Origin of the sequence: Alloacidobacterium sp. (assembly GCF_035631355.1) — a bacterium.
Taxonomy (GTDB): Bacteria; Acidobacteriota; Terriglobia; order Terriglobales; family Acidobacteriaceae; genus Alloacidobacterium.
In genome coordinates, this window is record NZ_DASQIX010000077.1 from 1 (window position 1) to 40,653 (window position 40,653).

General features: G+C 57.8%; 32 protein-coding genes. 15 read left to right on the forward strand and 17 right to left on the reverse strand.

Features of this window, described 5'->3' with window-relative positions; translation table 11 throughout:
• From VEV40_RS14670 to VEV40_RS14685, 4 genes are all read left to right on the forward strand, one after another.
• Positions 1-440 (forward strand): hypothetical protein (locus VEV40_RS14670; protein WP_324833367.1); only part of this gene is annotated, 440 nt, incomplete at its 5' end.
• Positions 437-1,036: a GerMN domain-containing protein gene (locus tag VEV40_RS14675; protein ID WP_324833369.1), complete on the forward strand. Its 600-nt coding sequence runs from the start codon at positions 437-439 to the stop codon at positions 1,034-1,036. The genes VEV40_RS14670 and VEV40_RS14675, both read left to right, overlap by 4 nt.
• A complete protein-coding gene (murI, locus tag VEV40_RS14680; RefSeq protein WP_324833370.1) occupies positions 1,033-1,827 on the forward strand; it encodes a glutamate racemase in 795 nt (264 codons plus the stop codon). Before VEV40_RS14675 ends, murI begins: the two co-directional genes overlap by 4 nt.
• Before the next feature lie 30 nt (positions 1,828-1,857).
• Positions 1,858-2,625, forward strand: coding sequence for an enoyl-ACP reductase (locus VEV40_RS14685; protein ID WP_324833372.1), 768 nt, complete (start codon positions 1,858-1,860; stop codon positions 2,623-2,625).
• Positions 2,626-2,739: 114 nt separating this feature from the next.
• Here the strand turns inward: VEV40_RS14685 and eutC are convergent, their stop codons facing one another.
• From eutC to VEV40_RS14730, 9 genes are all read right to left on the reverse strand, one after another.
• Complete coding sequence (gene eutC / locus VEV40_RS14690) at positions 2,740-3,558, reverse strand: ethanolamine ammonia-lyase subunit EutC (RefSeq protein ID WP_324833373.1); 819 nt, start codon at positions 3,556-3,558, stop codon at positions 2,740-2,742.
• Positions 3,555-4,934 (reverse strand): ethanolamine ammonia-lyase subunit EutB, encoded by a 1,380-nt coding sequence (locus tag VEV40_RS14695; protein WP_324833375.1) that lies wholly within the window; start codon positions 4,932-4,934, stop codon positions 3,555-3,557. The genes eutC and VEV40_RS14695 overlap by 4 nt, the downstream gene beginning before the upstream one ends.
• Before the next feature lie 2 nt (positions 4,935-4,936).
• On the reverse strand, positions 4,937-6,289 hold the full coding sequence (eat, locus tag VEV40_RS14700) for an ethanolamine permease (RefSeq protein WP_349255862.1): 1,353 nt from the start codon (positions 6,287-6,289) through the stop codon (positions 4,937-4,939).
• A gap of 148 nt (positions 6,290-6,437) precedes the next feature.
• Positions 6,438-6,914, reverse strand: a complete 477-nt coding sequence (tsaE, locus tag VEV40_RS14705; RefSeq protein WP_324833378.1) for a tRNA (adenosine(37)-N6)-threonylcarbamoyltransferase complex ATPase subunit type 1 TsaE — start codon at positions 6,912-6,914, stop codon at positions 6,438-6,440.
• A complete protein-coding gene (locus VEV40_RS14710) occupies positions 6,911-8,500 on the reverse strand; it encodes an NAD(P)H-hydrate dehydratase (RefSeq protein WP_324833379.1) in 1,590 nt (529 codons plus the stop codon). The genes tsaE and VEV40_RS14710 overlap by 4 nt, the downstream gene beginning before the upstream one ends.
• A gap of 73 nt (positions 8,501-8,573) precedes the next feature.
• Positions 8,574-9,818: a penicillin-binding transpeptidase domain-containing protein gene (locus tag VEV40_RS14715; RefSeq protein WP_324833380.1), complete on the reverse strand. Its 1,245-nt coding sequence runs from the start codon at positions 9,816-9,818 to the stop codon at positions 8,574-8,576.
• Between the two features lie 306 nt (positions 9,819-10,124).
• Positions 10,125-11,453 (reverse strand): cell division protein FtsZ, encoded by a 1,329-nt coding sequence (gene ftsZ / locus VEV40_RS14720; protein ID WP_324833382.1) that lies wholly within the window; start codon positions 11,451-11,453, stop codon positions 10,125-10,127.
• Positions 11,454-11,464: 11 nt separating this feature from the next.
• Positions 11,465-12,679, reverse strand: coding sequence for a cell division protein FtsA (gene ftsA / locus VEV40_RS14725; RefSeq protein ID WP_324833384.1), 1,215 nt, complete (start codon positions 12,677-12,679; stop codon positions 11,465-11,467).
• Complete coding sequence (locus tag VEV40_RS14730; RefSeq protein WP_324833385.1) at positions 12,676-13,755, reverse strand: cell division protein FtsQ/DivIB; 1,080 nt, start codon at positions 13,753-13,755, stop codon at positions 12,676-12,678. The genes ftsA and VEV40_RS14730 overlap by 4 nt, the downstream gene beginning before the upstream one ends.
• A gap of 232 nt (positions 13,756-13,987) precedes the next feature.
• Here VEV40_RS14730 and VEV40_RS14735 point away from each other — a divergent pair, with 232 nt between their 5' ends.
• The 3 genes from VEV40_RS14735 to VEV40_RS14745 all read left to right on the forward strand — a co-directional run bounded on the left by VEV40_RS14735 (position 13,988) and on the right by VEV40_RS14745 (position 17,574).
• On the forward strand, positions 13,988-14,971 hold the full coding sequence (locus VEV40_RS14735) for an ROK family protein (RefSeq protein ID WP_324833386.1): 984 nt from the start codon (positions 13,988-13,990) through the stop codon (positions 14,969-14,971).
• A 63-nt stretch (positions 14,972-15,034) separates the two neighbouring features.
• A complete protein-coding gene (locus VEV40_RS14740) occupies positions 15,035-16,051 on the forward strand; it encodes a LacI family DNA-binding transcriptional regulator (protein ID WP_324833387.1) in 1,017 nt (338 codons plus the stop codon).
• Positions 16,051-17,574 carry a DUF1593 domain-containing protein gene (locus VEV40_RS14745; RefSeq protein ID WP_324833388.1) on the forward strand — a complete coding sequence of 508 codons (1,524 nt, stop codon included), beginning with the start codon at positions 16,051-16,053 and terminating at the stop codon, positions 17,572-17,574. The genes VEV40_RS14740 and VEV40_RS14745 overlap by 1 nt, the downstream gene beginning before the upstream one ends.
• 16 nt (positions 17,575-17,590) lie before the next feature.
• On the opposite strand, the gene VEV40_RS14750 is transcribed toward VEV40_RS14745, so the two are convergent.
• The gene (locus tag VEV40_RS14750) at positions 17,591-18,490 is read right to left on the reverse strand and encodes a hypothetical protein (protein WP_324833390.1); all 900 of its coding nucleotides are present in this window, start codon (positions 18,488-18,490) and stop codon (positions 17,591-17,593) included.
• A 312-nt stretch (positions 18,491-18,802) separates the two neighbouring features.
• On the opposite strand from VEV40_RS14750, the gene VEV40_RS14755 reads away from it, so the two are divergent.
• Entirely contained in the window at positions 18,803-18,988 is a 186-nt protein-coding gene (locus VEV40_RS14755) for a hypothetical protein (RefSeq protein WP_324833391.1), read from the forward strand.
• A 432-nt stretch (positions 18,989-19,420) separates the two neighbouring features.
• Positions 19,421-20,254, forward strand: coding sequence for a hypothetical protein (locus VEV40_RS14760; protein WP_324833392.1), 834 nt, complete (start codon positions 19,421-19,423; stop codon positions 20,252-20,254).
• 62 nt (positions 20,255-20,316) lie between these two features.
• On the opposite strand, the gene VEV40_RS14765 is transcribed toward VEV40_RS14760, so the two are convergent.
• The 3 genes from VEV40_RS14765 to VEV40_RS14775 all read right to left on the reverse strand — a co-directional run bounded on the left by VEV40_RS14765 (position 20,317) and on the right by VEV40_RS14775 (position 24,294).
• A complete protein-coding gene (locus VEV40_RS14765) occupies positions 20,317-21,075 on the reverse strand; it encodes a TIGR00266 family protein (RefSeq protein WP_324833393.1) in 759 nt (252 codons plus the stop codon).
• A gap of 99 nt (positions 21,076-21,174) precedes the next feature.
• Complete coding sequence (locus VEV40_RS14770) at positions 21,175-22,623, reverse strand: sensor histidine kinase (protein WP_324833394.1); 1,449 nt, start codon at positions 22,621-22,623, stop codon at positions 21,175-21,177.
• A gap of 21 nt (positions 22,624-22,644) precedes the next feature.
• Positions 22,645-24,294 carry an FAD-dependent oxidoreductase gene (locus tag VEV40_RS14775; protein ID WP_324833396.1) on the reverse strand — a complete coding sequence of 550 codons (1,650 nt, stop codon included), beginning with the start codon at positions 24,292-24,294 and terminating at the stop codon, positions 22,645-22,647.
• Positions 24,295-24,773: 479 nt separating this feature from the next.
• Between VEV40_RS14775 and VEV40_RS14780 the strand changes: the two genes are divergently transcribed.
• On the forward strand, positions 24,774-25,427 hold the full coding sequence (locus VEV40_RS14780) for a response regulator transcription factor (RefSeq protein ID WP_324833397.1): 654 nt from the start codon (positions 24,774-24,776) through the stop codon (positions 25,425-25,427).
• A gap of 253 nt (positions 25,428-25,680) precedes the next feature.
• Here the strand turns inward: VEV40_RS14780 and VEV40_RS14785 are convergent, their stop codons facing one another.
• Positions 25,681-28,152 carry an ABC transporter permease gene (locus VEV40_RS14785; RefSeq protein ID WP_324833398.1) on the reverse strand — a complete coding sequence of 824 codons (2,472 nt, stop codon included), beginning with the start codon at positions 28,150-28,152 and terminating at the stop codon, positions 25,681-25,683.
• Between the two features lie 271 nt (positions 28,153-28,423).
• Here VEV40_RS14785 and VEV40_RS14790 point away from each other — a divergent pair, with 271 nt between their 5' ends.
• The 3 genes from VEV40_RS14790 to VEV40_RS14800 all read left to right on the forward strand — a co-directional run bounded on the left by VEV40_RS14790 (position 28,424) and on the right by VEV40_RS14800 (position 32,955).
• Positions 28,424-30,973, forward strand: coding sequence for an ABC transporter permease (locus tag VEV40_RS14790; RefSeq protein ID WP_324833399.1), 2,550 nt, complete (start codon positions 28,424-28,426; stop codon positions 30,971-30,973).
• Positions 30,974-31,401: 428 nt separating this feature from the next.
• Positions 31,402-31,911, forward strand: a complete 510-nt coding sequence (locus VEV40_RS14795; protein WP_324833400.1) for a hypothetical protein — start codon at positions 31,402-31,404, stop codon at positions 31,909-31,911.
• Positions 31,912-31,962: 51 nt separating this feature from the next.
• On the forward strand, positions 31,963-32,955 hold the full coding sequence (locus VEV40_RS14800; RefSeq protein ID WP_324833401.1) for an SPFH domain-containing protein: 993 nt from the start codon (positions 31,963-31,965) through the stop codon (positions 32,953-32,955).
• Here VEV40_RS14800 and VEV40_RS14805 read toward each other — a convergent pair whose 3' ends face one another.
• Positions 32,956-34,059: an AIM24 family protein gene (locus VEV40_RS14805; RefSeq protein WP_324833402.1), complete on the reverse strand. Its 1,104-nt coding sequence runs from the start codon at positions 34,057-34,059 to the stop codon at positions 32,956-32,958.
• Between the two features lie 8 nt (positions 34,060-34,067).
• Positions 34,068-34,907: an AIM24 family protein gene (locus VEV40_RS14810; protein ID WP_324833403.1), complete on the reverse strand. Its 840-nt coding sequence runs from the start codon at positions 34,905-34,907 to the stop codon at positions 34,068-34,070.
• A 176-nt stretch (positions 34,908-35,083) separates the two neighbouring features.
• On the opposite strand from VEV40_RS14810, the gene VEV40_RS14815 reads away from it, so the two are divergent.
• Entirely contained in the window at positions 35,084-38,284 is a 3,201-nt protein-coding gene (locus tag VEV40_RS14815; RefSeq protein ID WP_324833404.1) for a WD40/YVTN/BNR-like repeat-containing protein, read from the forward strand.
• Between the two features lie 97 nt (positions 38,285-38,381).
• Positions 38,382-39,155 (forward strand): class I SAM-dependent methyltransferase, encoded by a 774-nt coding sequence (locus VEV40_RS14820; protein WP_324833405.1) that lies wholly within the window; start codon positions 38,382-38,384, stop codon positions 39,153-39,155.
• 9 nt (positions 39,156-39,164) lie between these two features.
• Here VEV40_RS14820 and VEV40_RS14825 read toward each other — a convergent pair.
• Positions 39,165-40,653: CocE/NonD family hydrolase (locus tag VEV40_RS14825; protein WP_324833407.1), on the reverse strand; the 1,489-nt coding region annotated here is incomplete at its 5' end.

Sequence of the window (40,653 nt, forward strand, 5' to 3'; positions counted from 1 at the left end):
ATTCTGACGCAGCTGTTCCGATGGTCGCGCGCGCGGAAACCGCCAATCACGCTCTGGCCGCAGCCTGTATCACTCTGCATGCCACAGCAACAGGAAGCGGCGTACATCTGTTTACGTCATCGCTTGCTCCGATAGCTTATACAAAGTTTTTGCCATGGCAAACGGCGCAAGCAGCTTATGTATCGCAAAGCCTGCGGTTGTCTTCTGAAATCAATGCCGCGCTGGCGCATGCGGCGGTCCCGGTCACTCTGGGGCGCACATCCTTGCAACCCATGGACAGCTTTGCCTCTCCCGCAGTTGCAGTGGAAATGGCCCCGATCGAGGGCGGCAATACTACGAAGACCACACCTCTGACCGATGTTGGCTATCAGAACAAAATCATCGATGCGCTCACGGCGGCACTCCTGCAGTGGAAGAACGACTGGAGGCAACAGCCATGATTTCCCGCATCCAGCGCTTTCTTTTCGGAATTATGCTGCTTGCCGCTGTCGTCATGGCCGTCGTGTTGATCCGTATGCGTGAGCGCGCGCATGATCGCCTGATCGCCGCGGCTGACATCCAGCCCATCAGTGCTCCATCAACCAATCCGGTGGAGAAAATCACACTACTGGTCGCAAACGATCTCGATGGATCGCTCATTCCGGTCGAGCGCAGCTTTCCCATGCCGAAAGATCCGAATGCGCGCGCGCGGGTGTTGATGCAAAAACTGGTTGAAGAATACGCCGCGCCGAAATCGACGCATCCCATTGCGAACGCTTCCGGAGTGGACGAAGTCTTTCTGATGCCAGCCCCGCAGCAAAAAGGCATGCTGGCGGTGGTGAATCTGAATGCAGCTTTCGTACAGGCGCAACCCTCAGGAATTGAACCGGAGACTCTGACGCTGCTGTCGATGATCGCGACCCTGCACGCAAACCTGCCGCAAATTACCGAGGTTCGCTTTTTGGTGGATGGGCAGCAGAAAGACACTCTGGCCGGGCATGCCGACCTGACGCGCGTTTATCTCGCGTCGGATACGGAGACGGCGGTGCGCCAGTGAAGATTGGCGTCTTTGATTCCGGCGTTGGCGGGCTGACAGTACTCGGCGCGCTGGTGAAGCAACTGCCCTCAGCCGACTACATTTACCTCGGCGACACGGCGCGACTTCCCTATGGATCGAAGTCGCAGGCGACGATCGCTCGGTATGCCGTTTTCAGCGCGCGCTTTCTGGTTGAAGAAGGCGCGGAGTTTCTGGTTATCGCCTGCAACACAGCGAGCGCGCTAGCCCTCGATTCCATCAAAAATGCGGTCCGCGTTCCTGTGCTCGGCGTAATCGAGACCGGCGCAAACGCAGCGCAGGCTTCTTCAAAAACAGGCGATGTGCTGGTGATTGCAACCGACGCTACAGTCACAAGCCATGCCTACAAAGCTGCCTGTACCGAGCGCAATTTACGCGCGTTTGAGATGGCCTGTCCCCTGCTGGTGCCGCTGGTGGAAGAAGGCTGGATCGAGCACCCGGTGACGCTCGAAGTGCTGAGGGTTTATTTGTTGGACTTGTTGACACAGTCACGCGCGGCAGAGTTGACGCCGGATACTCTGGTGCTGGGATGCACGCATTATCCTCTGCTGCGGCCTCAGATTGAGCGCACGGTCCCGGCGATGCGCGTAATCGATTCCGCCGAAGCGACTGCGGGGCAAGTCGCCGAAGCACTGAACGATCGCGTGCCCGTGGACAGCGTAGGCGCGAGAGAATTTTATGCGACAGATTCAGTTGAGAAGTTCAAGCGCCTGGGTACGCGCTTTCTGGGAAGCGCAATCGAGTCAGTTGGACTGGTAGACCTCGGTGGCTGATATGCTTACGTTTTCGGAGGAAAGAGTTGCATGTTGAACCTTGAAGGGAAGACTGCCGTTGTTTTCGGAGTAGCGAACAAGCGCAGCATAGCCTGGGCCATTGTGCAGAAACTGCACGAGGCCGGGGCAAAGCTGGCTATCGGCTACCAGAACGAGCGGCTGAAGGCCGAAGCTGACGGATTGATTGCCGAGTTACCCGGCGCAGAAGCATTCCAGTGCGACGTGTCAAATGATGCGGAGATTGCTCAGGTCTTCGAGCAACTGAAAGCGCGTTACGACAAGCTACATGTGCTGGTGCACAGTGTTGCTTTCGCTCCCGCTGAAGAATTGAAGAATGATTTTCTACAGACTTCACGCGAGGGATTCCGAGTAGCCCATGACGTCAGCGTGTATTCGCTGATTGCATTGAGCCGCGCCGCAGCGCCACTCATGACTGATGGCGGCAGCATCATGACGCTCACCTACTACGGCGCGGAAAAAGTCGTTCCCCACTATAACGTGATGGGGGTGGCCAAGGCAGCGCTCGAAGCAACCGTTCGATATCTCGCGTCAGATCTTGGCAAGCAGAACATCCGCGTCAATGCGATTTCTGCAGGCCCAATCAAGACGCTTGCTGCACGGGGCATTGGAGGATTGGGTGACATGCTTAAATCCCACGCAGAGCGCGCACCACTGCATCGTAACGTAGAGCAGTCCGAAGTGGGCGGCACCGCGCTTTTCCTTGCATCCGATCTGGCAAGCGGCGTGACCGGTGAAACAGTGTACGTCGATTGTGGCTACAACATCATGGGCTTTTAGCAGCTACCCGGTCTGTAGCAACTCCTGACTTAACTACAAGTTGTCATTCCGACCGGAGCGAAGCGTAGTGGAAAGCCTGCCCTGAGCAAAGTCGAAGAGGGCCTGCGGTTTTCTTTAACTGGACGAACTTTCGTCAAGCCTCTGCAAATAACTCTCATCTTTAAGTGCAACTCCCGACCGGCCTAATCCCCGTGCAGCAATCATCAGATAATGCAGCTTGTGCGCGGCGCCTTCGTAACCAAGACCTTCGGGTCGAACATTCGAGATACAGTTCCTGTCTGCGTCAGTGCTGCCGATATGCGGTTTATATGTCAGATAGATTCCGAGGCTGTGAGGCGAGCTTAGACCAGGACGCTCGCCGATCAACATCACTGTCACTTCCGCTTTGAGAAGCTCGCCAATTTCATCGCCAAGCGCTACACGCGTCTGCGTTGCGACAATGATAGGCGCGATGTTCCAGTCGCCGAGCCTAGGAATAATTGCGTTGAGCACAGGAATTGCATGTCTAGCCGGAGCAATCGCAGAGAGGCCATCGGCAATGATGAACAATACGGATGACGCTTCGCGCCAGCTTTGATTTGTTGATAAAGCAGGTCCTTCCCCTTCACGCCGGTCAGGGTCAGGATGACAACTCTGTAGTAAGGAACGGCTTTCATCACTCAACTCGCGTCCCAGATCAGGGCGTTTGAGATATTCAGCGCGGTCGCGCGCTGCGCTTTGCACTGCGATGGATTGGAAACCGGATGCAGCGAGATCACGCGCAACGCTGTCAACATCAAGCGCATCATGAACAGCATCGCGTGCCTGCGCATGGGCTAGCGCGAATTCCAGGACTTCATGCGTCGGCAGGCTGTCCCCGGCGCGGCCGAGCGCAAGGCGCGCGTTTGTGAAGCTGCGCAGCCGCGTCCACGGATTCTGGATAATCTCACTCATGCGCTCTCAAGCAATCGTGCGGCGCTGGGCGGCAGACGGTCGGCGAGCCTGCCTTCGCGGCTGGTAATTCCAATTTTTTCGAGCCATGCTTCGAATTCTGGTGCACGCTTTAGGCCAAGTACACGCCGCACATAGAGCGCGTCGTGGAACGAAGTGCTCTGATAATTGAGCATGATATCGTCTGCTCCGGGCACGCCCATGATAAAGTTCACGCCGGAGACGGCGAGCAGCGTAAGCAGCGTGTCCATATCGTCCTGATCGGCCTCGGCGTGGTTGGTATAGCAGATGTCGCAGCCCATAGGCAGTCCAAGTAGCTTGCCGCAAAAGTGGTCTTCCAGTCCCGCGCGCGTGATCTGCTTGCCGTTATATAGATATTCAGGACCGATGAAACCAACAACCGTATTCACCAGCAGCGGCTTGAACGCCCGGGCCATGGCATATGCGCGGGCTTCACATGTCTGCTGGTCCACCCCGTGATGCGCACCGGCTGAGAGCGCGCTCCCCTGCCCGGTTTCGAAATACATCACATTGTCGCCCACAGTTCCACGATGCAGCGCTAGCGCGGCCTCGTGCGCTTCTCTCAACAATGCAAGACTCACGCCGAAGCTGGCATTTGCTTTTTCTGTTCCCGCAATGGACTGAAAAACAAGGTCGACAGGCGCGGCCTGTTCGATCGCCTGCATTGTCGTCGTAACATGCGTCAGAACGCAGGACTGCGTCGGCACTTCATATCGCTCGCGAAACTTGTCGAGCATATCGAGCAGCGCAGTGATTGCGGTGAGGCTATCGCTGGCAGGATTGATGCCGATCACTGCATCGCCACAACCATAGAGTAGGCCATCCAGCATTGATGCTGCTATCCCCTTTGCATCATCCGTCGGATGATTTGGCTGAAGGCGAACAGACATGCGCCCCCGAAGGCCAATCGTGTTACGAAAGCGCGTCACGACGTGGCATTTCTGTGCTGTAAGAATCAAATCCTGATTACGCATCAGCTTTGAGACGGCCGCAGCCATCTCCGGTGTGACAGCCAGTGCGATGCGGGTGAGCGTCTCCGTGTCCGTGCTTGTGCTCAACAGCCAATTGCGAAAATCGCCCACGGTGAGGTGGCTGATTTCCGAAAATGCACCCACGTCATGGGTGTCGAAGATGAGCCGCGTGACTTCGTCAGACTCATAAGAGATAACTGCTTCTTCAAGGAAGTATTTCAGTGGTACTTCTGCCAGCGCCATGCGCGCGGCTACGCGCTCTTCTTCGCTTTCCGCAGCGATGCCTGCCAACGCATCGCCGGAGCGCGCGGGGCCCGCCTTCGCCAGCAGCGTCTTCAAGCCGTCGAATCTCCAGGTGCGGCTGCCGATAGTATGGGCAAAGGGCATGGCTAGTCTGCGGCCTGCTCGCGTTGGTGCCGCGTCAGCAGGAAGTAGATAAATCCTGAGCCAAGCAGCCCCAGAAACACAAGCGCAACCAGGCGATTGTAGTAAAGCATCGTCACCATACACAGCGCGGAGCAGACCAGCGCGAAAGCCGGAGAAAATGGATACAGGGGCGCTTTGTAGCTGCGGTGCAGTTCCGGCTGCGTACTGCGCAGACGGAAAAGCGCCAACATGCTGATGATGTACATGAGAATCGCGCCGAAGACGGACATGGTGACAATGTTGGCAGTGAGCGTCTGCCCGCCAAAGGTGATCCACTGGTCGCTGTAGATGGCCGCGATGCCAACCACGCCTCCGGCAAGAATCGCGAGCCATGGCGTTTTGAATCGTGGATGCACTCCGGCAAGGAAACGCGGCAGGTACCCCGCGCGAGCGAGCGCGAAAATCTGCCGTGAGTAGCCAAGTATGATTCCGTGGAACGAAGCAACCAGGCCGAAAAGTCCCAGCCACACAAGCATGTGCAGCCAACCGCTCCGTCCTCCTACGACAATCTTCATCGCCTGCGGCAGCGGATCATTGATGTTGGCGAGCTTCGTCCAGTCGCCTGCCGCCCCGGCAAAGAGCATGACGCCTAACGCGAGAGCTACAAGCGTCAGGATGCCCGCGATGTATGCAATCGGTATCGACCGCTTCGGGTCTTTGGCTTCTTCAGCGGCCATGGCTACGCCTTCAATCGCCAGGAAGAACCATATTGCAAATGGAATGGCCGCGAAGATTCCGGGAATAGTGTGCAGGCTGAAGTGGTTCTGGCCTGCCCATCCACCCTGCAGAAAATTTGCAAAGTGGAAGCCGGGCGCAACCACGGCCATGAAAACCAGCAGTTCAAAAATAGCCAGCAATGTTACAAAAAGCTCGAACGCCGCGGCAATCTGTACGCCGATAATGTTCAGCGTCATGAACACGAGATATGCGCAGAGCGCCGCGTTCTTTGGAGCCAGTGACGGGAATTGCACGTTGAGATATGCGCCAATCGCCAGCGCGATAGCGGGTGGCGCGAAAACAAATTCAACCAGTGTGGCGGCACCGGCCAAGTATCCGCCAACAGGCCCAAAGGCGATGCGGGCGTAGGCGAATGGTCCCCCGGCGTGCGGGATGGAAGTGGTCAGTTCGGTAAAGCTGAAGATGAATGTCGTGTACATCGCGGCGATGAGCAGCGATGTGATAAGAAAACCGAGCGTACCTGCATTTGCCCAGCCGTAGCTCCACCCAAAATATTCCCCTGAGATAACCAGCCCGACAGCGATCCCCCACAGTTGCCATGTACCGAGGGTCTGCTTAAGATCGTGGTGTTCTGTGATGACGCGCGTCTGTTCCGTGGTTGGCGACACCCGCTGTTCCACCTCAATACGGTTCTGAGAGACACATTAGCCAACTCGAACCGTAAGAATTGAGCCGATTCTACGATTCTCACTATGCCGCCTGCGACAAATCTTTTGTGGGAAGAAGCTAATCTTTGAGGGTAAGCGTGATTTTGCGCGAATCGCCGCCTGTGGTCTTCATCGCAATTTCTCCGTTGCTGCGTTTGGCCACGCTGGGAAACTTATCGCCCCATTCAACCAGAACAATGCTATCCGGAGTCGCAATTTCATCCAGTCCCAGCGAATCGAGCTGCCGTTCCTGCTCAATGCGGTAGAGGTCGAGATGGTAGAGCATGACCTGCTCGTCTTTTCCGTTCTCGTGGCGGGTGCCTTCATATTCGTGGATGAGAGTAAAGGTGGGGCTGGTCACCTCGTCCGGCTCAGCGGCGTCGAGCGCTTCAGCAATACCTTTGACCAGCGTGGTTTTGCCCGCGCCGAGGTCGCCTTTCAGGATGAGAAATTTCGGAGGCGTGAGGAGTTTCGCGATTGCATGGCCAGCGCGAATCGTATCAGCGGCGCTCGTCGTCTCGAACTCGTGCACCTTCGTGCCTGTCGCCTGCGTCATCGCGGCATCCCCTGTATCCAAACATACCCGCCTTTGTCCTCGGAGCGAAAGCGAAAAGCAGATGAAAGATGCGCAACTGTGTCGGTAGCCAGCAATGTGTGCTCATCCTCTTCGCGGACGGCAAAATCGGCGGCCAGACCGTGGAGGTAGACAGCCGCATTGATCGCCTCTCCGGCAAGATGTGGATATTGCGCCAGCATGGCAGCTATGATGCCGGTCAGGATGTCGCCGCTGCCTCCTTTAGCCATCCCGGGATTTCCGGTTGTGTTAATGGCGATGGAGCCGTCAGGATGAGCAATAAGCGTGCGCCAGCCTTTGAGCACGAGCGTGACATGGTGCTCTGAGGCAAAATGGCGCGCAAGGTTTTCACGGCCTGCCTGCACTTCGCTGATCTTCATGCCGCCAAGCCGCGCCATTTCTCCCGGATGAGGCGTCAACACCAGCAAACGGTCGCGGCCATTGATCGTCCCCGGGTGTCTCGCAAGGATGTTCAGCGCGTCTGCGTCGAGGACGACTGGCAACTTTGTTTTTTCGAGCAGGCCAAGAAGAAAGGCTTCGGCTTCGGGTGATTGCCCGAGACCCGGTCCAATGGCGAGCACGGTTTTCTTTTCCAGTAGTTCGTCGAGCGTATCGGCATCGACGTTACTGCTGCTGATCTCACTCTGATTACCCGCGCGCAGTGGGATTGTCATCAACTCAGGCGTAACTCTGGCGACTGTACTCAGAATCGGCTGCGGCACGGCCGCCGTCACCAGGCCGGCCCCGGTTCGCAGGGCTGCCAGCGCCGCCATCGATGGCGCGCCCGCTTTCCCATACGAGCCGCCAATTACCAGCACATGGCCATTCTTCCCCTTGTTGCTGTCTGCTGGCCGCGGCGTCTCTGTAATTCTCTTCGAGGCTCCTGCCCACGCGAGGTTCAGGCTGGATACGGCAGCTTCATCCGGCGAGCCGATAGGCGCAACTACAATTGGCTTATAAGCGCTATCCGTCAAATTGCCGAAAACATGAGCCCGCTTGGGCGCGGTAAAGGTGACAACAGCGTCTGTTCGATAAGCTCCAGCCACAAGATATTCGCGGGAATCAGCGTCCCACCCCGATGGGATGTCCACGGCAACGATAGGTATGGTGAGGCTGTTGACCCGATCCCGCAGCGCAAGGGCAACGCCCTTCAATGGAGGCTTGAATCCCGTTCCGACAACAGCATCGACCAGAAGCTGCGATTCATCTAACAGTTCCGTCACGCGGGCCGTGCCGAGCACTGCCTCATCGGCGGCAATAATCGGGGCCAAGTCCAGCCGCTCGAACATCGCCTTTGCGTCTCCCTTGAGATCATCTGGATAACCCAGCAGCAGCAGTTGAACTTTGCGTCCGGCCTCTTGGAGCATCCGCGCCGCTACAAAGCCGTCGCCGCCATTGTTCCCTTTGCCGCAGAGCACCACCACTTTGAGCGCTTCAGGAAACTCGCGCAGCACAAAGCATGCAACAGCGCGTCCCGCATGTTCCATCAGATCAAGCGACGGCACGCCATAACGTTCGGTGGTCAAGCGGTCCGTCGACCGCATCTCGTCCGCAGAAAGGATTTTCATAGCACAGGAAATCGTACCTGAACGGAAACGGCCTCCGGTATGGAGGCCGTGGCTTTCAGAGAAAAGGGATGCGCTATTCGTTGACACCGATGGCTGTTTTAGTAGCTGTTTCCATGGGCTGCTTCGCGGTGAAGTAACTCTTGTCCCACAAGTCTTTATAGAAAACCCCGGTGAGTTCGGCTGCCTTGGGACCGAAAGTCGGGCGTCCACCTTCGAGGAAGAAGACGGTCACGATGCGGCCGTATTGCGTGTCAGCGTAGGAGGCGAACCAGCCGTAGCGGGTGCCGTTGTTCGAGCAGGTACCGGTCTTGCCCATCACCGGGAACTGCTTGAAGTTGACGCGCAGGGAGCGGGCGGTGCCGTAATCGACTGCGGCCTCCATGCCGTCCTGAATTTCGGGGATAAGCTTGCCGATGTCGAGCGTACGCTTGATGCGCGGCTGAAAGTTTACGACTTCTTCAGGCGAGGTGGGGTGCTGGATGTAGTAGAGCGTTCCGCCGTTGGCGATGGCGGAAACCAGCGCGCCAAGCTGTAGAGGCGTCATGGAGACGCCCTCGCCGAAGGAGCACATGCGGCCAACGCCGCCCTCGCTCTCGGGCAGTTCCTGGTCGGGATAAATGCCGAGCTGCTCGTTGGGGATGTTGTAGCCGGCCAGCTCGCCCAGGCCAAACTGGTTAGCGTAGTGGCGGACGCGCTCAAAGCCGAGGCGGCGGCCCAGCGTTTCAAAGTAAAGATTGTTGGAGTGGGCAAGGGCCTCGGTCAGGTTCATGTGGTAGGAGCCGCCGAGGTTGACGGGCGTGTCCTTGGTGACGATTCCCTCGTCGAGCGCAGCCAGCGCGACGGAAAGCTTAATGGTGGAGCAAGGCTCGGCGCCGCTGGAAAGAGCGAGCTTCTGGTTGACCATGGCCAGGATGCGTCCGTTGCTCGGATCGATGGCTACGACAGTGCCGTTCATGTTGCCGAGCGCGTCGATGGCCGCCTGACGCACGACCTGGTCTTCTCCGCCGATAACGTCGCCTGTGGTGAGGCTGCCGTCAGCGAAGGAGTTGCCAGTGAAACGCTCATAGTAACGGTGATGCACCAGGCTGGCGCGCCGGACGCGTGCATGCCTGGTTGTGGTGGTGAGAGAAGCGTTGGCGACATGGGCGGTGCGGCGGCTGTGCTGCAAATGCGAAATATGCTGTTGCGCGCTGGCAGATTCCTGCACATGGGCGCGAGTGTGCCGCGAATGGTGCGTTGTAGTTGTGTCGCCAGCGAAGAGCGAGGCGGGAAGCGCCACTAATCCAACCAGCAAAACGAGGTGTGCTATGCGTTTCATCAGATTCATCCCAGGGTCAGCTACTTGCGAAAGCCGTACTGTTTTTTATCGGCCTTCCTGCATCTTGCGCATAGAAACAGCCTGATTCTCGTACAAATATTTTGTTGCCCAATCAAATAGTTCCAGCGTGGTCAACTTCGTTTCCGTTTTCGGGAAGTCAAAAAACGACGACCTTGCCTGCCATTATGAACCCGAATGAAAACAGAATTACGCCAGACTGTCTTTTGACTACTGTACTTGAGGATGGGCTTTTGTCGAGCGATTATATCCGCCCATCCATCATTATTACATTACCAACGTCCGCGTTTAGAGCCCTCCACGGCGCATGAACGCCGGGATGTCCAGATTTTCGCCCGGCTCGTCATCATGCGTCTGGCCGAAAATGGCGGCTTGAGGAGCAGGCTCGGCGACCGCAACGGCGACCGATTCCAGCTCAGGCTCAGGGGCCATTTCCGGCTCGGCGACATAGACTGGTTCGGGAATCGGCCTTGAAGCTGCGGGCTGCACGGGAATCGCGACCTTTGGCCTGCGCGGCGGTTCTTCATCTTCGCTCATGAACCGCGGCGTTTCGATGGCCTCGACGCTGGTCTGCACCTGTACACGGGGCAGCGCCTGCTCGCGCAGCGCGGCATTCAACATGCGCTCGCGGCGTTCCGGCATTTCCTGACGGAAACCGGTGGCGATGACCGTGATCTTGACCTCGTCGCCCATCGTTTCATCGAGCACTGCGCCGAAGATGATGTTCGCGTCCTCGTGCGCTGCGTTTTGAATGAGCGTGGATGCGGCGTTCACTTCACTGAGCTTCAGTGAGCTTGATCCGCTGATGTTAATGAGGATGCCTTTGGCTCCGTCAATCGCGCCGTCTTCGAGCAGCGGCGAAGCCATTGCGGCCTGCGCGGCTTCGATGGCGCGGTCCGCGCCTCCGCGCATCGCCGTGCCCATTACGGCATAGCCCATGCCGGCCATAGTGGTTTTCACGTCGGCAAAGTCGCGGTTGATGATGCCAGGAATGGTGATGATGTCCGAAATACCCTGCACGCCCTGGCGCAGCACGTCGTCGGCAATGCGGAAGGACTCGAAGAAGCCCGCATCTTTCGCCACAGCAAGCAGTTTTTCGTTGGGGATCACGATCATCGTGTCCACCGAATCGAGCAACTCCTGCATGCCGCGATCAGCCTGCATCATGCGGCGCTTGCCTTCGAACCCGAATGGCCGGGTCACAACGGCGACTGTTAGCGCACCCATTTCGCTGGCGAGCGATGCGATCACTGGAGCAGCGCCTGTTCCGGTGCCGCCGCCCATGCCGGCGGTAACGAAGACCATGTCCGCGCCTTCCAGCGCTTCAATGATCTTTTCCGAATCTTCCAGAGCGGCGCGACGACCCACGTCCGGGTTCGCGCCTGCGCCTAAGCCGCTCGTGAGCTTCATGCCGAGTTGAAGCTTGACCGGGGCCTGAGATAACTGCAGCGCCTGTGCATCGGTGTTGGCGACGATAAACTCTACGCCTTCCATGCGGGCCGCGATCATGCGGTTTACGGCGTTGCCGCCGCCGCCACCTACGCCGATGACCTTGATCTTCGCCCCGCGAGGGAGCTGTTCGTGATACTGAATGCGGATTTCTTCTGACGGGTTCATGGCTATGGCTCCTACAGGCTTCCTGCGAAGATGGCGCGCAGTTTGGCGCGCAGTCCCTGGTCTTCCGCCGCACGCGTCACGCTGGTGCGGTGGGCATATAAAAGCATTCCTACTAACGCGGCGTTCTCGGGGGAAATCAACTCTTCCGGCATGCGCGAAAGCGGTACCGGCGTTCCGATGCGCGCGGGCACGCGCAGCAGGCTCTCGGCAGTATCGAGCAGGCCCGGCAGACGCGAGCCACCGCCGGTGAGCACGCATCCTGCGCCGAGGGCTTCGAGCACCCCGCCCTGGCGGAGATTGTCGCGCAGCAGGCAGAAAAGCTCGCGCGCGCGCGGCTCAAGAATTTCGCTGACGTAACGCTGGCGGACCATGCGTGGCGTATGGCCGGGCATTCCCTGCAACTCAATCTCATTCGACGAGGAGACGCTGGTGACAACCGCATGGCCGTAATTGCATTTGATCCAGTCAGCTTCCGGCGGGGAGATGTGCAGGCCAACGGCGAGATCGTTGGTAAAGTGGTCGCCGCCGATGGGAATGACCGAGGTGTGCGCGACTGAGCCCTCAAAGAAGACGACCAATTCTGTAGATCCGGCTCCGATATCAATCATGCAGGAACCTAGTTCGCGTTCGTCGGCGGAGACGGTTGCTTCAGCCGCTGCAATCGCTTCAAACACCGACTCAGTCACCTCAAGTCCAGCTTTGTTCGCGCAGGTCACTATGCTCTGCAACGCGCTGGCTGAAGCAGTCGAAATGTGCAGGTTCACTTCGAGACGATTCCCAACCATGCCGACCGGATCGTGAATGCCCGGCTGCTCATCGAGAATGAACTGCTGCGGCAAGAGGTGAATCACGTCGCGGTCTGAAGGAAGTGAAACGGAGCGGGCGCGGTCCACGGCTGCGCGTACGTCTTCACGTGTAATTTCACGCAGGCGCGTGCCCAGGCTGACGCCGCCACGGCTATTCAGCCCGCGAATATGCGCCCCGCCAATGCCGACGACGCATTTGTCAATGGTGCCCTGGGCCATAGCCTCAGCCGTGGTCGCGGCTTTATTGATGCAGTGCGTGGCCTGCTTCAGATCGGCGATCAGTCCCTTGCGCATCCCGGTCGATTCGGCCATGCCGTGCCCGCGGTAGCGCAAAGCGCCGTCATGCAACTCCGCGACAAGAACTCGCGTCATCGCGCTTCCCACGTCGAGCACCGTCAGCAACTGTTCCGTCTGGCTCATGCGCGCTTCCTGTGGGGGTGGGCCACAGGCCGGGCCTGTGGAGCCGATTGTTTCGGAGTTGCCGCCGGGGCAACAGTCGTAACCGGGGCCGGGGGCGGAGCATCGGCCATCTTCAGGACCACCTGATGGTCATAGCGCAGATCAACGGAGGCCAGGCGCGGGTACTGCTGCTTCCACTCGGCCAGATGCGCCTGATATTCATGCCAGCGGTTGAGGAAGTTGTCTTCACCGAAATGAAGCAGAATGTCAGACCCGCCGGAGGAAACCAGTCCCTGCACGTCTTCCGGATCAGAGATGTCGATCTCGCTCATGCTTTTCGAGAGCTTTTCTCCGCTCGAATCAATCTCATTCATGAACTTCTGATAAATCGCCATGCGTGGGCGGCGAACGGAGAGCGGGTCCTGCGGATTGATGCCGCTGACAACGGGGAACGAATAGTGCTTGGCTGCCAGTGCGGCCGGCTGCATGTCGAGAATGACGCCGTCGGCGTCAACCAGCTTGATCTGGTTGCCGACGCGCGCAAAGGCTATCGGCTTACGCTCGACGATTGACACGCGTAGCTGGTTAGGCAGCAGGCGCATGACTGTGGCGTGCGCTACCCAGGGTACTTGCTCGAGCTGCCTGCGGCGCTGCGCGAGCGGAACAAAGAAGATGTTGCGGCCAATGTCGGCGCCGAAGACGGTCAGCAGGTCGGCGCGCGTCAACTGGCTATTGCCATCAATCTGGATGGACGAAGCAGAGTCAATGCGGAAGCGCGGATCGTGATCGAGGAAGTTTTTGACCGCCAGCCCCGCCAGAACAAAAAGTACGATCACCACAAGGGCCGATACGGCCAATATGACGCGCCCGGGTGCGGTCCTGGTTAGAAACGGCGGCAGAATGCCCCTGCGCACGGGCACGCGCTTTCGGGAGCGCAGAAACACCTCTTCGCCGTCGGTTTCCTCATCGGTCTGTCGAGGAGCCGGGCGCTGCGTCCGCGCGCGCGGAGACGGGACCGCAGCCGGACGAAGAAACTCGTCCTCCGGCCCGTCGTCGGCCAGCGCCGCGCCATTTCTGTATGCGTCAGTCTTCGCCACGCCCGAGCAAGGTCGTGAGAAATCGCCACACAAACTATACCGTGCGCGCCGCTGTGGATTCTCTTGGAAAACAGGCGGGGAACCTCCGAGGATAATCCCAAAAGAAACCCTGGGCCAAAAGTCATAGACCCTGATAGGTGTTCCTGAGAAGAAAAGGGGTGTAGTCTTTCGCTTGACAGGCTATGATAACGATATCAACGACTCGGTAAAAGAAAGCGCAGCTCGTTTACCCATGAACGATTTTTCGATTGGCATTGACCTGGGCGGCACCAACCTGCGCATTGCCGCTTTTACCTCAGAATGGTACCGGCTAGAGGCGATTACGATTCCGACGCGGGTGCAGGATGGGCCAGGTGCCGTGTTGGATGACATGTGCGCGGCTGTGCGGAAGCTTGTAGCCGGTTGCGGCGGAGGCGGGAATCTTGCAGGAATGGGGCTGGGCAGTCCCGGCCCTCTGGAACTGCCTTCGGGTCGCCTGCTCACGCCGCCGAACTTGCCCGGGTTTGAGCGGCTGGAATTGAAGACCGAGCTTGAAAAGCGGCTTCAGGTTCCAGTCATTGTCGAGTGCGACGCGAACGCGGCTGCGCTGGCGGAGTGCCATGCCGGCGTTGGCAGAAAGTCCAACTGCCTCTCGCTCTGCATGTTAACGCTGGGGACGGGTGTCGGCAGCGGCATTATTTTGAATGGTCGCGTTTGGCATGGCTTTGCAGGGATGGCGGGCGAGGCTGGCCATGTGCCTGTCTATCACGGCGGACTGCTCTGCGGCTGCGGCACACACGGCTGCCTTGAACAATATGCGTCGGCTACCGCGATTGCGCGCGCAGGCCAGGAGCTTACTCATACACGCACGCACAACGGCTTCGGGACCATTACGGCGCGCAGCATTGCCGAGGCCGCGCTGGCTGGGGACACGGAGTCGCAGCGCATTTATGACTGTGTTGGGGAAGCGCTGGGCATCGGGCTGGCCAGCCTGGTGAGCATGTTGAACGTTCCACTGTATGTGATTGGCGGCGGCGTGGCGGCGGCCTGGGATCTCTTTGCACCGGCCATGTTTGCGGAGATGGACCGCGGCAGCTATATCTACCGCCTTACCCGGCCGGCAAATCCGGCTGAGTATGAAGCGGGCAAGACGAATGTTTTCCCGGCGGAGTTGGGGCCGGATTCGGGACTGCTGGGAGCGGCCATGCTTCCCTTCTTCCAATCGCTAAGTAGTTGACGCGGCTTCCTATGGGTGCGATGGTCGTAGTGCATTGTTTCGGAAGATTTTCCCCTGGATCGCATGGAACGTAAACCTACGATGAATGATGTGGCCCGCGTTGCGCGCGTGGGCACGATGACCGTCTCGCGCGTACTGAACGGCTCGGCGAACGTGACGGAAGAGACCGCCAAGCGCGTTTACAACGCGATTGAAAAGCTGGGCTACCGCCCGAATGAAATGGCGCGTGCTCTTCGCAGTCTTAAGTCGCGCACTATAGGGTTGATCGTTCCATATCTCTTCGATCCTTTCTTTGCCACATGCGCCCATGCGGTGAACACGGTTGCGCGCGAGCACGGCTACTCGGTCATCCTGACCACGTCGAATGATGACCCGGCGACGGAATACAACGAAGCGCAATCCATGCTGCAAAGGCATGTCGAGGGGCTGCTCATCATTCCCGCCGACATTCGCAGGTCGCGCGTCAGCCAGGCCGAGTTTGCCGGCACACACATTGTCACGCTCGACCGCCCAGTACACGATGCGCGCATCGATTCGGTGCAGGTGCAGAACCAGAGCGGGGCCAAACGCGCCGTGCTGCACCTGATCGAGGAGCATGGCCATAAGCGCATCTTTTTTCTCGGCTTCAACAAAAACCTCTACACAGTGCGCTCGCGCTTTGAAGGTTACCGGCGAGCGATGCTGGAGGCCGGCCTGGAATCCGAGTCAACCTTCGACTGCTCTTCAGAAGAAGCGACGGCGGAGATTGTGGCCAGCCACCTGCGCAGCAGCAATTCGCCGACGGCATTTTTTACTGCGAACAACCTCACCACGCGCTACACGTTGCAGGCGCTGCTCGGGAGCGGCGTGCGCATCCCGGAAGAGGTGGCGCTTGTGGGCTTCGACGACTTCGAGCTGGCGGAGATTCTGCACCCGACTCTGACTGTCGTGAGGCAGCCTGCCGCCGAGATGGGTCGCGTTGCCGCGAACCTGCTCTTTGAACGCATCAAGCGCGATGAATTCCCCGAGGAGGGCAATCGGGTGGTTCTTCCGGTTGAATTGGTCATTCGGCGCTCATGCGGATGCAAAGGGCGGCATTGATGGCGCGCGCGATTGCTTCGCCGCGATGGATTGTGGCCGCGCTTGCGGTGCTCGGCCTTACTGGTGCCGCAACGCTCGCAGCCCAGCCGCTTCCGGCCACGCATGTTGACGACTTTGCCGGGCATCCGCGCGTCGTCATCATCAGCGATATCGGCAATGAGCCTGACGACCAGATGTCGTTCACGCGGCTGCTGCTTTACTCCAATGAATTGGACATCGAAGCGCTGATCGCCGCCACTTCCACCTGGCAGAAAAGTGCGACCCATCCGGAAACGATGCGCGCGCTGATTCACGCCTATGGAGAGGTGCGTCCTAATTTGCTTCTGAACGCGCCGGGATGGCCTACCAGCGAAGACCTCGACCATCGTGTTTTTAGCGGCCAGCCGGCCTACGGCATGGCAGCGACGGGCGTGGACAAGATGTCCGACGGCGCAAAGGCGATTCTGCAAGCAGCCGAGCGCGACGACCCGCGGCCGCTGTGGATCTGCATCTGGGGCGGCGCGAATACACTGGCCGAAGCGCTGCTTTATGCGCGCACAACGCAGTCGCCAGACGAGCTTAAAAATATTGTTGGGAAGCTGCGGGTGTACTCCATCTCCGATCAGGATGATGCCGGGTCTTGGATTCGCCGTGAATTTCCCGATCTGTTTTACATCGTTCAGCCCTCGACTCCGACCGGCGGCGAATACTACTACGCCACCTGGACCGGCATCAGCGGCGACAAGTATTACCGCAACGGCGCGGGCGCGGACTTCACGACCGTCACGAATGAGTGGCTGGACGCAAATATCCGCAGCAAAGGGCCGCTGGGCAAGCTCTATCCGAAGTTCATGTTCATCATGGAAGGCGACACGCCGTCGTTTCTGAACCTGATCGACAATGGCCTCAGTTCGTGGCGCAGGCCCGATTGGGGCGGATGGGGCGGGCGCTACATCTACCGGCAGCCCTATGGCGAAACACACCCAATCTGGACGCAGGGTGGCGACGAATTCGGGCGCGTAACGTCGCAGGACACCGTGACCGGCGCGGATGGCAGGCAGTATGTTTCAGACCAGGCGACGATCTGGCGCTGGCGCGAAGCTTTCCAGAATGATTTTGCCGCGCGCATGAGCTGGACTGTCGATGATTACGCTCATGCTAACCACAATCCGATTGTTGTGGTGAATGGGCAGGGCGGGACGGCCCCGATTGTGATCGACGCGGAGGTTGGCAAGGCGGTCACGCTCGATGCGAACGGAACGCACGATCCGGATGGGCAGACGCTGCGCTATCACTGGTTTCATTATCCCGAGGCTGGCGCGGCGGATGGGAACCTGGCTGATATGGCGATCACCGGGGCTGATACCGCCAAGGCTATCGTCACGCCGACGGCTGTGTGCCGGGCAAAGTGGTTGCCGCTTGGGCCGCTATGCTCAGGTGATGGCGTAGCGCATGTGATTCTTGCAGTCACGGATGATGGCTCGCCTCGGTTGACTTCTTATCGGCGGGTGATTTTGCGGGTGCATGCGGCGGGTACGCATTGAGCGATCCCACATCTTTTCAAGATGTGGGGCACCCTGCGCAACTCAGCAGCCATATGTCTATGGGCATCTGCGAATCATATACACAAACTCGCGTGGCCTCGCTGAGAAGCAGGTGTGCGTATTGTGCCTGTCCCTTCTCCTTCGTGGCATAGATATCGCAATAGTTCGCATTCACAATATGCGTCGAGTCTGGGTAGATATCCTTGGGTATTGAATCTCGATGAGCGGCTCGCCAGTTGATATAGATATTTCGGCGAATAAGACCTCTTGACACGCGATTTGCTCCGGCCGATCGCAACGCCACTGCATATTCTGCGGCGTCACTCATCGGGTACTCTGGAAAGTAATTGTGAATCTCGATAGCAAGATACTGGATGGCGCGAGGAGTCCTTTCTTCTCGCTGGATCCACAAGGGGAAAAAGTCAGGCGCAATATCTAAATAGGCTTTCTTAAAGTTTGGATTCTCAGCGAAGAAGCTAACCTGCCCTTTTCTGTCGAATGTACGTTGGGCAAGTCTTGCATTGGTTCTCTCGTTCTCTTCGTCAGTCATCTCACCATTTGAGAGATGACTCACCATTGACTGCACGATCTCATAATCGTCCGGAGTGAGAAAGGGATAGATGTCGGCGATTTGCCACTGAAGTGCCTGCATTTCAGCCGCGACCATTGCCATGTTGTCTTTTGTGACGGGGACTTCGAGCGCGATGAACTCTTTCAGATAGGAGAATAGTCTTCTGCCCTCTCGGATGCAGGCCGAATCATCTTTCATAAATGTTTTTGCCAGTTCGTAGATAGACTCGTCGCTTAAAACAAGTCTGGTGTCTTTGGACGCGAGGGAACTAACCACGTCATTTGGATTCACGCCTTGCTTTAGCAATTCGTTCCAGAGATTGGTATCTAAGTAGATGTGCAGCATCTTGTCACGGGCATCGTTTAGGAATTATCGCTTTTGCGTTCAATATTGATGAAGACTAACATTGCAACTGGGCAAGAGGGGCGCGTGGAGATTGAGTCGGATGGGCAGACGGTGGAACTGCCCCTCTCAAGTCAAAACAGGCTTGAATGGGCCACCTGTCCGGTCTATGTGTCCTTGACATAGTGTCGGAAGTGACGCGTTTGGAGCACCTGTGATGTCAGCGTCCTCTACGACCAGTCTGAAACTCGACAGCGCGCTGAAAGAGCGCGTTCGGCGGCTCGTTTCTGCGCGCAAGAGGTCGCTCATTGGCCGATGCTTGAAGCTGTTGCACAGTACGTGGAACGCGAGGAGCAACGCGAGCGGCTCAGGAACGATGCGCTTGCCGCCTGGGACCATTATCAGGCAACCGGCTTGTATGTCACAGCTGACGAAGCCGACAAATGGCTGGCGAAGCTGGAAGCCGGAAAGGACGCCGCCCCTCCCAAATGCCACGCTTAGCAAAGCGATCTGCTATTTAATCCCATCCAATATCGACCTGGCGATGCCGCGACGATTCCTCCTTCGGGGGCTGTTCGCGCTTCGCCCTGAGGCATGTAGTGCATCAGTTGGTGGGCCAGCTTTGAGATGGGCAATGTCTGCAGCCAAACGCGGCCCGGCACAGTGAGCAGCGCGAGGAAATGCCGTCGCCTCCGAAGATCATGTTCTTGATGCAGGGGATGCGGGTGATCTGAAAAAGACTGTTCCTCTGGAAGGCTGCGACGTGGCCGGGGTGGACGCCCAGCCGCCTTTTATCTCCTTATACCATCGAAAAAACGAGGCCACCGAAAATCAGGATGAAACGGTTGCTATGGAAAGAGACACCATGCGGACGGAAGAAATATACGAATTCGAGGCTGATCTATTATGTCCGTTCCTTGTTGGCGTTTTACGATGGGGGACAACTACTGTAAACAACTGGCCCCGCTCTTTATCAAACCCGCGCGTGATTTGACGCAGGCAGAAGCATTCGCGGTGCTCTCCCATCTGCAAAGCCTGGGGGAAATTGGGTTATACGATCCAAAGCAGAGTATGAGTGCACCGCGCGGACAGATGAGGGTAGCGACGAAGATGGCCGGCGTCGAGTACTGGCGTGCCAGCGGGAAGAATGGAGCAAGCACCTTCGGATCAGTTGGCGCATACAAGACTGAAGACTTTTACCCGACTCCTCAATTTGCCGTCGTCCTGTATAGGCTGGCGCTCCGGCTTAAAGAATCCTGGGGCGCGACCAAAATCGTGTGGGGAGGCATTGGCCAGGGCTCTGGGAAAAATCCCGTGGATTGCCACATGAAAGGCCACTGCATTGATTTCTATGGCGCCACGACATCCGTCGGAGGTGTCTTCGACGTAAAAAGAGACTGGTACCTGCGTCCTGTGTATCTCAAGGACGGAACGCCCCACCCTGCAAATACAAAGACCGGTTTCGATTATGATCGCTGGGGAACCGACACGCATACCTCTTACCGGTTGCTGGTTTCCAAAGACGACCAGGTAATGTTTCCCGCCGACAAGGACTATTACAACCCCCGGGCAAAAGATTTTTTCCTGGATGTTTACTCATTTGTCGCCGAGGAATGCGCATTTAGCTCGAATGATATTTCGCCTGCAGCATTCAAGGGCGGTCTCAACATGAAAGCAGGCTTTACCGTTCATCCCGATTATCCAACGGTACTGCGGTTCCCACACATGGATCACATGCATTTTCAACTGGGACAGACGTTCGCCTAGCTCGAGCGGCGCGTGGCCCACTCAAGCCTGCTTTTGGCTTGAGTGAGCCGCCCAAACACTCGCTATTTAATTCCATCTAATATCGACCCGACAATCCCGCCGACAATTCCTCCTTCAGCAGCCGTTCGCGCTTCGCCCTGGGGCATGTAGTGCATCAGCTGGTGGGCGAGCTTTGAGATGGGCAATGTCTGCAGCCAGACGCGGCCCGGTCCGTTAAGCAGCGCAAGGAAGATGCCGTCGCCGCCGAAGATCAGGTTCCTGATGCCGGGGACGCGCATGATCTGGAACGAGACCGTGCCCTGAAATGCGCCGACATGGCCAGGATGGACACGCAGCGTCTCGCCCGGCGCGAGGTCCCTGACCACCAGCTCGCCTGAGAGTTCGAGCCATGCGACGCCTTGCCCGCTGACCTTCTGCAGCAGAAATCCATCGCCGCCGAAGATGCCCGCACCGAGCGACTGCTGGAAACCGACGCCAAGCTCGATTTGCGAAGTGGCGCAGAGAAAGCCGTGTCGATGGACCATGTACTGATGGCCGCCATTCACTTCGACCGGAACGATGTGGCCGGGGACGCGCGTGGCGAAAGCGACTTCTCCGGCTGCGCCAACGGCGCGGTATTCGGTCATGAAGAGGCTGCCTCCGCCGGCGACGCGGCGTATCGCACCGAAGAAGCCGCCGCCGCCCATCATCTGGGTGTGGGTCATCATCTGGATTGAGTTGCCCATCCAGGAAAGTTCTCCGGCTTCTGAGATGATGGCCTCATTCGGCTCAAGCAGCAGCTCGAGGACGGGCATGGTGGTTCCGGTGATGCGGCTCTGCATTGTGAGACTCCAGGCGAGGGCTATGAAATGGTCTCCGCGCTGCCCCTTACCAATACGATGGTGTTGAGAGATGGGTTCCCGAACCAGAAAGACGAAAGATCACTTTTCCTTGGGGCTGGCCACCGGCAGCTTCACTACGAACTCGGTCTTTCCCGGCTCGCTGGTGAAGCTGATCTGGCCGCCATAATGTCCGGTCACGACACGTTGGGCAATGTCAAGTCCGAGGCCGGTTCCAATGCCGACGGGCTTGGTGGTAAAGAAAGGCTCAAACACTTTGGAGCGATGCTCGGGCGGAATGCCGGGGCCCTGATCGGCGATTCCAACGCACACCCAGTCATTGCCCTCCGCCCAGGTGCGGATGGTGATCTTTCCCGGCTCCGGAGAGGCATCAATGGCATTGTCGAGCAGGTTGGTCCACACCTGGCTGATGCCTGTTCCGCAGGTGGTGAGCACAGGGATGTCGGCGGCAAATTGCTTTTCTATCGCGATTTGTTTGTGGCGGAATTTGTGGCCGAGGATGGTGAGGGTGCTGCGGAGGGTGTCGTGGATGTCGAGCTTGTGCTCCTTATTTTTGTCTTCGTAGGCGTATTTCTTGACCGCCATGACCAACTCGGTCACTCGCGCAATGCTTTCTTCGATGGTCCCGACCAACTGCATATTTGAAATGAGCGCTTCGAGCCAGTTCAGGGCATCGGAAAGGACATTCGTGGGAAACGATTGCTGGGTGCATTCAATATCGGCCCGCGTCCACCCCGCAGCTACCAGAGTGGGCGCCATTTTCCAGGCATTTTCCACGCCGATGCTCTCCAGCCACTCTGTCAGCGCTTCTTCAGCGTCGCTTTGCTCCAGCGAACTCATGGCATGTGGACGCGCTGGACCAAAGACCTCTTCCTGCAGCTGCGCCAGGCATTCAAGCTGCTCTGGTGAAAGCTGGGCGCGGGTAATCCGAAGGCCCAGTTCCTGTTGGCGCGTCATATTCTCCCTGAGCTGCGAGGCGGCGCGCTTAGCCGCTGCGCCGGGATTGTTGAGCTCATGCATCAATCCGGCTGCCAGTGTACCCAACGAGATAAGCTTTTCTCGGTGGAGCGTAAGAGCGGTATATGCCTCCAGTCGGTGCGCCATGTTTTGCAGCACCACCTTGCGCACCGCTGGGCATGTTGACATCAGGCTCCAGAAATCTTCCTGGTGCACCCGGCCTACGGTGCTGTCCGTAACCGCTTCGCAGGTCATGCCGGGCGAGGCATGACCAATGAGAATCGGAACTTCGCCGAAGGTCTCTCCTTCTTTAAGCAATGTCACATAACCCTGCGTCCCATCGCTCTCCGGCTTATAAGCGCGCATCTCGCCACGAAGAACCACGCAGAAACCGGCAGGATCAACTCCGGCGCGGAAGAGAACGTGTCCCGCGGGGACCTCGACCAGTTCAATATCGCCAAGACAGGCCAGGTCCTGCTCCGATGCTTGGGAAAAAGTGGGAGTCCTGCGCAGTTCCTGATAAAGCTCTCTGGCACTGACTTTTCTTGCGGCGGTAGCGAGTTGTTCGGCCATCTTTGTTTTGTTAACGAGTTCCTAAAAACGGGCAAGATACTGGTGCATGAACTGGCAGGAAATCGATCCTTCTCCGACGGCCGAGGCCACGCGCTTCACGGAACCATGGCGCACGTCCCCGACTGCAAAAATTCCCGGAGTACTGGTTTCCAACAGATACGGCTGGCGGTTTTCCTTCCATATCTTCGGCATCCTGCCTTCAATTTGCAGGTCCGGGCCGGAAAGAACAAAGCCATTGGGATCGCGCATTACCGTATCTGGCAGCCAATCTGTCTGCGGGGCCGCGCCTATAAAGATATAGAGCGATGAAGCCGAGCAGACAATATCTCCGTGCTGATTGCGCACCTTAATGCATTCCAGATGGCCATTACCCTGCACTTCTTTGACCTCTGCCCCCGTCTGGACCTCAATATTGGATGTACCAGCAATCTGATCGATTAAGTATTTCGACATGCTCTTTTCCAACGTGGAGCGAACCAGCATCGTAACCTTATGAGCGTACTTGGAAAAGTGCATTGCGGCCTGCCCAGCCGAATTGGCGCCACCAACGATATAGACATCTTCGTTAAGACAGGCTTTTGCCTCGGTCTGGGCTGCACCATAATACACGCCCGCGCCCGTAAACTGGTCGATACCAGGAATGTCGAGCTTGCGGTAGTTCACTCCGACGGCAATCAGCACTACGTGGCATGAGACTTCCCTGCCATCGGCCAGCTGAATGAAATGATATGGGGCTTCCGTACGGATGCCGGACGCCCGCTGCGTCAGAAATTCAGCTCCAAAACGGGAAGCCTGCGCATACGCGCGACGAGCCAGGTCCGCTCCGCTCAGGCCGGAGGGGAAACCGAGATAATTCTCAATCCGTGAGCTGCTGCCGGCCTGCCCGCCAGGTGCGTCCGGCTCGATGACCAGAGCCTTCAGCCCTTCTGACGCGGCATAGACCGCCGCGGCAAGCCCTCCGGGGCCAGCGCCTATGATGACAAGGTCATAGAAGTCTTTTTGTGCTTGCGTCCGCAGCCCGATGCGTTGCGCAAGCTCCGTCTGGCTGGGCTGGACCAGCGAAGTGCCATCCGGAAAGAGGACGGCGGGAAGCTTGTGGTCATCGACCTTGAAGCGCTCCAGAAGCTGAACAGCCTCATCGCTCCTTTCAGGGTCGAGCCAGACATATGGAATCTGATTCCGGGAGAGAAAATCGCGCACCTGGTAATCGTTCAGCGACCAACGCGGCCCGATCACCCGCAGCCCCTCGAATGGCGGCTTGTAGCCTTCCTTCCAGTTTTCGAGCAGGTCGTCGAGCACCGGATAAAGCTTTTCTTCCGGAGGATCCCAGGGCTTGGTAAGGTAGTAGTTGATGCGGGCCGTATTGATGGCCTTAATCGCGGCTTCGGTATCGGCATAGGCGGTCAGCAGTGCCCGCTTCGCCTCCGGATAAATCACTTGCGCCCTTTCCAGAAATTCAACGCCCGTCATACCGGGCATGCGCTGGTCTGACAGAAAGAGCGCAACCGCGTCGCCCCGCTGCTGGAGCTGGGTACAGGTGTCTAAAGCCGCCTGCCCGGAGCCTGCGCGCAGGATGCGGTAGTTGGCCCCGTATTGGCGGCGCAAGTCCTGTATCACGGCTTCGAGGACGCTGATGTCGTCGTCTACTGCGAGAATGACCGGTTTAGGCATGCTTGTTCCAGTTTAAGGGGTCTGCCATTAGAGCAAAACTCGATGTTGGATCAACCGTGGCGAATCGGCTTGCGGATGGTCAACCTTCCGGCCATCCGAATCTAGATCGCACATCATCTTTGGCTGTCATTAGTGAGAGATGTCCGCCGGGACGCGGCGACTTATGAAAACTAAAGTAATCAAAATTAATAATAATTAGTATTTGTTCCAAATTTTTTGTTTCCAAAATGGTATTTCGTCATATACGCTTGGTTGCACTAAATCAAAAAGTTGTTGACATGAGCGTTTTCATAACGCATTTCTTTGCCTGAAATGTCCATGAGAAGGACACGCCGGCGGTTGGATTTATCTGCGTAATAGAAGTTAGGGCGGTCTTGGGGAATCCGAGGCTGCATGCACGTCGTACTCACTTACTGGACCTTGTTTTCTGTCTTTGGGCCAGCCAATGCATTCGTTGCGGGGGACGGACGCACGCTACCATGAATAAGATCATTCTCGCGGACAATCAGGCCATTTTTCGCGCAGGAACGGCGAAAATTCTGGCTATGGAAGACGATTTCCGTATCATTGCCCAGTGCCCGGATTCTGATCGGTTGTACCAGGCCATTGATGCTTTTCGGGGCGTGGTGCTGATGTTTGCAGCCACGCTGAAAACTGACCTCAAGATGCTGATGAATCGCATCGCCGGAGCCGGCAGCCGCGCCATCGTCATTCTTGAGAACGATGATTCACCCCAGCCATTTCTCTCAGCCGGAGTTGAAGGGCTGATCTATCGCAATGTGAGTGGCCCGTCATTGCTGGACTGCGCGCGACGCGTCGCCGGCGGCGAGCACTTTGAACAGCCCGCAGGCAGCGCTGACAAACGGGAAGAAGACGCAGTTGGCGCGCGCGTCCGTGACCGTCTTACCTCGAAAGAGATGAAGATTGTCGCGCTCATCACGCAGGGCTGCAAGAACAAGGAAATCGCCATGAGGCTCGGCACCACCGAGCAGGTGGTGAAGAACTACTTGCGTAGCATTTATGACAAGACGGGAGTCTCAGACCGGCTGGAGCTGGCTCTCTTCACGATGCACCACAAGATGCTGTTCCAGGCCGCAACCGCCGTCAGTGAACAGATGATGCAAACCATGTAGTTTCCCACGTTTTAAGCTCAAATTAAGTGCAAAAAGGCCGATTTTTTCGGCCTTTTTTGCTGCGTTTTTGAGCACCACCTTTATCTACAAATCCTCTCGTTGATAAGTAGGAAGGTATTCCCTGTATCTGCTCTGAGAAATTTTTCTGAAAGCGATGCGGCTGATGCGGCTGTCCGATAAAGGCTGGAAGTACATTCGCATGATTTTCATTGACTGTGATCGTACTCGCAGTACCAGGTAACAACTCACTCTCCTATTCGCATCGCAACGACGTGCTGGGATCAATGCGGGAAACGCGTCGCGCCGGGAAATAGCTGGCTAAGAAAGCGATAGAAGCCAGAAGAGCAGGAACAGCAATAAACGTCACGACATCCGTGACCCCGACACCGAAAAGCAGCGAGCGCATCAAGCGGCTGACTACCAATGCACCTGCGATGCCGATACCGACTCCCCAAAAAGCCAGAGTCATGCCTCCGCGAATGATGAGTGTCTTGATATTTGCGGGTGTTGCGCCAAGGGCCAGCCGGATGCCGACTTCGCGGGTACCCTGGCCAACCAGATAGGCAATAAGCCCATAAATTCCGATCGTCGCGAGCCCAAGCGAAATTGCCGCAAATGTCCCGAGCACCAGCATCGTAAAACGACGACGGGCCAGAGATTTGTCGAAGCGCTCCTGCATCGTGCTCACGTTGTAGAGCGGAAGATCAGGATGGAGTTCGTGAATCTGTTGCCTGACTGCGCGGGTGAGAGCAACCGGATCGTTGCTGCTCCGCATCACCACGTTCATGGCGCGCGTTCGGTATTGCATTTGTGGAACATAAAGCGCAATGCGCGAGTCCGAGTCCAGAGTATATTGCTTTACTCGGCCAACTACGCCGACGACCGTGATCCAGGGAGAATCTGTCTCGTTGATACCTCCGAAATGGAACCTCTTGCCAATCGGGTCCTGGTTTGGCCAGAGTTGTTGCGCCATGTAATCGTCGACTACCGCCACGCCGGGTTTATTGGCGAGATCATCTTCGCTGAATAATCGGCCCTCGCGAAGGGGTATTTCCATGGCCTGGAAATAGTGGCCGTTGGCGACACGGATATCCGCATTGATGAACTTCTCGCCTGGCGGCGGCACTCGTCCTTCAACGGTGATCGGGCCCCAGGCAAACATCTGGCTCAGTGGCAGCGATGTGATCGCCCCTGCTGCGGTGACACCCGGCAGACGCTCCAGTCTCTGCCAGAGCTCATGATAAGCAGCGAGAACAGCCTCTTTGTCTTGGTATCGCTCGCCCGTCATGGTCAGCTCGAGGGTCAGCACATTTCGAGGATTGAAGCCGGGATTTACCTCGCGTACGCGAACAAAGCTGCGAATGAGCAGACCGGCGCCTATCAACAGCATCGCGCAAAGCGCAATCTCGGCGATCACCAACGAACGGCGAAGATTGTTGCCTCGTCCCCAGATCGCGCTGACGCCAGCCGAGGTGCGACCGGTGTCCTGCAGAGCGGTTTGCACATTGATCCGCGAAAGCCGCTGCGCCGGCGCAAGTCCAAACAGAATTGCCGACAAGATGCAAACGATCAGCGTGAACAGGAGAGCGGCCAGACCGATGCCGATATTGTTCACTCTTGGCACGCTCTGCGGGCCAAGCAACTGTACGAGGCGCAAGGCAAGAAATGCCACAGCGATACCCAGAACTCCGCCGGCGAATGCAAGTAATACGTTTTCGGTTAACAACTGGCGTACGATCCGTACTCGGGTCGCACCCAGCGCGGCCCGCACCGCAATTTCCTTTTGGCGCGCCATGCCGCGCGACAGTTGCAGGTTCGCCAGGTTCACGCACGCGATCAGCAGCACAAAGCCAACCGCTCCAAGCAGCAGGTACAAGGTGCGCCGAACATTGCCTACCACCTGCTCGAGGAGCGGCACGATACGGAAGGTCAAGCCGCCATTGGGCGGATACACTTCGGGAAAGTCATGCCGCAGACGCGCCGTGATGGTGTCCATTTCGGCCTGTGCCTGCTGCACGGAAACCCCGGGCTTCAGCTTGCCCATGATGTTGTAGTCTTCGCGGTCACGGTTTTGGGCAGCATTGGCGGGCAGAGGAAGCGGTAGCAATATCTCGGCTTGTTCCGCGCCGTCCAACGTTGGCATCACTTCGCGAGGTAACGAAAATGAACGTGGCATTACGCCGACAATTTCATAAGGCACGCCGTTTAGAATGATCTTCTTGCCAAGTACGCCTGGATCGGAACCAAAGCGCCGGGCCCAGGTTCCATAACTGAGCACCGCGGTAGCTGCTCGGCCCGGCAGGTCTTCGTCGGGAACGAACAATCGCCCGAGAACTGCCCGCTGTCCCAGCATGGGTAGCAAACTCGACGAGACTCGGATCGTCCCCACGCGCTCCGGTTCGCCTGTGCCGGTGAGGTTGTAGTTGCCACCGATGGCGATCGCGACTTGCTCAAAGCCATGATGGCCATTCCTGATGTCGAAGTATTGTGCCGTTGAAAACCAGTCTTCCGCTATGTTTAGGCCAGGCGAGCTGTTCCAGAGTATGATGAGCCGCTCAGCATCCTTATACGGAAGTGGACGAAGCAACAGCCCATCCACAATGCTGAAGATCGCGGTATTCGCACCGATTCCGATGGCCAGCGAGAGTAATGCTGCCAGGGTGAATGCAGGTGCAGCGGCCAAAGCCCGGAGGGCGTACCGCACATCTCGCAGCAAAATGCTCATGCAGCCAGGGATGACCTCAGAAGCCCACTGTACTCCCGCAGACGGACAAGGCACACGACGTATTGAACTAGTTGACCAATCAAGATTGAAGGGCAATGGAAGCCCGAGCAATTTTGGCGGAGTTCAACGGGATCTACGAAAGGCTTCGTTGACAACTACGAACATATTCGTATATATCTGCCTCAGGAACTTTTTGGTTCAAGCAGCGTACAGAATTCTTTGTGCAGGCTGCTTTCTTGTCTGTGAGGCCGATGTGTGTGGAGGGTAGGCGATGAGGGTTCTGCTGCAGGATTTGGGTTATGCGTTTCGCCAGTTGCGCAAGACTCCGGGCTTTACCACCACCGTATTGCTGACGCTGGCCCTGGGCATCGGCGCCAACTCGGCCATCTTTACGTTGGTCAACGCCATATTGCTGCATAACCTCCCGGTCGTCGATCCCAACACGCTGGTGCGCATTGGCGACCAGGATGACTGCTGCGTCAATGGCGGATGGAATGATAATGGCGATTACTCGCTCTTCTCTACAGAAACCTACTACATGTTCAAGAAAAGCCTGCCAGAGTTCGCGGAGCTGGCGGCAATGGAGTCTGGATACGCCTGGCGGCCTATTACTGTCCGTCGCGGCGGACCGCAGACCGTGGCGAAGTCCGTCATGGCGACCTTCGTCTCCGGAAACTATTTTCGCGTTTTCGGGCTTTCGCCAGCGGCCGGCCGCCTCTTCTCAGACGCCGATGACCAGAAGGGCGCGTCCCTTACTGCGGTGATGAGCTACGACGCATGGCAGCAGGACTATGCAGGCGATCCGAGAGTGGTGGGCAGCGTTTTTTACATCAATACCAAGCCGGCCACCGTCATCGGGGTAGCGCCAAAGGGTTTCTATGGCGACCGCATCGATACCAATCCGCCGAAGTACTTCCTTCCCATGAATGCGATGGATCCCGTCATCGGCGCGCCATACTTCAACGATCCCGACACGCAGTGGGCCTACATTATCGGCCGCGTAAAGCCGGGAACATCTCTGGCCGCTCTTCAGGCGAAGGCCAGCGTGCTGCTCAAGCAGGAGTTTGCGCCGCTCAAGACATTTACCGATCCGCGCGCCCAGAAGGTCCTTCCGCGGACTCATGTGGTGCTTACACCCGGAGGCGGAGGCATCCAGAACATGCAGGAAGACTACAAAGACCACCTGAAGCTGCTGCAATGGATCGCCGCGCTCGTCCTGCTGGTCGCCTGCGCCAATATCGCCAACCTGCTGCTGGTGCGCGGCATGGGCCGCAGGGCCGAATTGTCTATTCGCTCGGCACTCGGCGCGCAGCGCAGCCGCATTGTGCGCCAGTTGCTGACGGAAAGCGTGCTGCTCTCGGGCCTGGGCGGACTGCTCGGGCTCGCAGTCTCCTATATCGGAGCGCACGCGCTGCTGGCGCTCGCCTTTCCTAATCAGCACAACATGCCGGTCGCCGCTTCGCCTTCGCCGCTGGTCATTGGCTTTGCCTTTGTGCTTTCGCTGGTTACGGGCGTCCTCTTTGGCCTTGCGCCGGCGCTGATGGCCGCGCGCACCCAGCCCGCTGAGGCACTGCGCTCCAACGCGCGCACGACCGCCCACGGAGCGTCCTTCCTGCAGCGCGCGCTCGTTGTCCTACAGGCCGCGCTCTCGCTTGTGCTGCTGGTTGCTGCGGGTCTTTTTGCGCAGAGCCTCAATAAGGCCGAGAACGTGGACATGAAGCTGGATGCCACGAACCGCTACATCGCCCACATCAATCCGCAGGCGGCCGGCTACAAGAACACCGAGGTCGAGCCCCTCTACCAGACCATCGTTGACCGCTTCCACGGCATTCCCGGAGTTCTCAAAGTCGGCCTCGCCACCTACACGCCAATGGAGGCGAACAATTGGGGATCCGGCGTAAAGATCCAGGGGGAGCCGGACTTGAACAAAGGCGCGTCATGGGTGAAAGGCACGCCTGAGTACTTCGATTCCGTCGGCACCCATGTCGTCATGGGCCGCGGCTTCACGTCGCAGGACACACTGAATGCGGCGCCCGTCGCCGTCGTCAACCAGGAATTCGTCAAACAGTTCTTCGGCAAACGCAACCCCATCGGCCATTATTTTGGCTTTTCCGGTCCGAGCCAGGCCGGCAAAGATGGCGCGCATCAGATCGTCGGCGTGGTGGAAGACACGACCTACACCAGCGTCTACTGGAAGAACCACGCCATGTACTTCCTGCCGCTGACACAGCCCGCCGGCATTCCCGACGCCGAGAATCCCATCGAGAAAGATCAATCGATGTACGCAGGGGCCATTGTCATTCAGACCGCCCATCCCATGGCCGGGTTTGAAAAGGTCGTTGGCGATACCCTGGCGAGCATCAATCCCAACCTCACGGTCGTGAAGTTTCAGACCTTCCAGCAGCAGATTGACGACCGTTTCATCGAGGAGAGGCTGATCGCGCGTCTTACTTCCCTCTTCGGCCTGCTGGCGCTTCTGCTCGCCGCCATCGGTCTTTATGGCGTCACAGCTTACACCGTAGTCCGCCGCACGCCGGAGATCGGCATTCGCATGGCGCTGGGAGCGGCGCGCAGTCGCGTCATCGGAACAGTTATGCGCGGAGCCATGCTGCAGGCCATTGCTGGGCTCGCCATCGGCATCCCGGTGGCAATCTTCTGCGTGCGGTACGTCAAGTCGCAGCTTTATGAGATTACGAGCGTGAATGTGCCGGTGATGGCCATCGCAATTGGAGTGCTGGCGCTCGCGGCTGCCGTTGCGGGCATCATTCCGGCGCGGCGCGCGGCTTCGATTGACCCCGTACAGGCTTTGCGCATTGAATGAGCTGCGCCCTTTGTAACATTGTTAGTAAATCGCCGAGCATCAAGTTGAACTCTTCAGAGGGCACCAGAGCCTCCGAGAGTGCTTTGGGATCTATGGCGATACTTTCTGTGCACCCGTCCAATGATTAGAGCTCAATCGTCAACTCATGAGTCGCATAGCAGTAATGCGGTCCTTGGGCCGACACGATGGCAACACGATAAGGGCAAAAACGGAGCCGTGCGCCCGGTGGGAAACCGATGTTTCGGGCGGGTACCCCATTCAAGCCCTTGGCTCGAGTGAGAGGAACAAGAACCTCGTAACTACCATGTAAATTAGGCCCTTACGAGAAACGGGGGGAAGGGTAGATAGCGGAACGGTACCCCATTCAAGCCCGTTTTTGGCTTGAGCAGGGCGGTTGCTGAATTCCGGGGGAACCGGAACGTCATCGCATGCGTACCTTCTACGAAGAGCTTCGTCTTTACTTCGGAGGGTCGCGACAGATGACAATCCATTGGCTGGGCATTGCCATAGGGGCTGCGTCGGGAGTGGTGCTGGGTGTAGTCGCCGATTGGCAGGTTGGCGCGAGATGGCGGAAATGGCATGAGCGGCGCGCGCTGACAAGAGAGTACGGCCCGCTGACAGGCCAGTATATGAACCATCGCGTCAGGGACGACGGATCGCACGAGCCGACCGGAGGGACGGTCGAGATCGCATGGCAGGCGGACGACGGCCTGCTGGAAGCGACGGGCTTCGATGCTAACCAGAACCCGGAATGGCACAGCTACATCAAGATGAGCCATGAATACGCTGGAACGGGGACGGGCCACTACAACAATGTGAATTCGATTCACGGCGGAATTCAGCAGGTCATCTACTCGAAGCAGGGCCGCGCCTTCAGCGTGATGGGCGTCAGCCACAGCCGCAACGGCTTTGCCCATTACTGGAAGCTGAAGGAATAGGGCGCGGACTTTCCGCGCGCAGGACTATACTGCTGGCGAAGGCGGATTTGTATGGGTTTTTTCTCCAAGCAATTTATTGACGTTATTCAGTGGACTGAGAGCGGCGACGGCACGCTCGCTTACCGTTACCCCATGGAAGACATGGAAATCCAGAACGGCGGCAAGCTCACCGTCCGCGATTCGCAGATGGCGGTGTTTGTCAACGAGGGCCGCATTGCTGATGTGTTCGGGCCAGGCCTGTACACGCTCAGCACGAACACGCTGCCCATCCTGACATACCTGATGAACTGGGACAAGGCTTTCAAGTCTCCGTTCAAGTCAGATGTGTACTACTTCTCGACGCGGCTGCAGATTGACCGCAAATGGGGCACGGCCACGCCGATTACGATCCGCGACAAGGAGTTCGGAGCGGTGCGGATTCGCGCTTACGGCATCTACTCCTATCGCATCTCCGATCCGAAGGTGTTCTACGAAAAAATCAGCGGCACGCGCCCCGTCTATAGCGTGATCGACCTGGACGGCCAGTTGCGGAATACCATCGTTGGACGCATGACGACGGCTTTTGCGGCCAGCACGCTGGATTTTCTCGACATGGCGGCGAACCAGTCGAAGATGGCCGAGATCATGCAGACCGAGCTGGGGCCGGTGTTCAGCGCGCTCGGCCTTACGTTGGACAGCTTCGTAGTCGAAAACGTCTCGCTGCCTGACGAGCTGCAGAAGATGCTCGACCAGAAAATCAGCATGAACATGCTGGGCGACATGAACCGCTATACGCAATTCCAGGCGGCGCAATCATTGCCAATCGCCGCTGCGAATGAAGGCGGGCTGGCCGGGATGGGTGTTGGTCTGGGGGCAGGGCTATCGATGGGCCAGCAGATGGCGAACGCCATGAGCACAGCAGCTCAAGCTCCTTCGGTAGGCGGTGCTCCGGCAGCAGCGGCAAGACCTGCGGCTGCGGGCGATACGAAGTTCTGCACGAATTGCGGGCACTCGATTGCGCGGGCGGCAAAGTTCTGCCCGGAATGCGGCGGAGCGCAGGGGTAATTACCAGCGCTGGATCGTCGCGTACGAATAGGAATTGATGTTTGCGCCTTCCTTCTCGACGCGCTCGAATACGGATTGAATTGCCACACGTCCGGGGCCGACCAGGCGTAACCAGATAGCGCGGTTAGTGTAGTATCCCCAGCTCATGAATCCAGCATTGGGGTGCTCGAAATGAAGCTGCATCTGGACGGATGGGTCTTTGAATACGAACGCTGTCGGTTTCACGAGAATTTCTTCGTAAGGCGCAAGATTGCGAACGAGCACGCTGCCGCCCGCATGCAATAGGAGCAGCCCGGGCCGCGAAGGCGAAGAGAAGCGGTCCATGAACATCCCGAGCGGATAGATGGTTTCGGTGTCCTTGTCTTCTCTGACCTGATACCAGACGCCGGTCTGGAACCAGTCGTATTCGACATTGGACGTCGCCACGAGAAACATGTGCTCGCGCACGTCAACTGCCTGTCCCGGTTGCAGCGGCAGAGCGATCAACTCTCCCGGCTCGTCTTTTGAGAAGGCAATGTGGCCGGGGCCTTGCGCCTGCGCCATGATGAGCGGCATGCCGGCAAGCATGCGCTTCCAGCCGCCTTTCATCGACATGGTCGTCATTCTCACCTGCGAGTCCATCCACAACAAGACGTGATGGGAAAAGTACACGCTGTCTTCAGGGGCCAGGTTCATTTCGGCTGCGGGAACGTAGAGTCCTTCAATCTGGCAGGACGAGTTGCCGAATTGCAGCTTGGCCATGTCTTTGCGCGGTGGCAGTTCAAGCCAGCCGGATAGAGAAGGCGCGGAGCGGGCAGCCTGAAGCGCAGCGCCGCATTTTGGACAACTGTTCCCTGCGACGGCGTCGAAATGCGCTCCGCACCACTGACAGGTCTGCGGAGCGCCTGCGGGTTGCGGCGTGTGTGCATAGACGGATTGCGGCGCAACCATGGACTGCGCGCGCTGCGAAGCTACTGGTGTTGCCACTGGTGGCGGAGGCGCGGTTGGCTGGGGCGGAGGCGTGGGGGGTGCAGCAGTCGTAGTTGCGGCCGCGACTTTATTACCGCAGAAAGTACAAAAATTCACGCCGGCGGTGAGCGGTTTTCCGCAATGGGTGCAGAACATGATGGCCTCTACTCTGTTTTATGGTGCACGTACATGGATTGAATGCCGATGCGGCCCGGGCCGGTCATTCTGGCCAGGTTCATGCCGGTCGCCCCGAAGAGTCCCGATCCAAGCTTCTGAAACTCGACCTGCATCGTGACCGACGCGTCTTTGTAGAGAAACGCGCCGGGTTCGACGAGGATGCTTTCGCCCGCTGCGAGCCTGCGCTCAAAGACGTTTCCATAGCCATGCAGAATGACAAGGCCCGGAGTATTTGAGGTGACGAAGCGGTCCATATACATGCCCTGTCCACCGAAGAGAACATTGGCCAATCCCTTGATGCGCACGAATGAATAGTTGATGTTGTGAGAGCAGAGCAGGAAGGCATGCTCACGCACATCGAGTTCCATGCCCGGATGCAACGGGAGCACAACCAACTCTCCGGTGGCATCGCGTGAAAAGGCAATACGGCCCGGGCCTGTGGCGACACTGATGATGAAGGGCATTCCGGCAAAAGCGCGCTTGAGCCCGCCTGAGAGAGACATCACGCTGAGCGGAACATTAATGTCCTTCCAGAGCATGACGTGGTGCTCGAAAAAGATGGAATCTCCCTGGCCAAGGTTGATTTCAGCTGTGGGCACGATCTCGCCTTCCACCTGGCAGGTGCTCGCATTGAAATGGATCTCTGTCATGTCGCGGATGCGGGGCGCTTCGCGCCATCCGGAATCGCTGACGACGTTGCGAATGTCGAGCGGCGCTCCGCACGCGCTGCATGACGTGGCGGTCTTGTCGTTCATGCCCTGGCACCACTGGCATTGGATTCGTTCGTAGGTTGCGGCTGCTTGCGCAGGTGTGACGACGTTGCTCACAGGGCCTTCCTTGAGGAAATGACGTGCGCGTGAATTATATAGCGGGGCGTCTGAAATATTGGCGTTCGTTTGCAGGCCGGCCGGCAAATTAATAAGCCAGATGGCTACCGCGGCACACCATGCTGATCGCCAGACCTATACTGGCTTGCACGCTTTTTGCCTGGAGATTTGATCCTATGACCCGGTTGCGCATGTTTGCCGTGATTTCGCTCGCCTGTCTGTGTACGTTCTTTGGCTTTGAGAATGTGAAAGCGCAGCAACACTCCGCAGCTGAGTTCAGTGATCTTCGCTGGAGAATGATTGGGCCGTTTCGCGGCGGCCGAACGCGCGCGGCGAGCGGGGCACCAGATCAGCCCAACGTGTTTTATGTTGGCCAGGTTGATGGCGGGGTTTGGAAGAGCGACGATTACGGGCGTACATGGAATCCCATATTCGATGGAGAACCGACGCAATCCATCGGGGCCATTGCCGTTGCTCCCTCCAATGACCGGGTAATCTACGTTGCCAGCGGCGAAGGGCTTCAGCGCCCTGATCTTTCTGTCGGTGATGGCATCTACAAATCGGAGGACAGCGGCAAAACCTGGACGCATCTTGGTCTACGGGACGGGCAGCAAATTCCAGCGCTCGCCGTTGACCCGCGTAATTCCGACCGCATATTTGCTGCTGTTCTCGGGCATCCGTATGGCCCGAACGAGGAGCGGGGCATATTTCGCTCCACAGATGGCGGAGCAACGTGGCAAAAGGTTCTCTATAAAGACGAGAATACTGGTGGCTCCGACGTTGTCATCGATCCTCAGCACCCTGATGTTGTCTACGCGTCATTGTGGGAATCGCGTCTAGGGCCGTGGGAAGACGGCAACCAGTATGAAGGGACACATGGCGGCTTGTTCAAATCTGCGGATGGAGGCAATACCTGGCGCCAATTGACGAAGGGACTGCCGAGCAATCTCATTCAGATCAATGTAGCCGTTGCGCCGAGCAATCCGAACCGTCTGTACGCCACTCTCTCCACCACCCATGAATCAGCATATGGCTCGGGAGCAGGACTAGGCGTCTATCGCTCCGACGATGCCGGCGAAAGCTGGCAGAAGATCACTGACGATCCCCGTCCGGCGATGAAGATTGGCGGTGGGGACTTGCCTGTGCCTGCTGTAGATCCGAAGAACCCGGATGTGGTGTATAGCGCCAGCATTGTGACCTGCCGCTCAACAGATGGTGGCAAAACCTGGACCAGTCTGCGCGGCGCTCCCGGTGGCGATGACTACCAGAATCTCTGGATCAACCCCAATGATCCGAACATCATTCTGCTGGTCAGCGACCAGGGCGCGCTGGTAAGCGTGAACCGCGGCGAAAGCTGGAGCTCCTGGTACAACCAGCCGACGGCACAGCTTTATCATGTCGCGGTCACGCATACGTTCCCCTATCGTGTTTGCGCCGGACAGCAGGAAAGCGGCTCGGTGTGCATCTCGAGCCGAGGCAACGACGGCGAAATCACCTTCCGCGACTGGCATCCGGTTGGCATTATCGAATATGGCTATGCCGCGCCTGATCCGCTGCATCCGGAGATTGTTTACGGTGCAGGGCGTACCGAGGTCTCACGCTACAACACTGTCACCGGGCAGGTGCAGAACGTTACGCCGCTTCCCTTGCGTGACGGCGCGCGCGCCGATCGCACAGAACCAATCCTCTTCTCACCTGTAAATCCGCATCTTCTCTATTACGCCGCTAATGCCTTGTATGCGACGGAAGACGGCGGGCAATCATGGCGGACCATCAGTCCGGATTTGACGCGGGAATATGCGGGCAAGCCGGCCTCGCTGCCCGACCTTCCAGAAAAAGAGCAGGCAAAACGCCGTGGCGCGATTTATTCGGTTGCCGCTTCGTACCGAAATGTGGACACGCTGTGGGCGGGAACCGATGACGGCCTGATCTGGACAACGCAGGACGGCGGCAAAAACTGGAAAAGCATTACGCCGCCGGACATGATTCCGTGGAGCAAGGTGACGCAGTTAAGCGCGTCGCATTTCGATGACGAGACGGTCTACGCCTCAGTCAGCCGTTTCCGCATCAACGATCTTCATCCCTACATCTACTGCACGCACGACGGCGGCCGCACTTGGCAATCGATTACCGCCGGTCTGCCGGACGACTCGCCCGTCAATACTGTTCGCGAAGACCCGGTCCGCAAAGGGCTGCTCTTCGCGGGCACTGAAACAGGGGTCTGGATGTCGCTCGATGACGGTAGTCATTGGCAATCGCTTCAACTTAACCTGCCGCACACGTCCATGCGCGACCTTTGGATTGAGGGCGACGATCTGATCGTGGCCACGCATGGGCGCTCATTCTGGATTCTCGATGACATCGCGCCGCTGCGGCAGATGGACGCGGCGCAACAAAACGATGCGTTCCTCTTCAAGCCGGCTGACGTCTATCGCGTTCGACGCAACACGAATACTGACACGCCTTTGCCAGTGGATGAGCCTGCGGGCCAAAATCCCCCGGATGGCGCGATCATCGACTACTATCTACCACCGTCTGTCTCTGACCCGGTAACGCTGGAGATTCTTGACGGCAGCGGCAAGCTGGTTCGCCGTTATGCCAGCACTGATGTTCCCGAGACAACCGAAGCGGAACTCGGCAAGCAGCTCATTCCCCTTTACTGGATTCGTATGCCGCGCGTGCTCTCAGCCGCTTCGGGAATGCACCGCTGGGTCTGGGACCTTCGCGGTCCTTCACCGACGGCGGCGCATCGCGAGTATCCCATCTCCGCAACGCCCCATGATACGCCCACCACCCCGCTCGGCCCGCTTGTTCTGCCAGGCGTTTATACCGTGCGTCTTTCGGCTGACGGGCACAGCCTAACGCAACAGTTGACGGTGAAAATGGACCCGCGGGTCATCACGTCCGCAACAGACCTCGAAGCCCTTTTCACGACAGAAAGCAAACTGGCTGCTGGAGCGGACGAGAGCGCAAAGGCGGACATGCAGGCGCATTCTATACGGGAACAGATCGCCAAACGTCTGCCACAGGCGCAGGGCCAACTGTCCGGCGCACTCAAGCATCTAGATGAAGACCTGGCTGCTCTGGTGAGTGGAAGCAAGGATGCGAAGGGCGAACAACAGCCCGGATTAGATGATGTGACGCGAGAACAGGCAGCGCTTTACTCGCAGGTTGGGCAGGCCGACGCGGCGCCGACAAAAGCGCAGCAGCAGGCGGCTGAACACTCGGCCGAGGAACTGCATGAAGTATTGGCGCGATGGGAGAAACTAAAAACCTCCTCAGCACAGATGAATCTTCAACTTCTCGGCGCCCATCTCGCTCCGCTCGATCCGGCAATCACACCGGACAACATGCCTGAGAGCGGCGACGAAGATTGACGATGCGCGTTGATCGAGAATTGCCCGGGTATTGCTGTGCCCGGACCAGCGCCGCCGTAATATCATTTTTCTAAGAAGAGGAGTGGAGAATATAGCAATGCCATGGCCTGACCTGAAGTTTCGCGCAGCGGAAAAATGGCGAAAGATAGCCGGACTTCCGAGCCGCGCGATCACCCTGAAAGAATTTGAACTTCCGCCTGACGAAAGAGAGCGTCTGTCTGTCGCAGCGTCCAATGGCCTGGGCAAATTGTTCTACGCGCATCATGGGAGGATCGTTCACAAGTGGATACACTACCTCGACATCTACGACCGTCATTTTGCGGCGTACAGGAACACTCCGGTAAGGATGCTCGAAATCGGGGTTTTCAGAGGTGGATCGCTGGAGTTGTGGCGGGAGTATTTCGGCCCGGATGCCACGATTTTCGGGGTTGACGTCGATCCTCGCTGCTCAGCCTACGCAACGCCGCCAAACCAGGTCCGGATTGGTTCCCAGGATGATGCCGGGTTTCTGCGTTCCGTTGTCGATGAGATGGGCGCTCCAGACATCGTTCTGGACGACGGATCACATATCGGACGGCACCAGCGCGCCAGCTTCGACGCGTTGTTTCCTTTATTGAAAGAAGGCGGGCTCTACGTCATTGAAGACCTGCACTCCTCCTACTGGCCGGGGTTCTGGGAAGGCGGATACCGGCGCAAAGGCACCATGATTGAGGACATCAAAGCCATGATCGACGACATGCACGCCTGGTATCACAGGAAAGCGCAATCTACGCCGGCGCGAGACCTCGTGGGCGCCATCCATGTCTACGATTCAATCGTCGTCATTGAGAAACGCAGGGTTGAACGGCCTGGCCACATACAGGTCGGTTAACTTAATGCGCTACTTCACAACCGGCAAATTGATGAAGCTGGCCTCGCCGGGAGTGTGCCATATGCGTTGCGTGGCGGTTTTGTAGTCCGCGGGCTTTGCATCGAAGATGTTCGGCACAAAAGTCTGAGGATTACGGTCATAGAGCGGAAAGAGGCTGGACTGTACCTGCACCATGATGCGATGGCCCGGCTCGAAAACGTGGTTCACTGTGGGCAGGCCGAAGCGGTAGAGCAGAGGCTTGTCTGGCGTGATGGCTTCAGGGTGTTCGAAGCTGGTGCGATAGCGACCGCGGAAAATGTCGAGCGAGATCGGCAGCTCGTAACCGCCCATTGCGGGTTGCGAAGGAACTGTACCGGGGTAAACGTCGATGAGCTTCACGACCCAGTCGCTGTCACTGCCGCTCGTCGAGGCGTAGAGGTTTACTTCCGGCGGTCCGCTCAGCCGCAGTGGTTTCGTGAGTGGCTCGCTGACGTATGTCAGCACGTCAGAGCGGCCATCGACAAAACGCTGATCATTGACCAGCCAATATCTCCAGGCGTCTTCGTCCTCGGCATAGACAGGACGCGGCCGGTAGGGCACGGGCTTTGCCGGATCGGAGACATACTCGTCGTATTTCGGCGATGCCGCGTTTGGGGGTTCGAAAGACAGGCTGCCATTTGCGGTGAGAAAAAGCGGCTGCGATTTGTCGGGACAGTTTGTATCGCAGCTCAGAGGCCAGGACTTGAAGCGGTCCCAGTGGTTCTCGCCTGTGTTGTAGATAAAGACTGGGGGCGTGTCGGCTTTGGGCGCACCGTCGAGCAGATATTGATTGAAGAATGGCAGCAGCACATCGCGGCGGAACTGCAATGCAGTGTCGCCGTCCCAACGCAGCGGGCCGAGTGTAAATCCTTCGTAATTGACCCCGCTGTGCCGCCACGGACCCATCACGAGATAATTTTTGTCGTTATTTGTGTCCTTCGGCTCAACTGCCTCATAGCTGTGGATGGCGCCCCACATGTCCTCCTGGTCCCATAACCCTTGCAGCCACATGACAGGGACTTTCAGCGGAACCTTCGCCATGATTTTGTCCAGCGCCTGCCCCTGCCAGAAAGCGTCGTAGGCAGGATGTTCTTCAATTTTGCGCCAGAAGGGAAGCTGATCAAGGCCGCCGTAACGGGCGAAATCACCTGCTGAACCTTTTTCCAAGAAGTTGGTGTAGTCGTCATAATTCATGCGCGGAATGGGCTCGCCTGCGCCGCGAACCGCAGTCTGCTCTGTGAAGTAGTCGAGGTTCACTTCACGAAACGCGCCGTAGTGGAACCAATCGTCGCCCATCCAGCCGTCGATCATTGGGCTTTCCGGCGCGGCGACTTTCAATGCCGGATGCGGATCGATGAGCGCCATAACCACAGTGAAGCCTTCATAGGATGAGCCGATCATGCCGACTTTTCCATTCGATTCGGGCACGTTCTTGACCAGCCAGTCGATGGTGTCGTAGGCGTCGGTGGTGTCGTTGGGG

Bases quoted from the DNA above. Each gene is read 5' to 3' on its own strand.
- VEV40_RS14675 (WP_324833369.1), top strand. From the start codon at position 437: ATGATTTCCCGCATCCAGCGCTTTCTTTTCGGAATTATGCTGCTTGCC.
- VEV40_RS14685 (WP_324833372.1), top strand. From the start codon at position 1,858: ATGTTGAACCTTGAAGGGAAGACTGCCGTTGTTTTCGGAGTAGCGAAC.
- eutC (WP_324833373.1), bottom strand. From the start codon at position 3,558: ATGAGTGAGATTATCCAGAATCCGTGGACGCGGCTGCGCAGCTTCACA.
- VEV40_RS14695 (WP_324833375.1), bottom strand. From the start codon at position 4,934: ATGCCCTTTGCCCATACTATCGGCAGCCGCACCTGGAGATTCGACGGC.
- tsaE (WP_324833378.1), bottom strand. From the start codon at position 6,914: ATGACGCAGGCGACAGGCACGAAGGTGCACGAGTTCGAGACGACGAGC.
- VEV40_RS14710 (WP_324833379.1), bottom strand. From the start codon at position 8,500: ATGAAAATCCTTTCTGCGGACGAGATGCGGTCGACGGACCGCTTGACC.
- VEV40_RS14715 (WP_324833380.1), bottom strand. From the start codon at position 9,818: ATGAAACGCATAGCACACCTCGTTTTGCTGGTTGGATTAGTGGCGCTT.
- ftsZ (WP_324833382.1), bottom strand. From the start codon at position 11,453: ATGAACCCGTCAGAAGAAATCCGCATTCAGTATCACGAACAGCTCCCT.
- ftsA (WP_324833384.1), bottom strand. From the start codon at position 12,679: ATGAGCCAGACGGAACAGTTGCTGACGGTGCTCGACGTGGGAAGCGCG.
- VEV40_RS14735 (WP_324833386.1), top strand. From the start codon at position 13,988: ATGAACGATTTTTCGATTGGCATTGACCTGGGCGGCACCAACCTGCGC.
- VEV40_RS14740 (WP_324833387.1), top strand. From the start codon at position 15,035: ATGGAACGTAAACCTACGATGAATGATGTGGCCCGCGTTGCGCGCGTG.
- VEV40_RS14745 (WP_324833388.1), top strand. From the start codon at position 16,051: ATGGCGCGCGCGATTGCTTCGCCGCGATGGATTGTGGCCGCGCTTGCG.
- VEV40_RS14750 (WP_324833390.1), bottom strand. From the start codon at position 18,490: ATGCTGCACATCTACTTAGATACCAATCTCTGGAACGAATTGCTAAAG.
- VEV40_RS14755 (WP_324833391.1), top strand. From the start codon at position 18,803: ATGCTTGAAGCTGTTGCACAGTACGTGGAACGCGAGGAGCAACGCGAG.
- VEV40_RS14760 (WP_324833392.1), top strand. From the start codon at position 19,421: ATGGGGGACAACTACTGTAAACAACTGGCCCCGCTCTTTATCAAACCC.
- VEV40_RS14765 (WP_324833393.1), bottom strand. From the start codon at position 21,075: ATGCAGAGCCGCATCACCGGAACCACCATGCCCGTCCTCGAGCTGCTG.
- VEV40_RS14770 (WP_324833394.1), bottom strand. From the start codon at position 22,623: ATGGCCGAACAACTCGCTACCGCCGCAAGAAAAGTCAGTGCCAGAGAG.
- VEV40_RS14775 (WP_324833396.1), bottom strand. From the start codon at position 24,294: ATGCCTAAACCGGTCATTCTCGCAGTAGACGACGACATCAGCGTCCTC.
- VEV40_RS14780 (WP_324833397.1), top strand. From the start codon at position 24,774: ATGAATAAGATCATTCTCGCGGACAATCAGGCCATTTTTCGCGCAGGA.
- VEV40_RS14785 (WP_324833398.1), bottom strand. From the start codon at position 28,152: ATGAGCATTTTGCTGCGAGATGTGCGGTACGCCCTCCGGGCTTTGGCC.
- VEV40_RS14790 (WP_324833399.1), top strand. From the start codon at position 28,424: ATGAGGGTTCTGCTGCAGGATTTGGGTTATGCGTTTCGCCAGTTGCGC.
- VEV40_RS14795 (WP_324833400.1), top strand. From the start codon at position 31,402: ATGCGTACCTTCTACGAAGAGCTTCGTCTTTACTTCGGAGGGTCGCGA.
- VEV40_RS14800 (WP_324833401.1), top strand. From the start codon at position 31,963: ATGGGTTTTTTCTCCAAGCAATTTATTGACGTTATTCAGTGGACTGAG.
- VEV40_RS14805 (WP_324833402.1), bottom strand. From the start codon at position 34,059: ATGTTCTGCACCCATTGCGGAAAACCGCTCACCGCCGGCGTGAATTTT.
- VEV40_RS14815 (WP_324833404.1), top strand. From the start codon at position 35,084: ATGACCCGGTTGCGCATGTTTGCCGTGATTTCGCTCGCCTGTCTGTGT.
- VEV40_RS14820 (WP_324833405.1), top strand. From the start codon at position 38,382: ATGCCATGGCCTGACCTGAAGTTTCGCGCAGCGGAAAAATGGCGAAAG.